Here is a 51,182-nt window from a genome sequence, read left to right on the forward strand (position 1 = left end):
GAAGCGCTCGGCGACTCCGGTGACGAAGGCGCTGACCAGCAGGACGGCCAGCGCGTCGTCCGGCGTCCAGTCGATCCACAGCGGAGCGACGATCATCACCGCGACCCTCAGGCCGTCGGCGCCGACCATGGTCCAGCGCCGGTCGAGCGGGCCCTCCTGGGAGGTGAGCGAGGTGAGCGGTCCGAGGAGGACGGCCCCGAAGAGCAGCGTCGCCAGGATGCGCACCCCGAAAACGGTCGCCACTGCGAATGCCACGCCGCGATAGCCGCCGCCGAACGAGCCCTCGCCGATCGCCGCCTGCAGCGCGAGGAGCACCAGCACGAACAGGGCGAGGGCGTCGCCGACCCCGCCCACGAACTGTGCACTCCACAACCGCTTCAGCTGCGGACGGCGCAGCAGGGCGCGGACGGCTCGCTCGCGGGAGTCCGCGACAAGGGCGTCGTCGGGGGCCGGGTGGTGGGCCGTTGGCTGCTCCGCTCGCGTCATGCTTTCAGCCTATCGGGAGCGACTGACAACCCACGGCACGCGTCCGAACGTGCGCACGCCCCGACACCAAAGCGATACCGGGGCGTTCGTTTCGCGAACGGGAGGTGAAGGACCCGACCTTCGAAAGACCCGGCCCGAACACCCCCACGCGTTGGCGGACTTGCTGCTGCGCCTACTCCTCCGCGCCGTTCGAAGCCGTCGCCTTCTTCGCGGCGGTCGCGGTGGTCTTCTTTGCGGCCGTCTTCTTCGCGGCCGTCGTCGTCTTCTTGGCCGCGGTCTTCTTGGCGGCCGTCGCCTTCTTGGCCGGAGCCTTCTTCGCGGGCGCCTTCTTCGCCGTCTTCTTGGCGGGCCCCTTCGCCCGTTTCTCGGCGAGCAGCTCGAAGCCGCGCTCCGGGGTGATCTCCTCGACGCTGTCGCCGGAGCGCAGGGTCGCGTTGGTCTCCCCGTCGGTCACATACGGCCCGAAGCGACCGTCCTTGACCACGACCGGCTTCCCGCTGACCGGATCCGCGCCCAGTTCCTTCAACGGCGGCTTGGCGGCCGCGCGGCCACGCTGCTTGGGCTGCGCGTAGATCGCCAGCGCCTCTTCGAGGGTGATCGTGAAGAGCTGGTCCTCGGACTGCAGCGAACGCGAGTCCGTGCCCTTCTTCAGGTACGGCCCGTAGCGCCCGTTCTGCGCGGTGATCTCCTGGCCCTCGGCATCCTTGCCGACGACGCGCGGCAGCGACATCAGCTTGAGCGCGTCCTCGAGCGTCACCGTGTCCAGGGACATCGACTTGAACAGCGAGGCCGTACGCGGCTTCACGGCGTTCTTGCCGGTCTTCGGGGTGCCCTCGGGGAGCACCTCGGTGACGTACGGGCCGTAGCGGCCGTCCCGGGCGATGATCTGGTGGCCCGTCTGCGGGTCGGCACCGAGCTCGAAGTCGCCGCTCGGCTTGGCGAGCAGCTCCTCCGCGAGCTGGACGCTCAGCTCGTCCGGGGCCAGGTCCTCGGGCACGTCCGCCCGCTGGTGGCCCTCGGCGTCCTTCTCACCGCGCTCGATGTACGGGCCGTAGCGCCCGACCCGCAGCACGATGCCGCTGCCCACGGGGAACGACGACACCTCGCGCGCGTCGATCGCGCCCAGGTCGGTCACCAGCTCCTTGAGACCACCGAGGTGGTCGCCGTCGCCGTTGCCCGCCTCGGCCGCGTTGCCGTTGTCGGTGCCTTCGCCGAAGTAGAACCGCCTCAGCCACGGCACGGACTGCGCCTCACCGCGTGCGATGCGGTCGAGGTCGTCCTCCATCTTGGCGGTGAAGTCGTAGTCGACGAGCCGCCCGAAGTGCTTCTCCAGGAGGTTGACCACGGCGAAGGACAGGAAGGACGGGACGAGTGCCGTGCCCTTCTTGAAGATGTAGCCGCGGTCGAGGATCGTGCCCATGATCGTCGCGTATGTCGACGGGCGGCCGATCTCTCGCTCTTCGAGCTCCTTGACCAGGCTGGCCTCGGTGTAGCGGGCCGGGGGCTTGGTGGCGTGTCCGTCGACCGTGATCTCCTCGGCGCTGAGCCGGTCGCCCTCGGCGACCTGCGGCAGCCGGCGCTCGCGGTCGTCCAGCTCGGCGTTCGGGTCGTCGGCGCCTTCGACGTACGCCTTCAGGAAGCCGTGGAAGGTGATCGTCTTGCCGGACGCGCTGAACTCGACGTCCCGGCCGTCGGCGGCCGTGCCACCGATCTTCACGGTCACGCTGTTGCCGGTCGCGTCCTTCATCTGGGAGGCGACCGTGCGCTTCCAGATCAGCTCGTACAGCCGGAACTGGTCGCCGGTCAGGCCGGTCTCCGCCGGAGTGCGGAAACGATCACCCGAGGGGCGGATCGCCTCGTGCGCCTCCTGCGCGTTCTTGACCTTCCCCACGTACGTCCGCGGCTGCGCCGGCAGGTAGTCGGCGCCGTACAGCTGTGTGACCTGTGCACGGGCGGCGGCCACGGCGGTGTCGCTCAGCGTCGTGGAGTCCGTACGCATGTAGGTGATGTAGCCGTTCTCGTACAGCTTCTGCGCGACCTGCATGGTGGCCTTCGCGCCGAAGCCGAGCTTGCGGCTCGCCTCCTGCTGCAGCGTCGTCGTACGGAACGGGGCGTACGGCGAGCGGCGGTACGGCTTCGACTCGACCGAGCGCACCGAGAACTGGGTGCTCTCCAGGGCGGCGGCCAGCGCGCGGGCGTTGGCCTCGTCGAGGTGGAGGGTGTTCGCGCTCTTGAGCTGTCCCAGGGAGTCGAAGTCGCGGCCCTGCGCGACCCGCCTGCCGTCGACGGTCTGCAGGCGGGCGACCAGCGACGACGGGTCCGACGGATCCCCCGCGCGGCCGGTCGCGAAGGTGCCCGTCAGGTCCCAGTACTCGGCAGAACGAAACGCGATGCGCTCGCGTTCCCGCTCCACCACGAGTCGGGTCGCGACCGACTGGACGCGGCCGGCCGACAGCCGCGGCATGACCTTCTTCCACAGGACCGGCGAGACCTCGTAGCCGTAGAGACGGTCGAGGATGCGGCGGGTCTCCTGGGCGTCGACCATGCGCTTGTTCAGGTCGCGCGGGTTGGCGACGGCCTCGCGGATCGCGTCCTTGGTGATCTCGTGGAACACCATGCGCTTGACCGGGACCTTGGGCTTGAGCACCTCCAGGAGGTGCCACGCGATGGCCTCGCCCTCGCGGTCCTCATCGGTGGCGAGGAAGAGCTCGTCGGAGTCGGCGAGCAGGTCCTTGAGCTTCTTGACCTGGGCCCTCTTGTCGGCGTTGACAACGTAGATCGGCTGGAAGTCGTGCTCGACGTCCACGCCGAGCCGACGGACCTCGCCGGTGTACTTCTCCGGCACCTCGGCGGCGCCGTTGGGGAGGTCGCGGATGTGCCCGACGCTCGCCTCGACGACGTAACCAGGGCCGAGGTAGCCCTTGATCGTCTTCGCCTTGGCAGGCGACTCGACGATGACGAGTCGGCGGCCGCCGTGTGCGGTCTCGCTGGTCGGGGACAACTTCGCTCTTCTCTCCGGTCGACGCTGGGGCCTCCCCAGGCCTTGCTCCCGGGGGTCGTGTCATGGTGACGCTGCGGAGTGTGACGGTACATCCCGCCCCCGTGTCAAACGGGAAAAGTCCACAACGGCCACTCGGAACGGTAACCCGACTACCGCCATTCCTGCCGCCCGGAGTCCCCACCGGCCTTTTCGAGCCGGTCCGGAGGATCACCTCTCAATTGTCGGAGCCGCAGCTCCGGGGCCGCTTTCAGACCCGGGTGAAGCACCAGGTTCCGAGAGCCAGCGCGATCAACGAGGCGAGGCTCGCGAGGGTCGCCGATGCGACGGGGTTCACACCGTGGGCAACGGGCTCACCGTGCCGCACCCGGGCCACGGTCCACACCAGCAGCGCGCTTCCGAACAGGGCGAACACCACGCCCGCGAAGATCGCCGGTCCGCTCTCCATGGCTTCGCGTGCCCCTTTTCTCCCGTCCGCGAGTGCCCAGCCCGGCCAGACTGACACGCACGGGAGGCGCCGAGGCGAACCCGAGGTGAACGCGGAGCCGACGAGACTGTGGGCTCGCCCGGCCCTCGCTCCCGGCCCAGGCTCAGACCGAGCCGGGCACGGGTATCTTTCCGGTCGTCTTCTGGTTGTCGGTCCGGCTCACCGTGCACACCACCTTGGTGAAGCCGGCGTCCCAGTCGTTCTCGTCCGCCACCCAGCCGTACACCACTCGCTGGGACCCCGGGGCCCAGGTCGACTCGAATTTGTTGCCGCACAACTTCGTCGCGTTGTCGGTGCCCTTCTTGTAGCTCATTTCGTCGGGTGCCTGAACGGTCCCTATGACCTGGTCGGTATGCGGTTTGGCGCAGTCCGTGAGCGGCGCCTTGTAGCCGTCGTCGAGTTCCTTGTAGTCCCAGCAGTCACCGACGCTCATCTGACCGACCCACAAATCCGTGCCGCTGTCCCGGAAACGGCCCACTTCGCCGCCGATCGCGGCATGCCTTCCGAGTACGAGACATGCCGTACCGCTCTCCGCCGCGGCGAAGCCCTGCTTCGTCGGTAGGACGGCGTATCCGTCCGCGTCCGGCAGCGCGTCCACGACCGCCTTGCTCTGGCTGGCACAGCGCTTCGCGCCCTGGGCGCGGGCGTCGGCGTAGTCGGTGGCCGTGTCGACCGCCACGACCTGGCCGTCCGGCCAGTCGTCGGCGCAGTCCACCACCCCCAGGTTCGGCGCCGACTTGAACGGCGTCCCCGACCAGACCGCCTTCACGCAGTCCCCGGTCTCCAGCGGCTCACTGAGCCCGACCACATCGCCGTACGGCAGCACCGGCCCGGTCGGCGACGGCGACCGCTGCGACGCGCTCGCCGACGGCGACTTCTTGGTCGCCGCGCTGTTCTTCCCGCCATCGCCGTCCCCGCTGGTCAGCGAGTAGACCCCCCACGCACCACCGGCGACGACGAGCACGGCACCCACGACCAGCGCGACGATCGCCAGCCGCTTCTTCCCGGGCGAGGCCGACGGCGGTGGCGAGGGCGGCAGCCCGGACCCGCCCGCCACGGGGGCGGTCGGGGCGCTCCAGTAACCACCAGGGGCACCGCTCACGTACGGCGGCGGGGCGCCGCTTCCCGCATACGGCGGCTGCACGCCACCGCTCGCGTAGGGGGAACCGGCCCCCTGCGCATACGGGTTGGCCGGGTCGGCGGGATGCTGCGGGACAGGCTGCCGCCAGACGTCGTACGGCGATGAGCCGGGCGCCCCTCCGGGCGTGGCCGGACCGGCACCACCCGGCGTGTCGGGACCGCCCGCCGGAGTGCCCGGGGTGTGCGGAGTCGGCGGCGCCCCGGGCGTCTGCGGGGTGTGCGGAGCGGGCGGTGCCCCCGGTGTCTGCGGAGTACCCGGCGCCGCACCACTGCCCCAGCCACCGGGCGGCTCCGCCCCGAACCCCTCGGGCGGCGGGCTCCCGACGTACCCCGGCGGCGGATCTGCGGCATACCCGGGCGGAGCACCGCCGACGTACCCGGGCGGCACGCTCCCCACGTACCCCGGCGGCGAGCCCTCCGCGGGCGGCACGCTCCCCGCGTACCCGGGCGGCAGGCCCTCCGCGGCATGTCCTGCGGGCGTACCCGCGCCTCCCGGTTGACCGCCGCGGCCGTCCGCGGAAGCCGCCACCCCGCCGAATGCCTCCGGCGCCGGGCCGAACGCGCCCGGTGGCGAGCCGTAGCCGCCGGCGCCCGCCCCCGTGCCCCAGCCGGCCGACGCAACCCCCTGCACCACCCGCTCCAGCCCTCGCGCGACCGCCTCCGGCGAGGACCTGCGTACGGGGTCCTTGACCAGCAACCCCTGGAGTACCGGGCCCAGTTGGCCCGCCAGGACCGCTGGTGCGGGCTCGTCGCCGAGGAGGGCCGTCAGGGTGGCGTAGTCGCCGTGTCGGTCGAAGGGGCCGCGGCCCTCCACGGCGGCGTACAGCGTGGCGCCCAGGGAGAACAGGTCGGCTGCCGGGGTCGGCGGCTCACCACGCGCGCGTTCGGGGGCGAGGTAGCCCGGCGTGCCGAGGATTCCGGCGGTGGCCGTGAGCCGGGGCTCGCGGGACTCGGGCTGCAGGGCGATGCCGTAGTCGGTGAGCAGCACGCGCGCGTAGGGGTCGCCCGAAGCGTCCGACGCCAGAAGGATGTTGGCCGGTTTCACATCCCTGTGGAGGATGCCGATGCGGTGCCCGGCGGTGAGTGCGTCGAGGACGGCCAGCCCGATGCGGGCCACCTCGGCGGGCGGCAGCGGTCCGGAACGCCGTACGACCGCCTGGAGGTCGACCGCGTCCGGCACGTACTCCATGACGATCCAGGGCAGCCCCTCGTGGACCACCACGTCGTGCACCGTCGCCACATGCGGATGTCCGCGCAGCCGCGCCGCGTGCCGGGCCTCGCTGCGGGCGCGGGCGATGCGCTGTGCGGGCTCGCTCGCGTCCATCGGCACGTCCGGAAGCGCGATCTCCTTCATCGCGACTTCGCAGGCCAACTCCTCGTCGTACGCGAGCCATACGCGGCCCATGCCGCCCGCGCCGAGCGTCCGCAGCAGGCGGTACCGCCCGTTGATGATCCTGCCTTCGCCCTGATCCGGCGTCTCCCCCGACATCGTGCCTCCCCCGAGACAGCGCGCCTCCCCCGAGGACGCGTGGAACCTGTCTCTCGAAGGTAGCTTCGCACCTGCCACTGACAGGAGGCCTTTTCGGGATCAATCCCGCCAGACCAGACTCAGGGGCATCAGGGGTGTGACCGCGCCCCATCCGTGACGGGCGCCCGGCGGCCGAGGGCAGGACGCCCCCGGCGCACCTCCGGTGTCACGCCGGCTCGAGGAATCCCTGCTCCACCAGCAGCCTGATCTGCGCCGGCGTGCGGTCACGCAGCAACACCGGGTCCTCGCCGACCAGTTGGGCGATCGCATCCAGGATGCGGCCCGCGCTCAGCGAGCCGTCGCAGACGCCCGCGAAGCCCGCGCCCACCGTGTCCACCTTGGTGGCCCGGCGCATGCCGCGGTGCTGGCGCAGCACGACGTGCTCCGGGTCCTCGGCGCCGGGCAGCCCGACCTGTTCCTGGACGACCTCGGCGCCCAGCTTGAAGTGCCCTTCGAGCAGGGCCGCGTCGTCGTGCGCCCGCAGGTAGTCGAGCCGCTCGAAGTGCGCCCGTACCGTCTCGCCGAGCGGTTGCTCGACCGGATGCGGCCACTCCTCCACGGCGATCGAGGGCACGGCGGCCCCCGTCCTGCGCAGGGTGATCCAGCCGAACCCGACGGCCTTCACCTTGCGCGCCTCGAACTCGTCCAACCACGCGTCGTAGAGCGCCTGGTACTCGGCCGGGTCGCCCCGGTGGTCACCGGCGTCCCTGAGCCACAGCTCGGCGTACTGCGTGACGTCCTGCACCTCGCGCTGCACGATCCACGCGTCGCAGCCGCGCGGCACCCACGACCTGAGCCTGTCCTGCCAGTCCTCCCCTTCCACGTGCTGCCAGTTGGCGAGGAACTGCGCGAACCCGCCCTCGTTCAGCCGCTCCCCCGCTCCCTGAACGATCGAGCGGCACAGATCGTCCCCGCCCATCCCGCCGTCGCGGTACGTCAGCCGCGCACCCGGCGAGATCACGAACGGCGGGTTCGACACGATCAGGTCGTACGTCTCGTCGTCACGCACCGGCTCGAACAGCGAGCCCTCGCGCAGATCGGCAGCAGGGGCGCCGGACAGCGCCAGCGTGAGCGCCGTGACGTGCAGCGCGCGCGGGTTCAGGTCGGTCGCCGTCACGCGCGTGGCGTGCTGTGCGGCGTGCAGCGCCTGGATGCCGGAGCCGGTGCCGAGGTCGAGGGCGGCGGAGACGGGCGTGCGCACGGTGATGCCCGCGAGGGTCGTGGAGGCGCCGCCCACCCCGAGGACGACACCTTCCTCCCGGCTGCCGATCCCGCCGGCGCCGCCGACGGCGCACCCCAGGTCGGACACGATGAACCAGTCCTCGCCGCCGGGCCCGCCGTACGGCCGTACGTCCACGGTCGCGGCGAGCTCGTCCCTGCCGACCCGCACCAGCCAGCCGCTCTCCAGGCACGCGTCGACGGGCAGAACGTCCACCACGCGCGCGTGCAGGACGGGCTGCTGCAGCAGGAACAGCCGTACGAGCACCTCCAGCGGGGTGTCTCCACGGGTCGCCCGGAGCGCGGGCACGATCTCGCTGCGCGCCAGCGCCGCGTACGCGGGGGCGCCGAGCAGCTCGAGCAGCCCGTCGGCGGTGAAGGACGCCCCGAGCAGGGCGTCCCGCAGCCGGGCGGCGACATCGGAGCGGTCAGAAGTGGGCAGGGCAGGCAGGCCGGAGGTACTCACGCCCCCATTGTGGCGGGGACGGGCGGCCCGTCGCAGCTCCGGCTCAGCTCGCCTTCGACGAAGCCGGCGCGGACGCCGACTTGCAGCTGGCCTGCTCGGCCATGGCCTTGCCGACGTCGCCCTCCTCGAGGTTCTTCAGGGCGTCGTTGCCGCTGGTGCTCAGCTTGTCCAGGGAGGTCGCGATGTCCTTGAGGCCGTCGGCGAACTTCGCCTGGTCCTTGGTGTTGAGCTTGTCGACCTGCGTCTTCAGCGAGGCGTACGACGCGGCGATGTCGTTGAGCTCCTTGACCGCGTCCGTCTTCTTCTTCTCGCCGTCGTCGACATTGGGCGCCCCGGCCTTCTGGACAGCGGCGCCGATCGCCTTGTAGGCGTCGGACATGTCCTGGAAGGCCTGTGCGTCGGTCTTCTGGACCTCTTCCGGCGTGCTGTTGTCCGAGGTCTCCTTCTGGATCGCGGCATTGGCGGCCTCGATCTTCTTGGCCTGCGGCTGTACGGCGTCGCAGACCTGCTTGGCCCAGGCATCCAGCTTGTCGTTGCCGTCGTCGCTGGTGCATCCCGACAGCGCCAGTACCAGTACCGCACCGCCGGACAGTGCGACCGCGAGCTTCTTGTTCACCGGTTTGGTCCCTTCCATGGCTCTCGGCCCCGGAACATACACGCCGGACGGGCCACAGCCGCATGCCGAACGACGACTATGACACCTTTTGTAATGATTTGCACCAGGCGAGAGAAGGCTCACGGTGAGGGTGTGCACATACGAGGCGGGCGGGCGACGCGTCAACACGCGCCTCCCGCCCGCCCCTTGAAGCAGGACCTCGTAAGACCGCCTACGAAACCACCGCAGGATCGGCCGAGTTGGCCACTCGCTCCTTCTTGTCCTCCTCGTCGCCCACGGCGATCCCGCGCCGCTTGGAGACGTACACCGCTCCGACGATGACGATCAGGGCGAGGACCGCGATCGCGATCCGTACGCCGAGGCTCTTGTCCTCGCCGTAGCTGAACTTGATCACCGCGGGCGCGATGAGCAGCGAGACCAGGTTCATCACCTTGAGCAGCGGGTTGATCGCAGGACCGGCGGTGTCCTTGAAGGGGTCGCCGACCGTGTCGCCGATCACCGTCGCGGCATGGGCCTCGCTGCCCTTGCCGCCATGGTGACCGTCCTCGACGAGCTTCTTGGCGTTGTCCCACGCGCCACCGGAGTTGGCGAGGAACACCGCCATCAGCGTGCCCGCGCCGATCGCACCGGCGAGGAACGCGCCGAGGGCGCCGACCCCGAGCGTGAACCCGATGAAGATGGGCGCCAGCACGGCCAGCAGACCGGGCGTGGTGAGCTCCCGCAGCGCGTCCTTGGTGCAGATGTCCACGACGCGCCCGTACTCGGGCTTCTCGGTGTAGTCCATGATCCCGGGGTGCTCGCGGAACTGCCGCCGCACCTCGTACACCACGGAACCCGCCGACCGCGACACCGCGTTGATCGCCAGCCCCGAGAAGAGGAAGACGACCGCCGCGCCCGCGATGAGGCCGACGAGGTTGTTGGGCTGCGAGATGTCCATCATCAGGCTCATCGGCGCACCCGCTCCGGAGAGCTTCTCGCCGACGTCCTGCGCTCCGGTGGTGATCGCATCGCGGTACGACCCGAAGAGCGCCGACGCCGCCAGGACGGCGGTGGCGATGGCGATGCCCTTCGTGATCGCCTTGGTGGTGTTGCCGACCGCGTCCAGGTTGGTGAGCACCTGGGCGCCCGCGCCCGTGACATCGCCGGACATCTCGGCGATGCCCTGCGCGTTGTCGGAGACCGGACCGAAGGTGTCCATCGCGACGATCACGCCGACCGTGGTGAGCAGGCCGGTGCCGGCCAGCGCCACCGCGAACAGCGCGAGCATGATCGACGTACCGCCGAGCAGGAAGGCCCCGTACACGCCGAGACCGATCAGCAGGGCGGTGTAGACGGCCGACTCGAGACCGACCGAGATACCGGCGAGGACGACGGTGGCCGGGCCGGTGAGCGAGGTCTTGCCGATGTCCATGACGGGACGGCGGTTGGTCTCGGTGAAGTAGCCGGTCAGCTGCTGGATGACGGCCGCCAGCAGGATGCCGATCGCCACCGCGACCACCGCGAGGATCCGCGGGTCGCCGTCCTTGGCCCTGATGGCGGCATCGGTGACGCCGTCGAGGTCCGCGTACTTGGACGGGAGATAGACGAAGACGGCCACGGCCACCAGCACGAGCGAGATCACCGCGGAGATGAAGAAGCCACGGTTGATCGCGGACATGCCGCTGCGGTCCGAGCGGCGCGGGGCCACGGCGAAGATGCCGATCATCGCCGTGATCACACCGATCGCCGGAACGATCAGCGGGAAGGCGAGTCCGGAGTCGCCGAAGGCCGCCTTGCCGAGGATCAGCGCGGCGACCAGGGTCACGGCGTACGACTCGAAGAGGTCGGCCGCCATGCCCGCGCAGTCGCCGACGTTGTCGCCCACGTTGTCGGCGATGGTCGCGGCATTGCGCGGGTCGTCCTCCGGAATGCCCTGTTCGACCTTGCCGACCAGGTCGGCGCCGACGTCGGCGGCCTTGGTGAAGATGCCGCCGCCGACACGCATGAACATGGCGATCAGGGCGGCGCCGAGGCCGAAGCCTTCGAGCACTTTCGGCGCGTCGGCCGCGTACACCAGCACCACGCAGGAGGCGCCCAGCAGACCGAGCCCCACTGTGAACATGCCGACGACGCCGCCCGTGCGGAAAGCGATCTTCATGGCTTTGTGCGAGACGGCGGTGAGATCCTTTTCCGGCTCGCCTTCCGCCGGAGTCGCTTCCCGGGCCGCCGCGGCAACACGCACATTGCTGCGCACCGCCAGCCACATGCCGATATAACCGGTCGCCGCCGAGAACCCGGCGCCGATCAAGAAGAACACCGATCGGCCGGCGCGCTGATTCCAGTCGTCCGCGGGCAGCAGCATGAGCAGGAAGAACACGACCACGGCGAATACGCCGAGTGTGCGCAGCTGCCGGGCCAGATAGGCGTTGGCGCCTTCCTGTACGGCCGATGCGATCTGCTTCATGCTGTCGGTGCCCTCGCCCGCCGCGAGCACCTGGCGCACCAGGATGCCTGCGACCACGAGCGCGGCCAGCGCGACGACCCCGATGACCGTCACGATGATCCGGTTGTCGTCCGTCAGTACCGCGGCTGCGAGGGTTGTGGGGTGATCAAACTGATGAGGGGTAGAAAGCCCCGCCATTCGTCCTCCTTGACGCTTGGGCTGAGCTCAAGATGTGGACGGATTCTAGGTACCCGCAGCTGATCAAAACAGAGCACGGTAAACGGAATTAGCCTTCACATGCTCTTCAGCAAATGATCGACGTCACCCCACAGAACCCGAAAGAGGTAATGCCTCAAAGGCATTGACGCCTGCATTGACGCTTGATCGAATTATCAGGTGATTGATCGTGAATTCCTTCACGAATTCCCGGGAACGGCCGGAAAAACACCAAGGGCCCTGCTCAGCAGGGCCCTTGGACGTCGTACGGGGGGGTGGAGTCAGGTGAGCACCGCGGTGGGCGGCGTGGCCGGCCAGGTCATGCGGATCTGCCCGCCGTGCTCTCCGGCGGTCACCTCCACGTCGTCGACGAGGCCGCTGATGACCGCGAGGCCCATCTCGTCCTCCTCGGTCTCCACGTCGTCACCGGCCGATCCCGGCGCCCGGTCTCCGGGTGCCGAGCGCGGCGCCTCGTCGCCGACCTCGATGGAGAACTGCTTCTCCTCCTCGATCAGCTGCACCTTCACCGGCGCCGTGATCCCGGCGCTCTGGTGCAGTCCGACGGCACGGGTGCAGGCCTCGCCAACGGCGAGTCTGACCTCGTCGAGAACGGCCTCGTCCACTCCTGCCCTGCGCGCCACCGCTGCCGCCACCAGTCGTGCGGTCCTGACGTGCTCGGGCAGCGCGCTGAAGCGGAGTTCAACGGTGGCCATGCATCCCCCTCGGAACTACGGGCGTGCTGTCGGGGGACCGGGCCGCCGAAAGCCCGGACCCCCTCATCGAACGTCTGCCGGCCCGGCAGCGGTCCTTGCCCGCCGCCGGGCCGATGGTCAGTCGGTGGCCGCCACCGCTTCCTCGACCGAGGTGTGGATCGGGAACACCTTGGTGAGGCCGGTGATACGGAAGATCTTCAGAATGCGCTCCTGGTTGCAGACCAGGCGCAGCGAGCCCTCATGGGCACGCACCCGCTTCAGGCCGCCGACCAGCACGCCGAGCCCGGTGGAGTCGAGGAAGTCCACGCCCTCCATGTCGACGACGAGGTGGAAACTCCCGTCGTTCACCAGCTCGACCAGCTGCTCGCGCAGCTTGGGCGCGGTATATACGTCGATTTCGCCACCGACCTCGACGACCGTACGATCGCCGACGGTACGGGTCGACAGGGACAGGTCCACGGATCCTCCAGCACCTTGCTAATCGAGCGGTCGCCCCTCGGGACACCTCGGCAGAGCCCCCGGAACGGTTCGCCAGCCGCGATGGCATTCAATCACTTACGGCAGGCGTGCACGACGCCTTGGTCCCATTGTCCGTCACGCCAGTGACACACTCGGTGCCGATGGCCAAGAATCACCGATCCGATCGATCCCCGACGGACCCCGTTTCCCGGCTCGAACCGGGCACGGTCCTGGGCCGGCTCGCCTCCGGGCCGAGCCGGGCTTCGCGCATCACTCATACGGAGCACTTGCCCCCGCGAGAGGGTCGGCATGCCGTCTGGCCTGACCGGATTCGCTCGGAGGTCATCGCCGCGGTGCAGTCCGCGGGCATCGAGCATCCCTGGGCCCACCAGGCACGGGCCGCCGAGCACGCGCTGGACGGCGACTCGGTGGTCGTCGCCACGGGCACGGCGTCCGGCAAGTCCCTGGCGTACCTCGTCCCGGTGTTCTCGACGCTCCTGGACGGCTCCGAGGCCCCGAACGGCCGCGGCGCCACCGCCCTGTACCTGGCCCCCACGAAGGCGCTTGCAGCCGACCAGTGCCGTTCTGTGAAGGAACTTTCACAATCTCTGGGAAATGCCGTACGACCAGCGGTGTACGACGGCGACACTCCGTTCGAGGAACGCGAATGGGTCCGCCAGTACGCCAACTACGTCCTGACCAACCCGGACATGCTGCACCGCGGGATACTCCCGTCCCACTCCCGCTGGTCCTCCTTCCTGAAGTCGCTGAAGTACGTCGTCATCGACGAGTGCCACACCTACCGCGGCGTCTTCGGCTCGCACGTCGCCCAGGTGCTGCGACGTCTGCGCCGTCTCTGCGCCCGCTACGGCGCCTCTCCCGTCTTCCTGCTGGCCTCGGCGACGGCCGCGGAGCCCTCGGTCGCCGCCCGCCGCCTGACCGGCCTCCCGGTGGTCGAGGTCGCCGACGACGCCTCGCCCCGCGGTGAACTGGTGTTCGCCCTGTGGGAACCCCCGCTCACGGAGATGCAGGGCGAGAAGGGCGCCCCGGTCCGCCGTACCGCCACCGCCGAGACGGCGGACCTGCTCACGGACCTGACCGTGCAGGGCGTCCGCTCGGTTGCCTTCGTACGCTCCCGGCGCGGCGCCGAGCTGATCTCGGTGATCGCCCAGGAGCGCCTGGCCGAGGTCGACCGGTCGCTGGCGAGACGCGTCGCGGCGTATCGGGGCGGCTACCTCCCTGAGGAGCGCCGCGCCCTGGAACAGGCCCTCCATTCGGGAGAGTTGCTGGGCCTCGCCGCGACGACCGCCCTCGAACTCGGCATCGACGTCTCCGGGTTGGACGCCGTGGTCATCGCCGGCTACCCGGGCACGCGCGCGTCCCTGTGGCAGCAGGCGGGCCGCGCCGGCCGCTCCGGACAAGGCGCCCTGGCAATCCTGGTAGCCCGTGACGACCCCCTGGACACCTTCCTGGTCCACCACCCCGAGGCCCTGTTCGACCAGCCGGTGGAGTCGACGGTCCTCGACCCGGACAACCCGTACGTCCTGGCCCCGCACCTGTGCGCGGCCGCCGCGGAACTGCCCTTGACCGACGAGGACTTGGCGTTGTTCGGCCCTGAGACCGAGAGCCTGTTGCCACAGCTGGAAGCCGCGAAGCTCCTGCGCCGCCGTACGAAGGCGTGGCACTGGACGCGCCGGGAACGGGCCGCCGACCTCACCGACATCCGCGGCGAGGGCGGCCGCCCCGTCCAGATCGTCGAGTCCGGCACGGGCCGCCTGCTCGGCACGGTCGACGCGGGCGCCGCCCACACGACAGTCCACGAGGGCGCGGTCCACCTGCACCAGGGCCGTACGTATCTCGTACGCTCCCTGGACCTGGAGGACTCGGTGGCCCTGGTCGAGGAGGCGAGCCCCTCCTATTCGACGGTCGCCCGCGACACCACGTCCATCTCCGTCCTCGAGACGGACACCGAAATCCCCTGGGGCCAGGGCAGGTTGTGCTACGGCTCCGTCGAGGTCACCAACCAAGTGGTCTCCTTCCTGCGCCGCCGGCTCATCACCGGCGAAGTACTGGGCGAGACGAAACTCGACCTCCCTCCTCGTACGCTGCGCACGCGCGCGGTCTGGTGGACGGTCACCGAGGACCAGCTGGACGAGGCCCGGATCAACCCGGAGATCCTCGGCGGCGCCCTGCACGCCGCCGAGCACGCGTCGATCGGCATGCTGCCCCTCTTCGCGACCTGCGACCGCTGGGACATCGGCGGCGTCTCCGTCCCGCTCCACCCCGACACCCTGCTGCCCACGGTCTTCGTCTACGACGGCCACCCGGGCGGCGCGGGCTTCGCCGAGCGCGCCTTCCACACCGCCCGGGCCTGGCTCACCGCCACCCGCCAGGCCATCGCCTCCTGCGAGTGCGAGGCCGGCTGCCCGTCCTGCATCCAGTCCCCCAAGTGCGGCAACGGCAACGATCCGCTGCACAAGAGGGGCGCGGTGCGGTTGCTCACGGTGTTGTTGCGGGGGGCGCCGGAGGAGAAGCCCGGGGAGGAAGCGGTGGCAGAGGCACCGGCTCCGCAGGCCCCGCCCGTGCCCTGACCTCCGCCGCGAACGGTCCCCGCCTCGACGCCGCCGTCACGTCCGAGATCTCGCCGACGATCACGCACCGTACGAGCCGTGTGCCCTGCGCCCGGGCCACCCGGTCGGCCCTGGCGCAGGCCGCCTGACCGCCGTCCGCCCAGTGGTCCGCCGCCGCGAGCGCCGCGAGGTCCGCGCCGCCGGCTGCCCGGTGCCGGACCACGACGGCCTGGCCCAGGGCGAGCACGACACCGAACACCACGCACAGGACGGCGATCGCACCGACGCTCCAGACGGTGGCGGAACCGCGATCGGAACGCATGTCCCGGACGGTGTCTCCCCTCATGGAACCGTCTCCTCCGCCGCCGCCACGGCCTCCTCCCGAACCTCGAAGGGCAACCCGTGCAGCACCGGCGGCTTCGCCACGACGGTCACACGGACCTGGCCTCCCTCCCGGCTGACCGTGATCCTCGCGCCGCGTGGTGCCGCCGCGCGCGTCACTTCGACGACCGAGTCGGCCGGGTCCTGACGGGCCGCCGCCCGCGCTCCCGTCCGCGCTGCGTCCACGCACTGGATCTGCGCGGCCACGACCAGCAGCCCGCACACCAGTGCCATCGCGAACATCACCAGCACGGGCAGTACCACTGCCGACTCCGCGGTCACGAACCCCTGATCCGTGTCCCTCTCACATCCGCGCATCGAGCGCCTGCTTCACGATGCCCTGCAGCTCCGCGCTCACCGCTCCGCTCGTCACCACCTTGTAGAGGACCACCGCGAACGCCACCGCCGCCACGATCCCCATCGCGTACTCGGAGGTGACCATCCCGGCGTCCCGCCGCGCCGCCCGTACCCCGCACACCAGGGCACACAGCCGTGCCCGTACCGCCTTGTACATCTCAACCCCCGTAAGGATCAGTCTCGTTGCTCAGTTCTGTTCTGCTTGCCTGCAGTCCGTCGGGGCCCCCGTCATCCGCCACCCCCTCCCAGCACTCCGCCCGCGAGCCCGATCACCACGGGCAGTACGCCGACCGCGATGAACGCGGGCAGGAAGCACAGCCCCATCGGCGCGGTCACCATGACGGCCGCCCGCCGGGCCCGTGCCGTGGCGGTGCGGGCCCAGTCGGCCCGGGCGTCCGCCGCGAGGCGCTCGGCCGGGCCGGCGGCCGGGAGCCCGGACATGTCGGCCCGTTCCAGAAGCCGCGCCAGGGCTCCGGCACCCGGCAGTGCGGCGAGGCGCCGCCAGGCCTCAGCCGGTTCCCCACCGAGCCGCACCTCGGCCGCACCCCGCGCCAGCGCGTCCCCCACAGGGCCGCCCAGCCCCTCGCCCACCGCCTGCGCGGCGACCACGGGCCCGGCACCGGCCGCGACACAGGCAGCCAACAGATCGGCCGCAAGCGGAAGTTGGCGCGCCGCCTCGCCCGGGTCGTCCACCACCGCATCGCCCCCGGCCGTCTGCCGCCTGCGCCACCACCACAGCCCGGCCGCAACGCCCAGCCCCACCACCGCGCCGACGAGGCCGCCGACCAGAACCCAGCCGGCGCACACCACCCCCGCCGCGGGCAGCCACCGTCGCGCGACATCCCGTACGTCGAAGCGCTGCCCGGCCCGCCTCGTCTCGACGTCGGCCACAAGGCCGGCCAGCCTTCGCCGCACTCTTCGCTCACGCCGTACGGCCTCCAGCCACCGCAGCAGCCGGCCGAGGGCGAGCAACACCCCCACGGCCACCCCCAGCCTGTGGACAACTTCCGCGCTCACGCCGCCTCCGCTCCCCGTACGATCCGCATCGCCCACCACATCCCCAGGGTCTCCAGCACCCCACCGACCAGCAGGCAGCCCAGCCCGGCTCCGGTGTGCAGCAACACATGCAGCGGGTCGGCTCCGAGGGCGGCGCCCAGGGCGAGTCCCAGGACCGGCAGCCCCGCCAGCATCACCGCCGTCGACCGAGCTCCCGCCAACTGCGCTCGCAGGTCGGCGCGTTGGTCCCGCTCGGCCCGCAACGCCCCTTCGAGCCGGTCCAGTCCGGCCGCGAGACCGGCGCCCTGGTCCACGGCCACCCGCCAGCAGGCCGCCAGGCCCAGCAGCCCCTCGGCACCCGGTTCCCCCGCCGCCGTCGCGAGCGCTCCGGGGACGTCGCCGCCGAACCGCGCCGCCGCCAGCACCGCCGCCTGCGCCTCCCCGAGCCCGCCGGAGTCCCGCGCCGCACGCAGCAGCGCCTCTCCCGGCTGCCGCCCGGCCCGCACCTCCCCGGCGAGCGCCCCGCACAGCGCGATCACCGCATCCCCACGGCGCTCCCGTGCCCGCCGGGCCTCCGCGGCCAACCGCACCCGCCGCAGCAGCGGCACGCAGGCCGCCCCCGCGACCACCGGCAGCACCGACGCGCCCAGCACCGCCAGCACCAGCCCCACGGCCAGTGCCCACCACTCGGCCCGCAAGTTCCCGCGGATCCGCCGCAGTTCCCCGGCCGTCTGTCGCCAGGAAGGCGACCCGGTCCCCACCACCCCGCCGCCCGCGAGGAGCAGCTGCGCCCGCCGTGCCCCGGAGTGCCACCCGCCCATCAGCAGGGCCGCCGCCCCGACGCACAGCACGGCTGCCCCCATCGCCGTCTCACCCATGGCCTCCCCCTTCGAATGACTCGCTGCCGAGCAGCCCCCGCAGCCGTTCCCACCCGCGCTCGTACGCGAACGCCTCCGGGCTCCACCGCAGCGCCGGCACCGTCCGCACCAGCCCCGACGGATCCCGTTCCAGCACGTGCACCTCGGCGATCCGCCGCCGCCCGGTCCGATCGCGCACGAGATGCAGCACCACCGACAGCGCAGCCGCCAACTGGCTGTGCAGCGCGGCCCGGTCGAGCCCGGCCGCCGTACCGAGCGCCTCCAGCCGGGCCGGTACGTCGGCTGCGGCATTGGCGTGCACGGTGCCGCAGCCGCCCTCGTGACCGGTGTTCAACGCGGCCAGCAGATGCACGACTTCGGGCCCGCGCACCTCGCCCACGACCAGCCGGTCCGGACGCATCCGCAGTGCCTGCCGCACCAGGTCCTGGAGCGTGACGAGGCCCGCGCCCTCCTGGTTGGCGGGTCTGGTCTCCAGCCGGACCACGTGCGGATGGTCCGGCCGCAGCTCGGCCGAGTCCTCGGCGAGCACGATCCGCTCACCGGGCCCGACCAGGCCCAGCAACGCGCTCAGCAAAGTCGTCTTGCCGCTGCCCGTGCCGCCGCTGATGAGGAAGGACAGCCGTGCCTCGAGCAGCGCCCGCAGCACGCGGTCCCCGCCGGGCGGCACGGTGCCCGCCGCGACCAGTTCGTCGAGCGTGAACGCCCGCGGCCGTACGACCCGCAGCGCCAGGCAGGTACAGCCCACGGCCACCGGAGGCAGCACCGCATGCAGCCGCGTCCCGTCGGGCAGCCGCGCATCGGCCCAAGGCCGCGCGTCGTCCAGCCGCCGTCCGGCCACCGCGGCCAGGCGCTGTGCGAGGCGTCGTACGGCCGCCGCGTCCGGGAAGGAGACCGACGTGAGCTCCAGCCCGCCGCCCCGGTCCACCCAGACCCGGTCCGGTGCCGACACGAGAACGTCGGTCACCGACGGATCGGCGAGCAGCGGCTCCAACGGTCCACTGCCGACGAGTTCGGACCGCAACTGCTCGGCCGCCCCGAGGACTTCGGCGTCCCCGAGCACCCGCCCCTGCTCCCGCAGGGCCTGCGCCACCCGCGCGGGCGTCGGCTCGGCCCCGCTCTCCACCAGCCACTGCCGTACGCCGTCGAGGAGCCCCGTGGACGGGTCCGGAACGATCCCCGAGGATGCCGCCGCACCGCCCGAAACACCCACCCGATCGAGCCCGGTATACGCGCTCATGCGCCACCTGCTTCGACCAGCGCCCGCTCCCAGAACTCCCTGCAGAAGCGCGCCAAGGGCCCGCGGCCGCCCGCGCCGGGCGGTTCCTTGCCCTCTCCGGGGCGCAGCAGCCCCGACTCCACCGGCAGCTCGCCGGCCAGGGGCAGGCCGAGCAGCCGGGCCACCTCGCGGTCGTCGAGTCCGGGCGCGTACGGCCCCCGTACCGCGACCCGCAGGTCGCGCAGGACCATGCCGACGGCGGACGCCACCCTCCCGGCCGCCGCGACGGCGCGCAGTTCGCCGGGGACCACCAGGAGCCCGAGGTCGAGCTGGGCGAGGGCCTCGGCGACCCCGTCGTCGACGCGCCGCGGCAGGTCCACGACGACCGTGCCGCCCCGCCGCCGGGCCGCCGCCAGCACCGCCCGCACGGCCTGCGCCGGGACGGCGATGCGGTCGCCGCGGTCCCAACTGAGGACCCGTAGGGAGTGGAGCTCCGGCAGCGACTCCTCCAGGGCGCCGCCGCCGACCCGCCCGCGCGAGGCGGCGAAGGCGGGCCAGCGCAGTCCCTCAGCGGCCTCACCGCCCAGGAGTACGTCCAGTCCGCCGCCCAGCGGGTCGGCGTCCACCAGCAGGGTGCGCAGCCCCTCACGCGCGGAGGTGACGGCGAGAGCGCACGCGAGCGTGGACGCTCCGGCCCCGCCGCGGCCGCCGATGACGCCCACGGTGAGAGCGGGCCGGCCGACGCCCTCGGCCACGTCGGCGATGCGGTCGACCAGCCACTGCTCCCCGTCGGGCAGCATCAGGACGTGGTCGGCGCCGATCTCGACGGCCCGGCGCCAGACCCCGGAGTCGTCCTGGTCGCGGCCGACCAGCACCACTCCTCGTCTGCGCGCGGCCCCGCGCACGCGCCGCGCCGCGTCGTCGCCGACCAGGACGAGTGGTGCGGCCTCCCAGCTGCCCGCGCGCTCCGGCACCGAGTGGTGGACCTCGGGTGTCGCGCCCGCCGCGGCGCACAGGCGCAGCAGATCGTCGAGCAGTTCGACGTCCTCCGTGACGATCAGTGGTCCGGCCTGCCGCCCCGAGGCGGCCGGCGGCGGTTGGTGTGTGACGGCTCCGGCCACGGTCTCCATCCCCCTTCGCACTGCATCTCCCGCGCAGCCCCTGCGGCCACGCGATTCCCAAACGTGTGAAGAACCGGCAACCGGCCTCCATATGAACGGCCGATACGAACCGGCCAAACCCGCCCGACAAACCGGAACCGGTCATGAACTCGGCGCGAGCGGGACGCGTTTGAATCACGGTGCAGCGAACCCGGAAATCGTGTGGATCTTGGTCGATAACTGTGGACAACTCGGCGGTTGTGAATATCGCCGTCACCCATACCGGTGACCCCTGTACCGACCCCTGTGCGACTTCCACAGAGCAGCCCGAAGGCTACGCACAGTGACGAATCATGGGCATGCGGAAGAGGCGGCCGCAGCCGCCTCGCAACGGCCGTACAGCCGCGAGGAGATGAAGGAAAACCCGCCCGGACATGCGACGACCCCCACCGGGGGGGAGAGTGGGGGTCGTCTCCACGGCCGACTCGGGGGGGGAGGAGCCGGACCGGGTTAGCACGGTCGCGAACGATCCGTGACTTCCATGGTGTACCCGAGAGCCCTCTCAGGCAAACCCACGCGCCCCACCTTACGCCGAATGGGCTGCGCCTATGCTCGGGGCGTGGAAAACCACTCCTTGCCCCGCACAGCGGCCTTCTTTGACCTGGACAAGACGGTCATTGCGAAGTCGAGCACGCTCACGTTCAGCAAGTCGTTCTACCAAGGCGGGCTGATCAACCGCAGGGCCGCCTTGCGTACCGCATATGCCCAGTTCGTCTTCCTCGTCGGCGGCATGGACCACGACCAGATGGAGCGGACCCGCGAGTACCTGTCCTCGCTCGTCCGCGGCTGGAACGTCCAGCAGGTCAAGGAGATCGTCGCCGAGACGCTGCACGATCTGATCGACCCGATCATCTACGACGAGGCCGCCTCCCTCATCGAGGAGCACCACACCGCCGGCCGCGACGTCGTCATCGTGTCCACGTCGGGCGCGGAGGTGGTCGAGCCGATCGGCGAACTCCTCGGCGCCGACCGGGTGGTGGCGACCCGCATGGTGGTGGGCGACGACGGCTGCTTCACCGGAGAGGTGGAGTACTACGCGTACGGCCCGACGAAGGCCGAGGCGATCAAGGAACTGGCCCGGTCCGAGGGGTACGACCTCGAGCGCTGCTACGCCTACAGCGACTCGGCGACCGACCTGCCGATGCTGCAGGAGGTGGGCCATCCGCACGCCGTGAACCCGGACCGGACGCTGCGGCGCGAGGCACTCGCGCGCGGGTGGCCGATTCTCGATTTCCACCGGCCGGTACGGCTCAAGAAGCGGATCCCGACATTCTCCGTACCGCCCCGTCCGGCCCTCGTCACGGCCGCGGCCATAGGCGCCGCGGCCGCCACGGCGGGTCTCGTCTGGTACGCGAACCGCCGCCGGGCGACGACCCTCTGACCTGCCACTTCTCAGATGGTTGCGCCATGTTCGAGATACTGACGTCCGTTTGCAACCTATTTGAGACTAAAAGTAAAGAAGTACAGCCAGGGGTTCCGCTTGCTTCGGTCCAGGAGTACAAAGGGGTTAACGGCCCGCGAGACCAAGGACATCCGAGAGGATCACCTTAATAACGCATTTGGCCCCACGGACCGAAGCATGAACACCGAGCACCCACGCGACGTCGACCCGTCGATTACGGGCCAGCCGCACCAGGTGACGGGCGAAGTTCCCGACCTGATGGGCAATATATCGAGGACGCTTGGTAACCCGGTGAGCATGCCAGCGGCGGTACGAATACTCGTACCGCCGCAACCCTTTTCCGGAGCCGGAAGAGCCCTTTACGCCGCCCCGCGCTGCAGTGCCTCGCACACAGCCGTCGACTCACGCGCGCCCAGTTCGATCGCCTTGCCGCAGTGCGCGATCCAGGCGGCCATCCCCTCGGGAGTGCCGGAGGCGTAGCCGTCGAGCGCCGCCAGATAGGCCGCTCGCCCCAGCTCGGCGTGGCCGACCTCGGCCGGGCAGACGGACTTGGGGTCGAGGCCACTGCCCACCAGGACGATGCGCTCGGCCGTGCGCGCGACCAGTCCGTTGTGGGAGGTGAAGGGGCGCAGCGCGAGGAGCTCGCCGTGGACGACGGCGGCCGTCACCAGGGCGGGCGCCGAACTGCCGGCGATGATCAGCTCGGACAGGCCCTCCAGACGGCCGTGCACCTCGTCCGCGCTCGGCAGCGGAAGCTCGACGAGCGGCTCGTCGACCGGCTCGCCCGCCAGCCGCGGCCGCCCGACCTCCTCGCCGTTGCTCGCGGAAGCCACCAGATGCAGCCGGGCCAGCACCCGCAGAGGCGACTGCCGCCAGATGGAGAGCAGTTGGCCCGCCTCGGCGGTCAGCCGGAGGGCCGCGCCCATTACGCGCGCGTCGTCGTCACCGCTGAAGTCGGTACGCCGACGCACCTCCTCCAGGGCCCAGTCGGCGCCGGACAGTGCCCCCGAGCCGCGAGCGCCGCGCAGCGCCGCCTCGGAGGTGATCTCGTTGCTGCGGCGCCGCATGACCCGGTGCCCGTAGACCCGGTCCACGGCCTTGCGCACGGACTCCACGGACTCGGCCACACCGGGCAGCGAGCCCAGGGCCGCGAGCGGATCGGCGGTCGCGCCTGTCGTACTCATGAGTACGACACTAGCCACCCCAGGGGCTCGCCCCACGAATGAGTGGTCTTCTTCACGCCCGTCTGACACGTACAGCTATCTCGCGACTACCCTTCGTGAACATGAAAATTGCTTTCGTCGGGAAGGGCGGCAGCGGCAAGACCACCCTGTCCTCCCTGTTCATCCGCCACCTCGTCGCCGCCGGCGCACCGGTCCTCGCGGTCGACGCGGACATCAACCAGCACCTGGGACCCGCACTCGGCCTCGACGAGGCCGAGGCCGCCGCGCTGCCCGCGATGGGCGACCGGCTGCCGCTGATCAAGAACCATCTGCGCGGCTCCAACCCGCGCATCACGTCCGCCGACACGATGATCAAGACGACCCCGCCCGGCGAGGGGTCGCGGCTGCTGCGGGTGCGCGAGACCAATCCGGTGTACGACGCCTGCGCCCGGCCGGTGGAACTCGACGGCGGCGCCGTCCGTTTGATGGTCACCGGCCCCTTCACCGACGCCGACCTGGGGGTCGCCTGCTACCACTCCAAGACGGGAGCGGTGGAGCTGTGCCTGAACCACCTGGTGGACGGGCAGGGCGAGTACGTCGTGGTGGACATGACGGCGGGCTCGGACTCCTTCGCCTCCGGCATGTTCACCCGCTTCGACATCACGTTCCTCGTCGCCGAGCCGACCCGGAAGGGGGTCTCCGTCTATCGCCAGTACAAGGAGTACGCCCGCGACTTCGGCGTCGTGCTCAAAGTCGTCGGCAACAAGGTGCAGGGTCAGGACGACCTCGACTTCCTGCGCGCCGAGGTCGGGGACGACCTGCTGGTGACCGTCGGGCACTCGGACTGGGTACGCGCCATGGAGAAGGGCCGCTCGCCCCGGTTCGAGCTCCTGGAGGACGCCAACCGCCGTGCCCTGCGCGCACTTCAGGTCGCCGCGGACGCGACGTACGAACTGCGTGACTGGGAGCGCTACACGCGCCAGATGGTGCACTTCCATCTGAAGAACGCGGGCTCGTGGGGCAACGCGCGCACCGGGGCCGACCTGGCGGCGCAGGTCGACCCCGGGTTCGTGCTCCGCGAGGGCGTCACCACTCCCGTGTGACGACGGCTACCGCCCGGCCCCCGGCGCGCCGGGGGCGCCCTTCGGGGCCGGAGCGGGGCGGCCCGTCAGGAAGGTCGCCCAGCCCTGCTTCGGGGCCTCGCCGACCTCCAGGGAACGCAGCTTGGCCAGGGTCTGCGGGTCCTGGGCGTCCAGCCAGTCGACCAGTTGATGGAAGGAGACACACCGCACGTCGGGCTTGTTGCAGACGTTCTGGACGACGTCGTCGATGGCCTGCATGTACGTGCCGCCGTTCCAGGACTCGAAGTGGTTGCCGATGACCAGGGGCGCACGGTTGCCGTTGTAGGCCCGGTAGAAGCCCCTGAGCAGGCCGTCGCGCATCTGCCTGCCCCAGAACTCGTACTTGTCGGGGTCGCCCTGGGTGTTGGTGCCGGACTGGTTGACCATGAAGTTGTAGTCCATGGTGAGCTGCTCGTAGGAGTGCCCGGGGAAGGGCACGAGCTGCATCGACAGATCCCACAGGCCCTGCCTCTTCTTCGGCCAGACCTGGTTGTTGACCCCGCTGGTGTCGTAGCGGAAGCCCAGCCGGCGGGCGGCCTTCATGAAGTTCTTCTGGCCCTCGAGACAGGGCGTGCGGGCGCCGATCAGCTCCTTGTCGTAGTCGAAGGGCAGCGGGGCCGCCTTCCTGGTGCCGGTGTTGGTCTTCCAGGACTTCACGAACCGCTTCGCCTGGGCGATCTCGTCCTTCCAGTCCGCGACCGACCACTCGCCGACGCCGCCGTCCTTGCCGCAGAAGTGACCGTTGAAGTGGGTGCCGATCTCGTTGCCCTCAAGCCAGGCGAGGCGCAGCTGCTTGACGGTGTCGGCGATGCCCTTCTCGTCGTTGAAGCCGATCTCGGAGCTGCCCTCCGAGTGCTGCGGCGGCTTGTACAGGTCACGCTTCTCCTCCGGCAGCATGTACACGCCGCTCAGGAAGTACGTCATCGTCGCGTGGTTGGCCTTGGCGACCTTGCGGAAGTGGGAGAACAGCTTCTGGCTGTCCTCGCCCGCACCGTCCCAGGAGAAGACCACGAACTGCGGGGGCTTCTGACCGGGCTTCAGCCGCTCCGGTCTCGGCAGATGCGGCTGCGCTCCGGTGTACGCCGTGGAGCCGTCGCCGATCAGCCGGATCGCACTCCCCGGCGCGTGGGCCGGCTTGGCCTTCTGCGGGCCGGGGGCACCTGCCTTGGAACCGGTGGAGCCGATCGCGCAGCCGGCGAGCGACGCGGCACAGGCCGATGCGATCACGACGCCCGCGGCGATCTTCTGGGTGGCGGCCATATTCCGCCCACCTTCTTCCTTCTCTCAGGCCAACGCTGATGAGGGCGTTTTCTGGTGTTGTGCCGGGAAGGCCCGACAGCGCCGCCAAGGTCGCACGGGACCGAGAAGGAATTAGTACGACAAGCCGATCAAATGACCGTCCCACTCTTTGGGGTGAGTGATTACCCCATTTGCCAGGAAAGTCTATGCCTGTCCTTTACTCTGAATTACGATCCGTTTACCGAGCGTTGTTCATTGCGTTGATCCATCCCGCCGCTGCACGCCGTGACCCACGGCCGCGACCCGACCCCGCCACATCGACGGGGACCACCTGATCCGCGACCGCGCTGCCCCGGAGGAGACGGGAACATGTCAGCCTGCACCCCCACCCGCACGACCGATCCGACTCGGAACAAGCACTCCCACCAGCCCCATAGCCCGCCGTCCGGCCCGCACCGCCGATTCCGAGTCGCCGGCGCCGATGTGTCGGCCTCGATCGCGGTCTTCCTGATCGCCCTCCCCCTGTCCCTGGGCATCGCCCTCGCCACCGGCGCCCCGCTCCAGGCCGGCCTCGTCGCCGCCGCGGTCGGCGGGATCGTCGCCGGACGGATCGGCGGCTCGCCGCTCCAGGTCAGCGGCCCCGCCGCCGGGCTCACGGTCGTCACCGCCGATCTCATCCACCGCTACGGCTGGCGTACGACCTGCGCCATCACGGTCCTCGCGGGCCTCGCCCAACTCGGCCTGGGCTGCCTGCGCGTGGCGCGGACCGCGCTCGCGGTCAGTCCCGCCATCGTGCACGGCATGCTCGCCGGCATCGGCGTCACCATCGCCGTCGCCCAGCTGCACATCGTGCTCGGCGGCACCCCGCAGAGCTCCGTCCTCGCCAACCTCCGTGCGCTGCCCGCCCAGTTGGCGAACCTGCACCCCGCCGCCGTGACCGTAAGCGCGCTGACCCTGACCCTGCTTGTGCTCTGGCCGCGGATCCCCGGCCGGGTGGGGCGCGCCCTGCGCAGGATCCCGACCGCGCTCGTCGCCGTCGCCGGCGCCACCGCGACCGCCTCGCTCGCCGGGCTGAGCCTGCCCAAGGTCGACCTGCCGTCCTGGAGCAGCCACGCCCTGGCCGGGCTGCCGCAGGGCCCGGTGCTGGGCCTCACCGCGGCCGTGCTCACCACGACGCTGGTCTGCAGCGTGCAGTCGCTGCTCGGCGCGGTCGCCGTGGACAAGATGGCAGCCGCACGGCCGGGCCTGACCGCCCGCGTCGGCCGCTCCGACCTGGACCGCGAACTGCTCGGGCAGGGCGCCGCGAACATCGCCTCCGGCGCCCTCGGCGGACTGCCGGTCGCGGGCGTGGCCGTGAGAAGTTCGGCGAATGTGCACGCGGGTGCCGTGAGCCGGAACTCCACGATGCTGCACGGCGTTCTCGTATTGATCGCCGCGCTGCTGATGGTCCCGATCCTGGAGCTCATCCCGCTCGCCTCGCTCGCCGCCCTGGTGATGGCCGTCGGCATCCAGATGGTGTCCCTGCACCACATCCGCACGGTGACCCGCCACCGAGAGGTGCTCGTCTACGCCGTCACCACCCTCGGCGTCGTCCTCCTCGGTGTCCTGGAGGGCGTGACGCTGGGGATCGCCGTGGCGGTCGCCGTCGCCATGCACCGCCTCGCCCGCACCCGCATCACGCACGAGGAGAAGGAAGGAGTCCATCACGTACAGGTCCGGGGCCAGTTGACGTTCCTCGCGGTGCCACGGCTCAGCCGGGCCCTGCATCTCGTACCCCAAGGCGCCCACGCCGTCGTGGAGTTGGACGGTTCGTTCATGGACCACGCGGCGTACGAGTCACTGCAGGACTGGCAGAACACGCACACCGCGCAGGGTGGCACCGCCGAACTGACCGGCCGCCGCGCCGGGGTGCGCATCGCCGAGCCCTGGGCTGCCGCCGACCCCTCCGGCACCGACGAGGCCGGCGCCTCGACCGGCTGCCGCTGCCGCCCGTGGACGCCCTGGCGCAACCACCAGTGCGATCCGCAGTCCGCGCCGCCTGCGGGGCACGTCGGCCCGTCCAGCGGTCGGAACGGACCGGAGGACACGAGCGATCCAAGCGGACATCAACTGGCGCGCGGTATCAGCGCGTTCCAGCGCAACACCGCACCGCTCGTGCGGGGTGAGCTGGCCCGGCTGGCCCGGGAGGGGCAGCGGCCTTCGCAGCTCTTCCTCACCTGCGCGGACTCGCGGCTCGTGACGTCGATGATCACCTCCAGTGGTCCCGGCGACCTGTTCGTGGTGCGCAACGTGGGCAACCTCGTTCCGCTGCCCGGCGAGGACAGCGGCGACGACTCGGTGGCGGCCGCGATCGAGTACGCGGTGGACGTGCTGAAGGTGCGGTCCATCACGGTGTGCGGGCACTCCGGGTGCGGGGCCATGCAGGCGCTGCTCAACTCCGAGGCCGACAACTCCGAGCCCGGCGGCGCCCGGACGCCGCTGAAGCGGTGGCTGCGGCACGGGCTGCCGAGCCTGGAGCGCATGGCCGACGGCAGCCGGCCGTGGCCACGGCTCGCGGGCCGGGCGCCGGCCGATGCGGTGGAGCAGCTCTGCCTGACCAACGTGGTCCAGCAGTTGGAGCACCTGCACACCCACGAGTCGGTGTCCCGGGCCCTGCGCGACGGTGCGCTGGAACTGCAGGGCATGTACTTCCACGTAGGAGAGGCGCAGGCGTATCTGCTCGCGGCGGCGGGCGGGGACGAGGTGTTCGACCACGTGGAGGCGGCACGTCCGGCAGCGGGCCGTCCCGACACGCCCGGGCCGGTAAAGACGTGACCTTCACCGCGCGACGTCGGTGCACTGGGGTGTGAGAGGCGTTACAAGGGCTGAACTCCGGCCGATCGGCGTCCGTGGGTACGGGTGACTCCGGAGGTCACAGCCATCCCGCCAACAGGTCTAAACCAATTCTCGGTCGGCCCTTGTCATCGGGCCCCCGGGTCTGATGAGCTGTGGCCTGGGACACAACGGACACCCTGGGAAAGGCAGATGCCGTGAGCAACGAAAGCCTGGCCAACCTGCTCAAGGAAGAGCGCAGGTTCGCGCCCCCCGCCGACCTGGCCGCAGGCGCCAACGTCACTGCGGAGGCGTACGAACAGGCCAAGGCTGACAGGCTCGGTTTCTGGGCCGAGCAGGCCCGCCGGCTGACCTGGGCCAAGGAACCGACCGAGACGCTGGACTGGTCGAACCCGCCGTTCGCCAAGTGGTTCAAGGACGGCGAGCTCAATGTCGCCTACAACTGCGTGGACCGGCATGTCGAGGCGGGCCATGGCGACCGTGTCGCCATCCACTTCGAGGGCGAGCCCGGCGACAGCCGTGCGATCACCTACGCCGAGCTCAAGGACGAGGTGAGCAAGGCGGCAAATGCCCTGCTCGAGCTGGGAGTTCGGAAGGGCGACCGGGTCGCCGTCTACATGCCGATGATCCCGGAGACGGCGGTCGCGATGCTGGCCTGCGCCCGGATCGGTGCCGCGCACTCCGTCGTCTTCGGCGGTTTCTCGGCGGACGCTCTCGCCACCCGTATCCAGGACGCCGACGCCAAGGTCGTCATCACCTCCGACGGCGGCTACCGGCGCGGCAAGCCGTCCGCGCTCAAGCCGGCCGTGGACGACGCCATCGCGCGCGTGGACAACGTGGAGCACGTTCTGGTCGTCCGCCGTACCGGCCAGGAGGTCGCCTGGGACGACAGCCGCGACGTGTGGTGGCACGAGATCGTCGGGCGGCAGTCGGCCGAGCACACGCCGGAGGCGTTCGAGGCCGAGCACCCGCTGTTCATCCTGTACACGTCCGGTACGACGGGTAAGCCGAAGGGCATCCTGCACACCTCCGGCGGCTACCTCACCCAGGCCGCGTACACCCACCACGCCGTCTTCGACCTCAAGCCGGAGACCGACGTGTACTGGTGCACGGCCGACGTCGGCTGGGTCACCGGGCACTCGTACATCGTCTACGGGCCGCTGGCGAACGGCGCGACGCAGGTCATGTACGAGGGCACACCGGACACGCCGCACCAGGGCCGGTTCTGGGAGATCGTGCAGAAGTATGGGGTGACGATCCTGTACACGGCGCCCACCGCCATTCGTACGTTCATGAAGTGGGGCGACGACATCCCCGCGAAGTTCGACCTCTCCTCCCTCCGTGTCCTCGGTTCGGTCGGTGAGCCGATCAACCCCGAGGCCTGGATCTGGTACCGGAAGAACATCGGTGGCGACCGGACGCCGATCGTCGACACGTGGTGGCAGACCGAGACCGGCGCGATGATGATCTCGCCGCTGCCGGGCGTCACCGAGACCAAGCCGGGTTCGGCTCAGACCCCGCTGCCCGGCATCTCCGCGACCGTCGTGGACGACGAGGCGAACGAGGTGCCCAACGGCGGCGGTGGCTACCTGGTCCTCACCGAGCCGTGGCCGTCGATGCTGCGCACCATCTGGGGCGACGACCAGCGGTTCCTCGACACGTACTGGTCGCGCTTCGAGGGCAAGTACTTCGCCGGCGACGGGGCGAAGAAGGACGACGACGGCGACATCTGGCTGCTGGGCCGGGTGGACGACGTCATGCTCGTGTCCGGGCACAACATCTCCACCACCGAGGTGGAGTCGGCGCTGGTGTCCCACCCGTCGGTCGCCGAGGCGGCCGTCGTCGGCGCCGCGGACGAGACGACCGGTCAGGCGATCGTCGCCTTCGTCATCCTGCGCGGGACGGCGGACGCCGAGGACCACAACCTCGTCAACGACCTGCGCAACCACGTCGGCACCACCCTCGGCCCGATCGCCAAGCCCAAGCGGATCCTGCCGGTGGCCGAGCTGCCGAAGACCCGCTCCGGCAAGATCATGCGCCGCCTGCTGCGGGACGTCGCCGAGAACCGCCAGCTGGGTGACGTGACGACGCTGACGGACTCGACGGTCATGGACCTCATCCAGGCGAAGCTGCCGGCGGCGCCCAGCGAGGACTGAGCCTCCCCGTCCCGAAGGGGCGTCCGGCGCGAAAAGCGCCGGGCGCCCCTTTTAGGTAAACTAAGCAAAACAAACGTGACCCTCAAGGTGTGCCGGGAAGTCTGGTCGGCAAGTAGCTCCGCCCTGCCCACCGACCGGAGGTCTCCCCCGTGGCCGCGCCCCGCACCACCCCCGCCCGCAAGCTCTTCGGACGGCTGTCGCTGCCCGAGCGGAACTTCGTCGCGGACGCGCTGCGCACCGAAACCGTCGGCGGTGTGCTGCTGCTCGTGGCCACCGTCACGGCGCTGATCTGGGCGAACGTACCCGCGCTGCACAGCAGTTACGAGAGCGTCAGCCACTTCCACTTCGGCCCCGAGGCCCTCGGCCTGAACCTGTCGGTCGCGCACTGGGCCGCGGACGGCCTCCTCGCGGTCTTCTTCTTCGTCGCCGGCATCGAGCTCAAGCGCGAACTGGTCGCCGGTGACCTCCGGGATCCCAAGGCGGCCGCGCTGCCGGTCGTCGCCGCCCTGTGCGGCATGGTCGTACCGGCGCTCGTCTACACCCTCACCAACACCACCGGCGGCGGATCACTCGCGGGCTGGGCGGTGCCCACGGCCACCGACATCGCCTTCGCGCTGGCCGTGCTCGCCGTCATCGGCACATCCCTGCCGAGCGCCCTGCGCGCCTTCCTGCTCACCCTCGCCGTCGTCGACGACCTCTTCGCGATCCTGATCATCGCGGTGTTCTTCACGAGCACCATCGACTTCGCCGCGCTCGGCGGCGCCGTCGTGGGCCTCGCCGTCTTCTGGCTGCTGCTCAGGAAGGGCGTACGCGGCTGGTACGTGTACGTCCCCCTCGCGCTCGTCATCTGGGCGCTGATGTACAACAGCGGCATCCACGCGACCATCGCGGGCGTCGCCATGGGCCTGATGCTGCGCTGCACGCCCCGCGAGGGCGAGCAGCACTCCCCCGGCGAGCACATCGAGCATCTCGTACGTCCCCTGTCGGCGGGGCTGGCCGTGCCGCTGTTCGCCCTGTTCAGCGCCGGTGTCGCCGTCTCGGGCGGGGCGATCGGCGATGTGTTCACCAAGCCGGAGACCCTCGGTGTCGTCCTCGGGCTCGTCGTCGGCAAGTCGCTCGGGATCTTCGGCGGTACATGGCTGACGGCCCGTTTCACCCGGGCCTCGCTCAGCGACGACCTCGCCTGGGCCGACGTGTTCGCGGTGGCCACGCTGGCCGGCATCGGCTTCACCGTGTCGCTGCTCATCGGCGAGCTGGCCTTCGACGGGGACGCCGTACTGACCGGCGAGGTCAAAGCAGCCGTACTCACCGGGTCCCTGATGGCTGCCGTGCTCGCGACAGTGCTGCTGAAGATACGGAACGCCAAGTACCGCAGGCTGTGCGAGGCCGAGGAGCGCGACGAGGACCTCGACGGCATCCCGGACATCTACGAGCAGGACGACCCGGAGTACCACCTGCGGATGGCGGCCATCTACGAGGGCAAGGCCGCAGAGCACCGCCGGATCGCCGAACTGAAGGCCGCCGAGCGACGCGCGCTTGCCGAAGTGCCGGGCGGGGCAGGCGACGAGGACGGCCGTCCGGCATGATCTGACGAGACGGTACAAAAAGAGAGTGAGGGAGACCGCGATGAGCGCACCCGACGGCAGCCCGGTCGGCGCCGAACGCAGCATCGGCCAGCTGTTCGCCTCGGCGACGACCGAATTGTCGGCGCTGGTGCACGACGAGATCGCGCTGGCCAAGGCGCAGCTCAAGCAGGACGTGAAGCGCGGCGCGACGAGCGGCGGCGCGTTCACCGTGGCCGGCGCGGTCCTGGTGTTCTCCCTGCCGATGCTCAACTTCGCGCTGGCGTACGGGATCCACGCCTGGACGGGCGGTCACAACGGCCAGGGCGGCTGGAACCTCGGCTGGTGCTTCCTGTTGTCCTTCGCGGCCAACGTCCTCATCGCCGGTCTCCTCGCCCTGGTCGGCGTCGTCTTCGCGAAGAAGGCCAAGAAGGGCAAGGGCCCGCAGAAGGTGGCCGCGTCCATGAAGGAGACCGCGGGCGTCCTGCAGAAGGCCAAGCCGCACCCGCGGCCCGAGCCCAAGGCGATCGAGGACCGGGCCCCCGAGGCCATCGAGGCTGTGGCACGCTCGTCCTCATGACGGACTCGTCCATCCCTGCGGGGCATTCACCTTCGGCGCAACCCACTTCGGTCGTACGGCCGGACGTCCTGCCCGACGGAACCAAGGTGACCCACCGGGATGTGGCCGCCAACGGCGCCCGCTTCCACATCGCCGAGGTCGGCGACGGGCCGCTGGTCCTGCTGCTGCACGGCTTCCCGCAGTTCTGGTGGACCTGGCGGCACCAGCTGAGCGCACTCGCCGACGCGGGCTTCCGGGCCGTGGCCATGGACCTGCGCGGAGTCGGCGGCAGCGACCGCACACCGCGCGGCTACGACCCGGCCAACCTCGCCCTCGACATCACCGGCGTGATCCGCTCCCTCGGCGAGCCGGACGCCGCGCTGGTCGGCCACGACCTGGGCGGATATCTGGCGTGGACGGCGGCCGTGATGCGCCCCAAGCTGGTGCGCCGGCTCGCGGTCGCGTCGATGCCGCACCCCCGGCGCTGGCGCTCGGCGATGCTCTCCGACGTCAAGCAGTCGCGGGCGGGCTCCTACATCTGGGGGTTCCAGCGGCCCTGGATCCCCGAGCGGCAGCTGACCGCGGACGACGGGGAGCTCGTGGCCGAGCTGATCCGGGACTGGTCCGGGCCGAACCTGCCGGACGACAAGGCCCTGGACACGTACCGCCGCGCGATGTGCATCCCGTCGACGGCGCACTGCTCGATCGAGCCGTACCGCTGGATGGTCCGCTCCATCGCCCGCCCTGACGGCATCCAGTTCAACCGCCGCATGAAGCGCCCGCTGCGGGTCCCGACCCTCCACCTCCACGGCTCGCTCGACCCCGTGATGCGCACACGGAGCGCGGCCGGATCCGGGGAGTACGTCGAAGCCCCGTACCGCTGGCGGCTGTTCGACGGACTCGGCCACTTCCCGCACGAGGAAGATCCGGTCACTTTCAGTACAGAACTGGTCAATTGGCTGAAAGATCCCGAACCCGATCGGTGACCGAGCCGATGCGCCCGGTATCCGGAACTGAACAACTGTCCTACGAACAGCCAATTGCCTGGCGCATAGGCCAATTGGGGGCCCAGGGGGCGGTTATCGACCTTGGGGCAGGGGCAGACGTCGGGGTATGGGCTGGACGCACGACTACAGTGACGCAGCACGCAACCGCCGCTCGGCCAGTGGCCTGAGCTCCCACCAACGAGGCGGTGCGCCGCAGATGGCGGGCACGGATCTCCGGGTGGGCATCCCGCGCATTCTGCGCCGCCGGGCCCGCTGGGTCTCGGTACGCCTGCGTCATCCCAGGGGCTGACCCGCCCCCCTTACTTCTTGCGTCCGGACGCCGGGCTCACAGTGCGCAGCTGTCGCTGTCCACCTGCTGGTTCGCGGTACGCCCCTTGACGATGTCCTCCTGGATCTCGTCCGAGGTGAGCGCATAGCCGGTGTCGGCGTCGTCCAGGGACTTCGCGAAGACCACGCCGTACACATGGCCCTCGGGCGTGAGCAGCGGGCCGCCGGAGTTGCCCTGGCGGACGGTCGCGTAGAGCGAGTAGACGTCACGGCGGACGGTGCCGCGGTGGTAGATGTCCGGGCCGTTGGCCGGAATGCGGCCACGCACGCGTGCGGCACGGACGTCGTACGAGCCGTTCTCCGGGAAGCCGGCGATGATCGCGCTGTCGCCGCTCTTCGCGTCCGTGGACGTGAACTTCAGGGCGGGCGCCTTGAGATCGGGTACGTCGAGTACGGCGATGTCGCGGTGCCAGTCGTAGAGGACGACCTTCGCGTCGTACTTCCGGCCCTCGCCGCCTATCTGGACGGTGGGCTCGTCGACGCCGCCGACCACGTGCGCGTTGGTCATGACGCGGCGGTCGCCGAAGACGAAGCCGGTGCCCTCCAGGACCTTGCCGCAGCTCTGGGCGGTGCCCATGACCTTGACGATGGACTTCTGCGCGCGCGTGGCGACGGGGCTGTTCGCGAGGGCCGGGTCCGGGGGCTGGACGTCGGTGATGGGCTCGTTCGAGAACGGGCTGAAGACCTGCGGGAAGCCGTTCTGCGCGAGGACCGAGGAGAAGTCCGCGAACCAGGTGTCGGCCTGGTCGGGCAGGGCCCGGGAGACGCCGAGGAGCACCTTGGAGCTGCGGACCTCCTTGCCGAGGGTCGGCAGCGTGGTGCCCGCGAGGGCCGAGCCGATCAGCCAGGCGACCAGCAGCATCGCGACCACGTTGACGAGGGCGCCGCCGGTGGCGTCCAGGGCGCGGGCCGGGGACCAGGTGATGTACCGGCGCAGCTTGTTGCCGAGGTGGGTGGTCAGGGCCTGGCCGACCGAGGCGCAGACGATGACGACGACGACCGCGACGACGGCGGCAGTGGTGCTCACCTCGGCGTTGTCGGTCAGCGCGTCCCAGATGACGGGCAGTGTGTAGACGGCGACGAGACCGCCGCCCAGGAACCCGATCACCGACAGGATGCCGACGACGAAGCCCTGGCGATAGCCGACGATCGCGAACCAGACGGCAGCGACCAGCAACAGGATGTCCAGCACGTTCACCGGTTCAAGCCTCGCCTCATCACTTCGCGCTCACTACAGGTCGGCCGGGGGTCTGGCCCGCCGCGCAGCGGCAATTGGGATGCCGCGTCACCCAGACGGACACAGCACGGCAGACACCCTGTCATGACCGCCAGTCGAGCGGGACCTGCTTCTCCCTGTCCCAGGGGCGCTCCCAGCCCGAGTAGTGGAGCAGGCGGTCGATGATTCCGGCCGTGAAGCCCCAGACCAGGGCCGATTCGACCAGGAATGCCGGACCTCGGTAGCCGCTGGGGTGAACGGTCGTGGCGCGGTTGTCGGGGTTCGTGAGATCCGCCACGGGGACCGTGAAGACCCTCGCCGTCTCGTTCGGGTCGACGACTGCGACCGGGCTCGGCTCGCGCCACCAGCCGAGCACCGAGGTCACGACGAAGCCGCTGACCGGGATGTACAGCCTGGGCAGGACGCCGAAGAGCTGGACGCCTGCCGGATCCAGCCCGGTCTCCTCCTCGGCCTCGCGGAGAGCGGCCCGCAGCGGCCCGTCGGCCTTCGGGTCGCCGTCCTCGGGGTCAAGGGCTCCGCCGGGGAAGGACGGCTGCCCCGCATGGGACCTGAGCGAGCTGGCCCGCTCCATCAGCAGCAGCTCGGGGCCGCGCTCGCCCTCGCCGAAGAGGATCAGTACGGCCGACTGCCTCCCCGCCCCGTTCTCCGGCGGCAGGAACCGGCTCAGCTGCAGCGGCTGGACCGTCTCCACCGCCCGCACCACCGGGTCCAGCCACTCGGGCAGGCCCTCCTTGCTCAGCGTCACCGGACCGCCCTGCGTATTGCTCGCGCGCGTCATCGCCACCCCCGTTCTGCCGAGTCCAACGCCCGACGACCTCCTGATCGTTCCGTCATCCGGCCCCCAGCGGCGGTGCCGCCCTGCCGCCCGCGTCCAGGTACGCCTGCGGGGGCTTCAGTCGCTGGCCCGGGAAGCCGCCCTTCTCGTACTTGAGGAGCTTCTTCGCCTTCTCCGGGTCCGTCTCCCCCTCGCCGTACGCCGGGCAGAGCGGGGCGATCGGGCAGGCGCCGCAGGCGGGCTTGCGAGCGTGGCAGATGCGGCGGCCGTGGAAGATCACGTGGTGCGAGAGCATCGTCCAGTCGCTCTTGGGGAAGAGCGCGCCGACGGCGGCCTCGATCTTGTCCGGCTCGGTCTCGGTGGTCCACTGCCAGCGCTTCACGAGCCGCTGGAAGTGCGTGTCCACGGTGATGCCGGGCCGTCCGAACGCGTTCCCCAGCACGACGAACGCCGTCTTGCGGCCCACGCCGGGCAGCTTGACCAGGTCTTCGAGACGGCCCGGGACCTCGCCCCCGAACTGCTCCACCAGGGCCCTGGACAGGCCCATGACCGACTTGGTCTTGGCCCGGAAGAAGCCGGTCGGGCGGAGGATCTCCTCGACCTCCTCGGGGTTGGCTGCGGCCAGGTCCTCCGGCGTCGGGTACTTGGCGAACAGCGCGGGCGTCGTCTGGTTGACCCTGAGGTCGGTGGTCTGGGCCGACAGGACCGTCGCCACCACGAGCTGGAAGGGGTTCTCGAAGTCCAGCTCGGGATGGGCGTACGGATAGACCTCGGCGAGCTCGCGGTTGATACGGCGGGCCCGGCGGACCAGAGCGGTGCGGGACTCGTCCTTCGGCGGCTTGGCGACCGGCTTCACGGCCGCCGACTTCGAGGCAGTCGATTTCGCGGCAGCCGATTTCGCCGTAGCGCTTTTCACCGCTTTTGCCGGTTTCTTTCCGCCACCAGGGTTCTGTTCGCCCACAGCGGAATCACGACGTACAACCACCCGCCCAGCCCCCTTGGCCTGTGCTCTCACCGGCGATTTGGACACCCGGCCAGCCTAAAGCCCGGCACTGACATCCGCCCCGGACCCAGGAGATCGGCCCCCAATTGGACCCCTGCCGCTTACCCCGGGACATGCGTGCGGCATCCTTGTGACAGATCACACTGTTTGGACCGTCCGGCAAAATGGGGAGCACGGTCCCCTGGTACCAAGGGGGAGCAAGATCCCCTGAGCAGGTCGACAAGGAGAGTACTCGTGGACGACGTTCTGCGGCGCAACCCGCTCTTCGCGGCGCTCGACGACGAGCAGGCCGCGGAGCTCCGCGCCTCCATGAGTGAGGTGACCCTCGCGCGCGGTGACGCGCTCTTCCACGAGGGCGACCCCGGTGACCGGCTCTACGTCGTCACCGAGGGCAAGGTGAAGCTTCACCGCACCTCCCCCGACGGCCGCGAGAACATGCTCGCCGTCGTCGGTCCCGGCGAGCTGATCGGCGAGCTGTCGCTCTTCGACCCGGGCCCGCGCACCGCCACGGCCACCGCGCTGACCGAGGTCAAGATGCTCGGCCTCGGCCACGGTGACCTGCAGCCCTGGCTGAGCGCCCGCCCCGAGGTGGCCGGCGCCCTGCTGCGCGCCGTCGCCCGCCGCCTGCGCAAGACCAACGACGCGATGTCCGACCTGGTGTTCTCGGACGTGCCCGGCCGCGTGGCCCGCGCCCTGCTGGACCTCTCGCGCCGCTTCGGCGTGCAGTCCGAGGAGGGCATCCACGTCGTCCACGACCTGACGCAGGAGGAGCTGGCCCAGCTGGTCGGCGCGTCCCGCGAGACGGTCAACAAGGCGCTGGCGGACTTCGCGCAGCGCGGGTGGCTCCGCCTGGAGGCGCGGGCCGTGATCCTGCTGGACGTCGAGCGTCTGGCCAAGCGGTCGCGCTGACGCCGGCCTTGGGGGTGCTTCTGGGGGTTCTGCCCCCAGATCCCCGTTCGGCCTGAACGGCCTCGTCCTCAAACGCCGGACGGGCTGATGTAGTTGCCCCATGGCTGAAACGCTTCCCCCCAGAGGCCTCGACGCCCAGGGCTACATCGAGCGCGAGGGCTCCCTCGCGCGCGTGCCGCACGCCTTCCGTCCCGTCGTCGCCGCCGCCCGCGACCGGCTGCTCGAGGTGTTCGGAGCTCGGCTGCACAGCGCGTACCTCTACGGGTCGGTTCCGCGCGGCAACGCGCGCGTGGGGCGCAGTGATCTGGATCTGCTCGTCGCGCTGCAAGAGGAGCCGTCGGACACGGACCGGGAGGCCGCCCGGGCGCTCGGTGAGGCCGTCGACAAGGAGTTCCCGCAGATCGACGGGGTCGGCACGCTGCTGTACAGCCGGGCGCGGCTGCTGAGCGAGCAGGAGACGTACGACCTGGGCTGGTTCGTCGCCTGTCTGTGCACGCCACTGCTCGGGGAGGACCTCGCCGAGTATCTGCCGCGCTACCGGCCCGACTCCCTGCTGGCCCGCGAGACCAACGGAGACCTCGCCCTGCTGCTGCCCCGCTGGCGGCAGCGGATCGCGGACGCCGAGCACGCCGAGCACGCGGACGAGGCCCGGCGGCCGCTCGTGCGGTTCATGTCCCGGCATCTCGTCCGTACCGGGTTCACGCTGGTCATGCCCCGCTGGAACGGCTGGACCAGCGATCTGGAGGAGATGGCCGAGGCGTTCGGCGCGTACTACCCGGAGCGTGCCGAGCAGATGCGCGCCGCGGCCGTCCTCGGGTACGAGGCGACCGGTGACGCCGCCGTACTGCGTTCCTACGTCGACGACCTCGGGCCGTGGCTCGCCGACGAGTACGCGCGCGTGCACGGCGTCAAAGCCCCAAGGGCTCAGATCAGCCCGTGCTCCTCGAGGTAGTCCAGCTGCGCCCGCACCGACAGCTCCGCCGCCGGCCACAGGGAGCGGTCCACGTCCGCGTACACATGCTCGACGACCTGGGCGGGCGTGCGGTAGCCGTCCTCCACCGCCGTCTCGACCTGGGCGAGGCGGTGGGCGCGGTGGGCGAGGTAGAACTCGACGGCGCCCTGGGCGTCCTCCAGGACCGGGCCGTGGCCGGGCAGGACCGTGTGGACGCCGTCGTCGACCGTCAGCGAGCGCAGGCGTCGTAGCGAATCGAGGTAGTCGCCCAGGCGGCCGTCGGGGTGGGCCACGACCGTCGTGCCGCGGCCGAGGATGGTGTCGCCGGTCAGGACCGCCCGGTCGGCCGGGAGGTGGAAGCAGAGCGAGTCCGAGGTGTGGCCGGGGGTCGGTACGACCCGCAGCTCCAGGCCGCCGACCGTGACCACGTCACCGGCGGCCAGTCCCTCGTCGCCGAGCCGCAGCGCCGCGTCCAGGGCCCGCACCTTGGTGGCCGTCAGCTCGGCGAAGCGTGCGGCGCCCTCCGCGTGGTCCGGGTGGCCGTGGGTCAGCAGGGTGAGCGCGATGCGTTTGCCGGCCTTCTCGGCCGTGTCCACGACGGTGCGCAGGTGGCCCTCGTCCAGCGGGCCGGGGTCGACGACGACGGCCAGGTCCGAGTCGGGCTCGGCCAGGATCCAGGTGTTCGTGCCGTCGAGGGTCATCGCCGAGGCATTGGGCGCCAAGACGTTGACGGCCCGGGGAGTGGCGAGGCCTGAGAGGACACCGCCCCGTGGCTGGCCGGGAAGGGCTGCTGCGTCCGTCATGCGGGGGCTCCACCGGTCGGGAGGTCGGTCGGGATGCGCTTGGTGAACTCGTCGTGGCCCGGCCAGGTCAGCACGATCTGGTCGCCTTCGAGGCGGGCCTGCGCCAGTACGGCGGTCATGTCGCGGCCGGGGGCCGCGGCGAGTGCCTCGTCGGCGGTGGCGCAGGGGGCGAGCTGGCGCAGGGTGGCGATGGTGGGCGGCATCATCATCAGCTCGCCCTTGTCGTAGCTCTCTGCCGCCTCCTGGGGCCTGATCCACACCGTGCGGTCGGCCTCCGTGGAGGCGTTGCGGGTGCGCTGGCCGTGCGGGAGGGCGGCGACGAAGAACCAGGTGTCGTAGCGCCGGGCCTCGAACTCCGGGGTGATCCAGCGGGTCCAGGCCCCGAGGAGGTCCGAGCGCAGGACCAGCCCGCGGCGGTCCAGGAACTCGGCGAAGGAGAACTCACGGGCGGCCACGGCCGCGCGGTCGGCCTCCCAGTCCTCGCCCGTGGTGTCACCGACCACGGAGTCGGCGGACTCGCCGGCGAGCAAGACGCCCGCCTCCTCGTACGTCTCGCGCACGGCCGCGCAGACGATCGCCTGGGCCGCCCGCTCGTCGACGCCGAGCCGTTTCGCCCACCACGCGCGAGTGGGGCCCGACCAGCGAATGTGGTGCTCGTCGTCGCGGGGGTCGACGCCGCCGCCCGGATACGCGTACGCGCCTCCGGCGAAGGCCATGGAGGCGCGTCTGCGCAGCATGTGGACGAAGGGACCGCCGTCGGTGTCCTTCAGGAGCATGACGGTCGCCGCGCGCTTGGGGACGACCGGAGTGAGCGTGCCCTCGGCGAGCGCACGGATGCGTTCCGGCCAGTCCTGCGGAAACCACTGCCCATTCGCCATGGGCGGAGGCTATCCCGTGGTGCGCGAATGTTCGAGAGGTCCCCGAGGTCAGAGCGCCGCCCCCGGGGCGGGCAGTCGGCTACGGGACGAGCTCGACCTGGATCTCGACCTCCACCGGAGCGTCCAGCGGCAGCACCGCCACGCCGACCGCACTGCGCGCGTGCACGCCCTTGTCGCCGAGGACCTCGCCGAGCAGCTCGCTCGCGCCGTTGACCACACCGGGCTGGCCGGTGAAGTCCGACGCCGAGGCGACGAAGCCCACGACCTTCACCACGCGCGCGATGCGGTCCAGGTCGCCGGTCACGGACTTCACGGCGGCCAGGGCGTTCAGCGCGCAGGTGCGGGCGAGCTCCTTGGCCTCCTCGGCCGTGACCTCCGCGCCGACCTTGCCGGTGACGGGCAGCTTGCCCTCCACCATGGGGAGCTGGCCGGACGTGTAGACGTAGACGCCCGACTGCACGGCGGGCTGGTACGCGGCCAGCGGCGGGACGACCTCGGGCAGGCTCAGGCCGAGTTCGGCGAGCTTCGCCTCGACGGCGCCCATTACTGCTTCTCCCGCTTCAGGTAGGCCACCAGCTGCTCGGGGTTGTTCGGCCCGGGCACGACCTGGACGAGCTCCCAGCCGTCCTCGCCCCAGGTGTCCAGAATCTGCTTCGTTGCGTGGACGAGCAGCGGCACGGTTGCGTATTCCCACTTGGTCATGTGGCCGACTTTAGCCGCTGCCCGCCCGCCGCCTGTTCCCGCGTTATCCACAGGCCGTCGCGTGGTTGGCACACAGACTGGTTAGGCTCGAAGACGTGAGCAGGCTCCAGGTCGTCAGCGGCAAGGGCGGGACCGGAAAGACGACGGTCGCCGCCGCACTCGCGCTGGCCCTCGCGACCGAGGGGAAGCGGACGCTTCTCGTCGAGGTCGAGGGGCGCCAGGGCATCGCGCAGCTCTTCGAGACGGAGGCGCTGCCCTACGAGGAGCGGAAGATCGCCGTCGCTCCGGGGGGCGGGGAGGTGTACGCCCTCGCCATAGACCCCGAACTGGCCCTTCTGGACTACCTCCAGATGTTCTACAAGCTGGGGGGCGCCGGACGGGCCCTGAAGAAGCTCGGCGCGATCGACTTCGCCACCACCGTCGCGCCCGGGCTCAGAGACGTACTCCTGACCGGCAAGGCGTGCGAGGCGGTGCGCCGCAAGGACAAGTCCGGACGGTTCGCGTACGACTACGTCGTCATGGACGCGCCGCCCACCGGCCGCATCACCCGCTTTCTGAACGTGAACGACGAGGTGGCCGGGCTCGCGAAGATCGGGCCGATACACAATCAGGCGCAGGCCGTGATGCGGGTGCTGAAGTCGTCGGAGACGGCCGTGCACCTGGTGACGCTGCTGGAGGAGATGCCCGTCCAGGAGACCGCGGACGGGATCGCCGAACTGCGGGCGGCGAAGCTGCCGGTGGGGCGAATCATCGTGAACATGGTCCGGCCGCAGGTGTTGGACCCGGCGGACCTGGAACTCGTACGGAGCGTGCCGCGTTCTTCTGTTGCCAGGTCGCTCTCGGCGGCGGGGCTCGGCGGGGCGCGGCGGGGTGGGAACGCCGAGAAGCTGGTGGACCCCCTGCTCCAGCAGGCCGAGGAGTACGCCGAGCGGTATGCGCTGGAGCACGAGCAGCGGGCGGTGCTCGGTGAGTCGGGCCTGCCGGTGCACGAACTGCCGCTGCTGGCCGAGGGCATGGACCTGGCCGGGCTGTACGAGCTGGCCACCGAGCTGCGGGAGCAGGGCCTGTCATGAGCCGGGGCAAGCGGAGCACGAGTCGTAAGCAGCGGAAGCAGGGGATGTCATGAGTCCGGAGCCGGCCCACACGCAGGAGACCGCCCGCCACCGCCTCTCCCCCGCGCGCATGCTCGACGTCGACCCGCTGCTCGACGACCCGAGGACGCGGATCGTGGTGTGCTGCGGCTCCGGCGGTGTGGGCAAGACCACCACGGCGGCCGCGCTCGGCCTCAGGGCTGCCGAGCGCGGCCGCAAGGTGGTCGTCCTGACCATCGACCCGGCGCGCAGGCTCGCCCAGTCCATGGGCATCGACTCCCTGGACAACACCCCGCGCCGGGTGAAGGGCGTGGACGGCGACGGCGAACTGCACGCCATGATGCTGGACATGAAACGCACCTTCGACGAGGTCGTCGAGGCGCACGCGGACCCCGAGCGGGCGTCCGCGATCCTGGCCAACCCCTTCTACCAGTCGCTCTCGGCGGGCTTCGCGGGCACGCAGGAGTACATGGCGATGGAGAAGCTCGGGCAGCTACGGGCCCGGGACGAGTGGGACCTGATCGTCGTCGACACGCCTCCGTCCCGTTCCGCGCTGGACTTCCTGGACGCACCCAAGCGGCTCGGCTCGTTCCTGGACGGCCGGCTGATCCGGCTGCTGACCGCTCCGGCGAAGCTCGGCGGACGGGCGGGCATGAAGTTCCTGAACGTCGGGATGTCGATGATGACCGGCACGCTCGGCAAGCTGCTGGGCGGTCAACTCCTCAAGGACGTCCAGACGTTCGTGGCCGCGATGGACACCACCTTCGGCGGGTTCCGCACGCGCGCGGACGCCACGTACAAGCTGTTGCAGGCGCCCGGGACGGCGTTCCTCGTGGTGGCTGCCCCGGAGCGGGACGCGCTGCGTGAGGCCGCGTACTTCGTGGAGCGGCTGGCGGCCGAGGACATGCCGCTCGCCGGCCTGGTGCTCAACCGGGTCCACGGCAGTGGCGCCGCCCGGCTGTCGGCCGAGCGTGCGCTCACCGCCGCGGAAAATCTTGTGGAGCCCCGCATTGTGGATCAGGACGGCGGGAAAGCTGGACTTCGTAACTCTCCCGACACGTACGGCAGTTCAGAATCTCCCGCATCCGAGCCCGCCGAGTCCGATGCCTCCGGGCCCACCGGGTCCGACCCGTCTGCGACCAACTCCCCCGGTCCGGACGACGAGGATCAGGGCGTCGACCGGGTCACCGCAGGCCTGTTGAGGCTGCACGCCGAACGTATGCAACTGCTCTCCCGCGAGCAGCGCACGCGCGACCGCTTCACCGCGCTCCACCCCGAGGTGGCGGTGGCCGAAGTGGGCGCGCTGCCCGGCGATGTGCACGACCTCGCGGGGCTGCGGGACATCGGAGACCGGCTCGCGGCCAACCGGCCGGAGCTGCCCGAGACGCGCGGCTGAGGCGTGCCTCCGAGGGGGTGGTCTCAGCTCACCGCCGCGTAGTTCTCGTACACCTCGTCGTCGTCGAGCGGCAGGATCCCCACGCCGCGTTCGTATTCCAGACGAGCCGTCTCAAGAAGCCGACGCCAGGAGGTGACGGTGGGTCGCCTGCGCAGCAGTGCGCGGCGCTCCCGCTCCGTCATGCCTCCCCACACGCCGAACTCGACGCGGTTGTCGAGCGCATCGGCCAGGCATTCCGTGCGTACCGGACATCCGGTGCACACCGCCTTGGCCCTGTTCTGCGCTGCTCCCTGAACGAACAGTTCATCCGGATCGGTAGTGCGGCAGGCGGCCTGCGCACTCCAGTCGGTTACCCAGCCCATACCGGCGCCGTCCTCTCCCGAATCGAGGCTCCCCCACGGCGGCAGCGGCATATTCACCGCCGCCAGTTGAGGACGTTACGGAAGGTGGGCACAGCGCAACACCCCCTTCGGGCCCAATCTTGAATGGCCCGAACGGACTATGCGTAAGCGGCAGATCACCCGGGGGAGTGAGCTGGTGACATGCGTGATCTTCCCGGCAAACCGGGACAGTTCAGTTGAGTCACAACGGGCGCCAGGTGACACACAAGGCGGATTCGGACACGTCCCCATCAAAAAAGTTGGGGAACCTCCGGAACGATTCGGGGTCGCCGGACGTATTGATACGTGGCCCTACTGCTGTGACAGTTGGGAGCAGCTTAGGCCAAGGCATATACGCGTGTCCGGCGAATGAGAACGTAGGCTGCCCTCATGCCAAAGAAGCGCTCGGGCGGTGGTCTGTCGCCAACGCAGCAGGCCGCCAAGTTCCTCGGTGTCAGTGTGCTCGCAGGAGCCGTGCTGGCCGGCATCGCGCTGCCCGCCTTCGGCGCGCTGGGACTTGCCGCCAAGGGTTCGGTGGAGAGTTTCGACGAGCTCCCGGCCAACCTCAAGACGCCACCGCTGAGTCAGCGCACCACGATCCTCGACGCCAACGGCGGCCAGATCGCCACGGTGTACTCGCGCGACCGTACGGTGGTCGCCCTCAAGGACATCTCGCCGTACATGCAGAAGGCGATCGTCGCGATCGAGGACTCGCGCTACTACCAGCACGGCGCGGTCGACCTGAAGGGCATCCTGCGCGCGCTGAACAAGAACGCGCAGAGCGGCGGAGTGGCCCAGGGCGCCTCCACGCTCACCCAGCAGTACGTGAAGAACGTCGCCATCGAGGAGGCCGGCGACGACCCGACCAAGGTCGCGCAGGCCACTCAGCAGACCCTCGGCCGCAAGATCAAGGAGCTGAAGTACGCGATCCAGGTCGAGGAGGAGCTCGGCAAGAAGAAGATCCTCGAGAACTACCTGAACATCACGTTCTTCGGCGAGCAGGCCTACGGCATCGAGGCCGCCGCCCAGCGCTACTTCTCCAAGCACGCCAAGGACCTCAACGTCCAGCAGTCGGCGCTCCTTGCCGGCATCGTCCAGTCGCCCAGCCGCTACGACCCGGTGAACGACGAGGCGGAGGCCACCAAGCGCCGTAACGTCGTCCTGCAGCGCATGGCCGACATGGGCGACATCTCGCAGTCCGAGGCCGACAAGGCCAAGGAGACGCCGCTCGGCCTCAAGCCCAGCCAGCCCAAGAACGGTTGCATCACCGCGGTCAAGGGCGCCGGCTTCTTCTGTGACTACGTCCGCGAGGTGTTCCTCAACGACCCGATCTTCGGCAAGTCCAGGGAAGCCCGGGCGAAGGTCTGGAACCAGGGCGGTCTGACGATCCGTACGACGCTCGACCCGCAGGCCCAGGAGTCGGCGCAGGCGTCGATCAAGGAGCACGTCAACAAGAGCGACTCGGTGGCGACCGCCGCCACCATCGTCCAGCCCGGCACCGGCAAGATCCTCGCCATGGGCCAGTCGCGTCCGTACGGCTTCGGCAAGCACGAGACCCAGATCAATCTGTCCGTGAACCAGGACATGGGCGGCGGCGCGGGCTACCAGCCCGGTTCGACGTTCAAGGCGATCGTGGCCGCCGCCGCCATCGAGGGCGGCACTCCGGCGACACAGACGTTCTCCTCGCCGTACGAGATGGACTACCCGGCCCCGGTCTCGGCCTGTGACGGAAAGACCTGGGACGAGAAGGGCGTCAAGCTCACCAACGAGAACGAGACGGAGCACGGCCCGTACTCGATGAAGGAAGCGACCGCCAAGTCGGTCAACACCTACTACGTGCAGCTGATCAGCGACATCGGCATCTGCCCGGTGACGACGATGGCGGGCAAGATGGGCGTCGAGCGGGCCGACGGCAAGAAGCTGCAGCAGGCCCCGTCCATCGCCCTGGGCACCCAGGAGGTGTCCCCGCTGACGATGGCGAACGCCTACGCGACCTTCGCCTCGCGCGGTACGTACTGCACGCCGATCGCCATCGAGTCGATCAGCCAGCGGGTCGGTGACAAGACGAAGTCGCTCCAGGTCCCGAAGTCGACCTGCTCGCGGGCGATGTCCGAGAAGACCGCCGACACCATCAACACCCTGCTGAGGGGCGTCGTCGAGGACGGTACGGGCCAGCAGGCGGGCCTCGGCAGCCGCCCGAGCGCCGGTAAGACCGGTACGACGGACTTCCGTTACGCCGCCTGGTTCGTCGGCTACACGCCGAACATGGCGGGCGCGGTGTGGGTCGGCGACCCGGCGCACAAGCGGAAGATGGTCGACATCTCCATCGGCGGTGTGTGGCACGAGAAGGTCTTCGGCGGCGAGGTGCCCGGCCCGATCTGGCGCGACATGATGAACGGCGCGCTGGACGGCAAGGCCGCCCCCGACTTCAACTACGTCAACATCCCCGACGGCGACAAGGGCAAGGGGGACGGAAACGGCGACGGGGACAACGGCGACAACGGCGGCACCACCGACGGCGGCCTCATCGGCGGCCTGACCGACGGCGGCACGGACGGCGGCACCACCTTCCCGACGCCCACCTTCTCCATCCCGGACAACCTGTTCCAGGGACAGACCAACGGGAACGGCAACGGGGGGCGGCGCGGGTGACGCGACGGTCCCGGAGCCGGCAGGCCTGAGAACGCCGACGGCCCCCTTTCCTCGTACGACGGAAGTCCGTGTACGAAGGAAAGGGGGCCGTCGGCGTTCTGTGGCCGGTGTCGCCGGTGCGGCCGGCCGTCAGCCCGCGAGGGACTTCTTGACCGCAGCGGCGACTCGGCCGCCCTCGGCCAGGCCCGCGACCTTCGGGTTCACGATCTTCATGACGGCGCCCATGGCGCGCGGGCCCTCGGCGCCGGCCGCCTTCGCCTCCGCGACGGCCTGGGCGACGATCTGGTTCAGCTCCTCGTCGCTGAGCTGCTTGGGCAGGTACGCGGCGAGGAGCTCGCCCTCCGCCTTCTCCCGCTCGGCGCTCTCGGCGCGACCACCCTGCGCGAAGGCGTCGGCCGCCTCGCGGCGCTTCTTCGCCTCCTTGGTGATCACCTTCAGCACCTCGTCGTCGGAGAGCTCGCGCTTCTCCTTGCCCGCGACCTCCTCCTTGGTGATCGCGGTGAGCGTCAGCCGGAGCGTCGAGGAGCGGAGCTCGTCGCGCTCCTTGATCGCGGCGTTGAGGTCTTCCTGCAGCTTCGACTTGAGCGTGGTGGTCATGGATTTGATTGTCGCAGGTGTGCAAGGCCCAACGCCCGCTCATTTAAGGGGCGGGCGGGCACAGGACGCTCAAGGGGCGCCGGGCACGGGGCACTCCTGGGGTCTGACACGATGGACGTATGCGCGCTCGATACGGAGTACCTCTGGGGATCGCGGCGGCCGGTGCCGCCGGTGTGGTGTACGCGGCGGGTTTCGAGGCCCGCTCCTTCCGGCTCCGACGGGTGACCGTGCCCGTGCTGCCGGCCGGGATGCGGCCGCTGCGGGTGCTGCAGGTCTCCGACATCCACATGGTCGGCGGGCAGCGCAAGAAGCAGCGCTGGCTGCGCTCGCTGGCCGGGCTGCGCCCCGACTTCGTGATCAACACCGGAGACAACCTGTCCGACCAGGAGGGCGTGCCGGAGGTACTGGACGCGCTGGGCCCGCTGATGGAGTTCCCGGGCGCGTACGTCTTCGGCTCGAACGACTACTACGGACCCAGGCCCCGCAACCCCGCCCGCTACCTGTTCGAGAAGGTCAAGGGCCGCCACGGCCTGAACGGCAACCCGCCCGTCGTAGGAGCGATCCACAACCCGTGGGAGGACCTGCGGGACGGTTTCGACGCTGCGGGCTGGCTCAACCTGACGAACACCCGCGGGACGCTGAAGATCGAGGGCATGTTGCTGGAGCTGACGGGCCTGGACGACCCGCACATCAAGCGCGACCGCTACGCGCACGTGGCCGGCGGCCCCTCGGGCGCCGCGGACTTCTCGATGGGCGTGGTGCACGCGCCGTATCTGCGGGTGCTGGACTCCTTCACGGCGGACGCGTACCCCCTGATCCTGGCCGGCCACACCCACGGCGGCCAGCTGTGCATCCCCTTCTACGGTGCCCTGGTCACCAACTGCGACCTGGACACGGACCGGGTCAAGGGCCTGTCCACGCATGAGTCGGAGGGCCGTACGTCGTATCTGCACGTGTCGGCGGGGTGCGGTACCAACCGCTACACGCCGGTGCGGTTCGCCTGCCCGCCGGAGGCGACGTTGCTGACGCTGGTGAGCCGCGAGGCGTAGCAGCCGCAGCAGTGAGCGGTCGTCGTCGGTGAGACGGCTGAGACGGCGTGGGGCGCAGGGGGTAACCCGGTCGCCCCACCCACATCGCCACATCTGTCCGTTTTGCCTAGCTTGAGGGCATGACGGCCCCCATACCCAGGGACATCCCGGACCTCCCGGCGGTTCCCCGCGTGCCCGCGCTGCTGCCCTCCCCGGTCCCCGCCACCGCGGTACTGCCGCGCGTGCACCGTCCGTACACCGCCGCGTACCGCCTCCTGGTCGCCGCGCTGGCGGTGGCGGGCGTGACGATCGACCTGGTCCTCGGCAGCCCGGTCCGAGTCCTGAGCTACTTCGCGATCCAGAGCAACCTGCTGCTGGCACTGGTCTTCACGATCGAGGCCCGCCGGGCCTGGGCGGCCCGCCGCCCCCTCCCCTCCGCGCTGACCGGTGCGACGCTGCTCTACATAACCATCACCGGCCTGGTGTACCACGTGTTCCTGGCCGGCACCTCGACGCCGTTCTCGATGACGGGCGCCACGGCAGCTCCGACCGGCTGGCAGTGGATCAGCAACCAGATCCTGCATACGGCGGTGCCGTTCGCGGCGCTGCTGAACTGGCTGGTACTGACGGCCCCCGGCCGCCTGCACCTCCGCCAGGCGGCGACGTGGCTGCTCTACCCCCTGGCGTACCTGACGTTCTCCCTCGTCCGGGGCGAGCTGATCCTCCCCGGCACGCCGGGCCGCTATCTCTACCCGTTCCTGGACGTCGACCTCCACGGCTACAAGCACGTCCTCGGCAACGCCCTCCTCCTCGGCCTCGCCTTCTACGCCCTCGCCGTCCTCCTCGTGGCCCTGGACCACGCCCGCCCGAACCCCGTCCGCCACCGCGCCAAAACCGGATTTCGTCTACAGCCACCGGTGGGCTAAAGTAAACGACGTCGCCGCGACAAGCAGGACCAGCAGCGACATCGGGGTGTAGCGCAGCTTGGCAGCGCGCTTCGTTCGGGACGAAGAGGTCGTGGGTTCAAATCCCGCCACCCCGACACAGGTCAGAGGCCCATCCGCGTGATCGCGGATGGGCCTCTGGCGTGTTCGGGGGGCCGTGCGCCGCACGATCCCGAAAGATCCTTCTCGGTGTGGCGCTCGCGGTCGCCGACCGTGATCGACCGGGCAACCCTGTCACGACCGAGCCCGAGGCCCCCGTGAGGAGGCCGCCGAACCCTGTCCGTGGGTGTCGAGCCGTTCCTCCTTTCCGAAAAGTACTCAAAGGACAACCCGCTCGATTCTTTACGCATTGAATGCAACCCGGTTGGCTCTAATTACGAACGCCATCTCTAAAAACTTCACCAAATTGCCTCACTCGTTTGCCGCGCATCCGGAGAAGCGCGGAACGCGTTAGCGGACTATGACGAAAGCAAGTCTCTTTCCCTCGCACCGCTCCGGAGCGACGGCAGAGAATCTGCCCGCGACCCGCGCTGTGGCGGTAGGGCGGTACATCTTCACGCCTGCCGCGGCATACTCATCTCCCGATTCCAGCGGCACCCTGCACGTGGACGGCACGAAGGTCGAACTGCGGGTCACCGAGCCGCTGCTCAGTGAGCTCCTGACCCTGCTGGACACGGCCCAGGAGGAACTCAGCCAACGGTGGAACAGCCAGGGGCGTTCCGATTGCCACGCATCCCGCATGTGACGGGGGGTGGGTTTCGTGAATCACGATTATCCGGATCACTGGTTCACCCGGAATGATCGGTATCCCGGTGCGAACGCCAACGGACAGTCGACCGGTTGGAACAGGGGCTCTGCCGACACCCTGCATTCGATGGCACCCCCCGAAGAGGCCTGGGACCCGGTCGAGGAACTCACCCACCTCTTGCAGGATGTCGCGACGGCAGAGCAGGGGGCCGCCGCGCAGCCCCCTCGTAGCGAGCCGCCCTCCCCCGGCGTCGGCGACGCCAACGCCCCGATGGACAACCTGGTACAGCTCACTGCCGAGTTGCCGCCCATCCGGCGCTTCTCCGCCGGGCATCGGAAAGTGCGGGCCCGCAAACTGCACTTCACATGGCTGCAGACCCTCAGCTTCGTGATCGCCGCGTTGGCGGCCGTCATCGTGTCGATGGTGAGCGTCTTCGGCGGCATGGTGGCTTACGCACCGCTGCAACACGTCGCGCCGGGTGCACGGGGGGCCACGGCTCACGGGTGGCCTCTGCTGATCTACGGCCCGTGGATGGTGGCCTCGCTCTCCATCCTGCGGACTGCCCTGCACCAACGACGTGCCATGCACTCCTGGTTCGTCGTTCTGCTGTTTTCCTCCCTCGCGATGATCCTCTGCATGGCCGAGGCGGAGAAGACCTTCACGAGTGTCGCCGCAGCCGCCTTGCCGGCCGTCGCATCCCTGGCCTGCTTCCAACAACTGGTCCGTCAGATCACGCTGACCCGGCCACCGCGCCAGAGGACCTCTCGACGCCGCCAGCGCCACACCCCCAGACATCCGGAGCCCTCGAAAGCCAAGAGCAATTAGCCTCGCGCTTTTACGAGGCGACCCGTCCGCGACTAGATCAAAGCGTCCGGTTCAATGCTGGCCACATCCCGAAGATTCACGCTGATAGGGCGTGTCAGTGATCTTGTGTAAGTCGCCTGGTTTCATTGGATGCTGAGCCGGTCCTCGAAGAAGAGTGAGAACTGGTTCAGTGCCTCTTTCCAGTGTGCGGCGACGTGGTTCGCGTCGCGCGCTTTGGGGTTGATCTGCTCGCGGACCGCGAGGTAGAGGACCTTCAACGCGGCTTGTTCCGAGGGGAAGTGCCCGCGGTTGCGGGTGGCTTTGCGGAGCCGCGAGTTGATCGACTCGACCATGTTCGTGGAGTAGACCACCGTCCTTATGGCCGACGGGAACGCGAGGTAGGGCGTGAACTCCGGCCAGGCCGACCGCCAGGTCCGGACGATCGCTGGGTAGCGTTCACCCAGGTCAGAGGCAGCGAATGCGTCGAGGGCCTGTTCGGCGGCCTGTTCGGTCGGGCTGCGTAGATCGCTTTGAGGGCCGGCACGAGTTTGGGGTGGTCCCGCACCGACGAGAGCCGGAGCGAGGCTCTGGTCAGGTGGATCACGCAG

Annotated in this window: 46 protein-coding genes and 1 tRNA gene (1 of these 47 running past the window's edge); 19 read left to right on the plus strand and 28 right to left on the minus strand. The window is 70.3% G+C overall.

The window, feature by feature from the left end; all coding sequences use genetic code 11:
- From tmk to bldG, 9 genes are all read right to left on the minus strand, one after another.
- Positions 1-486 carry the beginning of a dTMP kinase gene (gene tmk, locus ACFY1L_RS51040; protein ID WP_388842083.1) on the minus strand. 2,745 nt of this gene lie to the left of the window's left edge, so only the first 486 of its 3,231 coding nucleotides appear in the window; the start codon lies at positions 484-486; the stop codon falls past the left edge of the window.
- 172 nt (positions 487-658) lie between these two features.
- Positions 659-3,487, minus strand: coding sequence for a type I DNA topoisomerase (gene topA, locus ACFY1L_RS51045; protein WP_388842085.1), 2,829 nt, complete (start codon positions 3,485-3,487; stop codon positions 659-661).
- 247 nt (positions 3,488-3,734) lie between these two features.
- Positions 3,735-3,932, minus strand: coding sequence for a hypothetical protein (locus tag ACFY1L_RS51050; RefSeq protein WP_388842087.1), 198 nt, complete (start codon positions 3,930-3,932; stop codon positions 3,735-3,737).
- A 142-nt stretch (positions 3,933-4,074) separates the two neighbouring features.
- Positions 4,075-6,600 carry a protein kinase gene (locus ACFY1L_RS51055; RefSeq protein ID WP_388842089.1) on the minus strand — a complete coding sequence of 842 codons (2,526 nt, stop codon included), beginning with the start codon at positions 6,598-6,600 and terminating at the stop codon, positions 4,075-4,077.
- A gap of 205 nt (positions 6,601-6,805) precedes the next feature.
- On the minus strand, positions 6,806-8,323 hold the full coding sequence (locus ACFY1L_RS51060) for a methyltransferase (RefSeq protein ID WP_388842091.1): 1,518 nt from the start codon (positions 8,321-8,323) through the stop codon (positions 6,806-6,808).
- A 43-nt stretch (positions 8,324-8,366) separates the two neighbouring features.
- Positions 8,367-8,957, minus strand: a complete 591-nt coding sequence (locus tag ACFY1L_RS51065; protein WP_388842093.1) for a small secreted protein — start codon at positions 8,955-8,957, stop codon at positions 8,367-8,369.
- Positions 8,958-9,150: 193 nt separating this feature from the next.
- Positions 9,151-11,559 (minus strand): sodium-translocating pyrophosphatase, encoded by a 2,409-nt coding sequence (locus ACFY1L_RS51070; protein WP_388842095.1) that lies wholly within the window; start codon positions 11,557-11,559, stop codon positions 9,151-9,153.
- Between the two features lie 299 nt (positions 11,560-11,858).
- A complete protein-coding gene (locus tag ACFY1L_RS51075) occupies positions 11,859-12,290 on the minus strand; it encodes an ATP-binding protein (protein WP_388842097.1) in 432 nt (143 codons plus the stop codon).
- A gap of 117 nt (positions 12,291-12,407) precedes the next feature.
- Positions 12,408-12,749: an anti-sigma factor antagonist BldG gene (gene bldG, locus ACFY1L_RS51080; protein ID WP_003975386.1), complete on the minus strand. Its 342-nt coding sequence runs from the start codon at positions 12,747-12,749 to the stop codon at positions 12,408-12,410.
- A 161-nt stretch (positions 12,750-12,910) separates the two neighbouring features.
- On the opposite strand from bldG, the gene ACFY1L_RS51085 reads away from it, so the two are divergent.
- A complete protein-coding gene (locus ACFY1L_RS51085; RefSeq protein ID WP_388842099.1) occupies positions 12,911-15,340 on the plus strand; it encodes a DEAD/DEAH box helicase in 2,430 nt (809 codons plus the stop codon).
- Here the strand turns inward: ACFY1L_RS51085 and ACFY1L_RS51090 are convergent.
- The 7 genes from ACFY1L_RS51090 to ssd all read right to left on the minus strand — a co-directional run bounded on the left by ACFY1L_RS51090 (position 15,249) and on the right by ssd (position 20,277).
- Positions 15,249-15,665 (minus strand): Rv3654c family TadE-like protein, encoded by a 417-nt coding sequence (locus tag ACFY1L_RS51090; protein WP_388842101.1) that lies wholly within the window; start codon positions 15,663-15,665, stop codon positions 15,249-15,251. The two genes, ACFY1L_RS51085 and ACFY1L_RS51090, sit on opposite strands and share 92 nt — an antisense overlap.
- Complete coding sequence (locus ACFY1L_RS51095; RefSeq protein WP_388842103.1) at positions 15,662-16,018, minus strand: TadE family type IV pilus minor pilin; 357 nt, start codon at positions 16,016-16,018, stop codon at positions 15,662-15,664. The genes ACFY1L_RS51090 and ACFY1L_RS51095 overlap by 4 nt, the downstream gene beginning before the upstream one ends.
- On the minus strand, positions 16,005-16,214 hold the full coding sequence (locus ACFY1L_RS51100) for a DUF4244 domain-containing protein (RefSeq protein WP_361275033.1): 210 nt from the start codon (positions 16,212-16,214) through the stop codon (positions 16,005-16,007). Before ACFY1L_RS51100 ends, ACFY1L_RS51095 begins: the two co-directional genes overlap by 14 nt.
- Positions 16,215-16,285: 71 nt before the next feature.
- Complete coding sequence (locus tag ACFY1L_RS51105; RefSeq protein WP_388842106.1) at positions 16,286-17,074, minus strand: type II secretion system F family protein; 789 nt, start codon at positions 17,072-17,074, stop codon at positions 16,286-16,288.
- Entirely contained in the window at positions 17,071-17,931 is an 861-nt protein-coding gene (locus tag ACFY1L_RS51110) for a type II secretion system F family protein (protein ID WP_388842108.1), read from the minus strand. Before ACFY1L_RS51110 ends, ACFY1L_RS51105 begins: the two co-directional genes overlap by 4 nt.
- Complete coding sequence (locus ACFY1L_RS51115) at positions 17,924-19,168, minus strand: TadA family conjugal transfer-associated ATPase (RefSeq protein ID WP_388842110.1); 1,245 nt, start codon at positions 19,166-19,168, stop codon at positions 17,924-17,926. The genes ACFY1L_RS51110 and ACFY1L_RS51115 overlap by 8 nt, the downstream gene beginning before the upstream one ends.
- A complete protein-coding gene (gene ssd, locus ACFY1L_RS51120) occupies positions 19,165-20,277 on the minus strand; it encodes a septum site-determining protein Ssd (protein WP_388842112.1) in 1,113 nt (370 codons plus the stop codon). Before ssd ends, ACFY1L_RS51115 begins: the two co-directional genes overlap by 4 nt.
- 565 nt (positions 20,278-20,842) lie before the next feature.
- On the opposite strand from ssd, the gene ACFY1L_RS51125 reads away from it, so the two are divergent.
- Positions 20,843-21,688, plus strand: coding sequence for an HAD family hydrolase (locus ACFY1L_RS51125; RefSeq protein ID WP_388842114.1), 846 nt, complete (start codon positions 20,843-20,845; stop codon positions 21,686-21,688).
- 380 nt (positions 21,689-22,068) lie between these two features.
- On the opposite strand, the gene ACFY1L_RS51130 is transcribed toward ACFY1L_RS51125, so the two are convergent.
- The gene (locus tag ACFY1L_RS51130; protein WP_388842116.1) at positions 22,069-22,893 is read right to left on the minus strand and encodes an oxidoreductase; all 825 of its coding nucleotides are present in this window, start codon (positions 22,891-22,893) and stop codon (positions 22,069-22,071) included.
- A 101-nt stretch (positions 22,894-22,994) separates the two neighbouring features.
- Between ACFY1L_RS51130 and ACFY1L_RS51135 the strand changes: the two genes are divergently transcribed.
- Positions 22,995-23,975 carry an ATP-binding protein gene (locus tag ACFY1L_RS51135; protein WP_388842118.1) on the plus strand — a complete coding sequence of 327 codons (981 nt, stop codon included), beginning with the start codon at positions 22,995-22,997 and terminating at the stop codon, positions 23,973-23,975.
- 6 nt (positions 23,976-23,981) lie between these two features.
- Here the strand turns inward: ACFY1L_RS51135 and ACFY1L_RS51140 are convergent, their stop codons facing one another.
- Entirely contained in the window at positions 23,982-25,253 is a 1,272-nt protein-coding gene (locus ACFY1L_RS51140) for a hypothetical protein (protein WP_388842120.1), read from the minus strand.
- 348 nt (positions 25,254-25,601) lie between these two features.
- Between ACFY1L_RS51140 and ACFY1L_RS51145 the strand changes: the two genes are divergently transcribed.
- The 6 genes from ACFY1L_RS51145 (at position 25,602) to ACFY1L_RS51170 (ending at position 33,637) form a co-directional block, all read left to right on the plus strand.
- Complete coding sequence (locus ACFY1L_RS51145; protein WP_388842122.1) at positions 25,602-28,046, plus strand: bifunctional SulP family inorganic anion transporter/carbonic anhydrase; 2,445 nt, start codon at positions 25,602-25,604, stop codon at positions 28,044-28,046.
- A 215-nt stretch (positions 28,047-28,261) separates the two neighbouring features.
- Positions 28,262-30,220, plus strand: coding sequence for an acetate--CoA ligase (acs, locus tag ACFY1L_RS51150; RefSeq protein WP_388842124.1), 1,959 nt, complete (start codon positions 28,262-28,264; stop codon positions 30,218-30,220).
- Positions 30,221-30,369: 149 nt separating this feature from the next.
- Positions 30,370-31,806 carry a Na+/H+ antiporter NhaA gene (gene nhaA, locus ACFY1L_RS51155; RefSeq protein WP_388842126.1) on the plus strand — a complete coding sequence of 479 codons (1,437 nt, stop codon included), beginning with the start codon at positions 30,370-30,372 and terminating at the stop codon, positions 31,804-31,806.
- A 40-nt stretch (positions 31,807-31,846) separates the two neighbouring features.
- Positions 31,847-32,362, plus strand: a complete 516-nt coding sequence (locus ACFY1L_RS51160; protein ID WP_388842128.1) for a phage holin family protein — start codon at positions 31,847-31,849, stop codon at positions 32,360-32,362.
- Positions 32,359-33,327 (plus strand): alpha/beta fold hydrolase, encoded by a 969-nt coding sequence (locus ACFY1L_RS51165; protein ID WP_388842130.1) that lies wholly within the window; start codon positions 32,359-32,361, stop codon positions 33,325-33,327. The genes ACFY1L_RS51160 and ACFY1L_RS51165 overlap by 4 nt, the downstream gene beginning before the upstream one ends.
- 127 nt (positions 33,328-33,454) lie before the next feature.
- Positions 33,455-33,637 carry a hypothetical protein gene (locus ACFY1L_RS51170; protein ID WP_078912721.1) on the plus strand — a complete coding sequence of 61 codons (183 nt, stop codon included), beginning with the start codon at positions 33,455-33,457 and terminating at the stop codon, positions 33,635-33,637.
- 36 nt (positions 33,638-33,673) lie between these two features.
- On the opposite strand, the gene ACFY1L_RS51175 is transcribed toward ACFY1L_RS51170, so the two are convergent.
- The 3 genes from ACFY1L_RS51175 to nth all read right to left on the minus strand — a co-directional run bounded on the left by ACFY1L_RS51175 (position 33,674) and on the right by nth (position 36,672).
- Complete coding sequence (locus tag ACFY1L_RS51175) at positions 33,674-34,873, minus strand: MarP family serine protease (protein ID WP_388842133.1); 1,200 nt, start codon at positions 34,871-34,873, stop codon at positions 33,674-33,676.
- Between the two features lie 121 nt (positions 34,874-34,994).
- Positions 34,995-35,690, minus strand: a complete 696-nt coding sequence (locus ACFY1L_RS51180) for an NUDIX hydrolase (RefSeq protein ID WP_388842135.1) — start codon at positions 35,688-35,690, stop codon at positions 34,995-34,997.
- A 52-nt stretch (positions 35,691-35,742) separates the two neighbouring features.
- Complete coding sequence (gene nth, locus ACFY1L_RS51185; protein ID WP_388842137.1) at positions 35,743-36,672, minus strand: endonuclease III; 930 nt, start codon at positions 36,670-36,672, stop codon at positions 35,743-35,745.
- Positions 36,673-36,924: 252 nt separating this feature from the next.
- Here nth and ACFY1L_RS51190 point away from each other — a divergent pair, with 252 nt between their 5' ends.
- Both ACFY1L_RS51190 and ACFY1L_RS51195 read left to right on the plus strand, forming a co-directional pair.
- On the plus strand, positions 36,925-37,599 hold the full coding sequence (locus ACFY1L_RS51190) for a Crp/Fnr family transcriptional regulator (RefSeq protein ID WP_361274993.1): 675 nt from the start codon (positions 36,925-36,927) through the stop codon (positions 37,597-37,599).
- Positions 37,600-37,699: 100 nt separating this feature from the next.
- The gene (locus tag ACFY1L_RS51195; protein ID WP_388842139.1) at positions 37,700-38,551 is read left to right on the plus strand and encodes a nucleotidyltransferase domain-containing protein; all 852 of its coding nucleotides are present in this window, start codon (positions 37,700-37,702) and stop codon (positions 38,549-38,551) included.
- Here ACFY1L_RS51195 and ACFY1L_RS51200 read toward each other — a convergent pair.
- From ACFY1L_RS51200 to ACFY1L_RS51215, 4 genes are all read right to left on the minus strand, one after another.
- A complete protein-coding gene (locus ACFY1L_RS51200) occupies positions 38,524-39,354 on the minus strand; it encodes an MBL fold metallo-hydrolase (protein WP_388842141.1) in 831 nt (276 codons plus the stop codon). The genes ACFY1L_RS51195 and ACFY1L_RS51200 overlap by 28 nt on opposite strands.
- Positions 39,351-40,232, minus strand: a complete 882-nt coding sequence (locus tag ACFY1L_RS51205; RefSeq protein ID WP_388842143.1) for an NUDIX hydrolase — start codon at positions 40,230-40,232, stop codon at positions 39,351-39,353. Before ACFY1L_RS51205 ends, ACFY1L_RS51200 begins: the two co-directional genes overlap by 4 nt.
- A 79-nt stretch (positions 40,233-40,311) precedes the next feature.
- Positions 40,312-40,776: a RidA family protein gene (locus ACFY1L_RS51210; RefSeq protein WP_388842145.1), complete on the minus strand. Its 465-nt coding sequence runs from the start codon at positions 40,774-40,776 to the stop codon at positions 40,312-40,314.
- A complete protein-coding gene (locus ACFY1L_RS51215) occupies positions 40,776-40,934 on the minus strand; it encodes a DUF4177 domain-containing protein (protein WP_003991873.1) in 159 nt (52 codons plus the stop codon). The genes ACFY1L_RS51210 and ACFY1L_RS51215 overlap by 1 nt, the downstream gene beginning before the upstream one ends.
- A 95-nt stretch (positions 40,935-41,029) precedes the next feature.
- On the opposite strand from ACFY1L_RS51215, the gene ACFY1L_RS51220 reads away from it, so the two are divergent.
- Positions 41,030-42,007, plus strand: a complete 978-nt coding sequence (locus ACFY1L_RS51220) for an ArsA family ATPase (RefSeq protein WP_388842147.1) — start codon at positions 41,030-41,032, stop codon at positions 42,005-42,007.
- Positions 42,008-42,056: 49 nt separating this feature from the next.
- On the plus strand, positions 42,057-43,421 hold the full coding sequence (locus tag ACFY1L_RS51225) for an ArsA family ATPase (RefSeq protein ID WP_388842149.1): 1,365 nt from the start codon (positions 42,057-42,059) through the stop codon (positions 43,419-43,421).
- A 23-nt stretch (positions 43,422-43,444) separates the two neighbouring features.
- Here ACFY1L_RS51225 and wblA read toward each other — a convergent pair whose 3' ends face one another.
- Entirely contained in the window at positions 43,445-43,783 is a 339-nt protein-coding gene (gene wblA, locus ACFY1L_RS51230; protein WP_185124443.1) for a transcriptional regulator WblA, read from the minus strand.
- Between the two features lie 408 nt (positions 43,784-44,191).
- On the opposite strand from wblA, the gene ACFY1L_RS51235 reads away from it, so the two are divergent.
- On the plus strand, positions 44,192-46,453 hold the full coding sequence (locus tag ACFY1L_RS51235) for a transglycosylase domain-containing protein (RefSeq protein ID WP_388842151.1): 2,262 nt from the start codon (positions 44,192-44,194) through the stop codon (positions 46,451-46,453).
- 129 nt (positions 46,454-46,582) lie between these two features.
- Here ACFY1L_RS51235 and ACFY1L_RS51240 read toward each other — a convergent pair whose 3' ends face one another.
- The gene (locus tag ACFY1L_RS51240; RefSeq protein ID WP_388842153.1) at positions 46,583-47,050 is read right to left on the minus strand and encodes a GatB/YqeY domain-containing protein; all 468 of its coding nucleotides are present in this window, start codon (positions 47,048-47,050) and stop codon (positions 46,583-46,585) included.
- Positions 47,051-47,169: 119 nt separating this feature from the next.
- Between ACFY1L_RS51240 and ACFY1L_RS51245 the strand changes: the two genes are divergently transcribed.
- The 5 genes from ACFY1L_RS51245 (at position 47,170) to ACFY1L_RS51265 (ending at position 50,595) form a co-directional block, all read left to right on the plus strand.
- Positions 47,170-48,099, plus strand: a complete 930-nt coding sequence (locus ACFY1L_RS51245; RefSeq protein WP_388842155.1) for a metallophosphoesterase — start codon at positions 47,170-47,172, stop codon at positions 48,097-48,099.
- A 119-nt stretch (positions 48,100-48,218) separates the two neighbouring features.
- A complete protein-coding gene (locus ACFY1L_RS51250) occupies positions 48,219-49,004 on the plus strand; it encodes a Pr6Pr family membrane protein (protein ID WP_388842157.1) in 786 nt (261 codons plus the stop codon).
- A 42-nt stretch (positions 49,005-49,046) separates the two neighbouring features.
- A tRNA-Pro gene (locus ACFY1L_RS51255) sits at positions 49,047-49,120 on the plus strand.
- Positions 49,121-49,626: 506 nt separating this feature from the next.
- Positions 49,627-49,767, plus strand: coding sequence for a hypothetical protein (locus tag ACFY1L_RS51260; RefSeq protein WP_388842159.1), 141 nt, complete (start codon positions 49,627-49,629; stop codon positions 49,765-49,767).
- Between the two features lie 15 nt (positions 49,768-49,782).
- The gene (locus ACFY1L_RS51265) at positions 49,783-50,595 is read left to right on the plus strand and encodes a DUF2637 domain-containing protein (protein WP_388842161.1); all 813 of its coding nucleotides are present in this window, start codon (positions 49,783-49,785) and stop codon (positions 50,593-50,595) included.
- Between the two features lie 122 nt (positions 50,596-50,717).
- Here the strand turns inward: ACFY1L_RS51265 and ACFY1L_RS51270 are convergent.
- Positions 50,718-51,182, minus strand: a 465-nt coding sequence (locus ACFY1L_RS51270) for a transposase (RefSeq protein WP_388842163.1), incomplete at its 5' end; no start/stop codon positions are given.

This window comes from Streptomyces sp. NPDC001663 (assembly GCF_042893105.1).
Taxonomy (GTDB): Bacteria; Actinomycetota; Actinomycetes; order Streptomycetales; family Streptomycetaceae; genus Streptomyces.

Excerpts from the sequence above, each read along its gene's own strand:
- ACFY1L_RS51050 (WP_388842087.1), bottom strand. The coding sequence starts at position 3,932 with ATGGAGAGCGGACCGGCGATCTTCGCGGGCGTGGTGTTCGCCCTGTTC.
- ACFY1L_RS51055 (WP_388842089.1), bottom strand. The coding sequence starts at position 6,600 with ATGTCGGGGGAGACGCCGGATCAGGGCGAAGGCAGGATCATCAACGGG.
- ACFY1L_RS51065 (WP_388842093.1), bottom strand. The coding sequence starts at position 8,957 with ATGGAAGGGACCAAACCGGTGAACAAGAAGCTCGCGGTCGCACTGTCC.
- ACFY1L_RS51070 (WP_388842095.1), bottom strand. The coding sequence starts at position 11,559 with ATGGCGGGGCTTTCTACCCCTCATCAGTTTGATCACCCCACAACCCTC.
- ACFY1L_RS51075 (WP_388842097.1), bottom strand. The coding sequence starts at position 12,290 with ATGGCCACCGTTGAACTCCGCTTCAGCGCGCTGCCCGAGCACGTCAGG.
- ACFY1L_RS51085 (WP_388842099.1), top strand. The coding sequence starts at position 12,911 with ATGGCCAAGAATCACCGATCCGATCGATCCCCGACGGACCCCGTTTCC.
- ACFY1L_RS51090 (WP_388842101.1), bottom strand. The coding sequence starts at position 15,665 with ATGAGGGGAGACACCGTCCGGGACATGCGTTCCGATCGCGGTTCCGCC.
- ACFY1L_RS51095 (WP_388842103.1), bottom strand. The coding sequence starts at position 16,018 with ATGCGCGGATGTGAGAGGGACACGGATCAGGGGTTCGTGACCGCGGAG.
- ACFY1L_RS51100 (WP_361275033.1), bottom strand. The coding sequence starts at position 16,214 with ATGTACAAGGCGGTACGGGCACGGCTGTGTGCCCTGGTGTGCGGGGTA.
- ACFY1L_RS51110 (WP_388842108.1), bottom strand. The coding sequence starts at position 17,931 with ATGGGTGAGACGGCGATGGGGGCAGCCGTGCTGTGCGTCGGGGCGGCG.
- ACFY1L_RS51115 (WP_388842110.1), bottom strand. The coding sequence starts at position 19,168 with ATGAGCGCGTATACCGGGCTCGATCGGGTGGGTGTTTCGGGCGGTGCG.
- ssd (WP_388842112.1), bottom strand. The coding sequence starts at position 20,277 with ATGGAGACCGTGGCCGGAGCCGTCACACACCAACCGCCGCCGGCCGCC.
- ACFY1L_RS51125 (WP_388842114.1), top strand. The coding sequence starts at position 20,843 with ATGGGCTGCGCCTATGCTCGGGGCGTGGAAAACCACTCCTTGCCCCGC.
- ACFY1L_RS51130 (WP_388842116.1), bottom strand. The coding sequence starts at position 22,893 with ATGAGTACGACAGGCGCGACCGCCGATCCGCTCGCGGCCCTGGGCTCG.
- ACFY1L_RS51135 (WP_388842118.1), top strand. The coding sequence starts at position 22,995 with ATGAAAATTGCTTTCGTCGGGAAGGGCGGCAGCGGCAAGACCACCCTG.
- ACFY1L_RS51140 (WP_388842120.1), bottom strand. The coding sequence starts at position 25,253 with ATGGCCGCCACCCAGAAGATCGCCGCGGGCGTCGTGATCGCATCGGCC.
- ACFY1L_RS51145 (WP_388842122.1), top strand. The coding sequence starts at position 25,602 with ATGTCAGCCTGCACCCCCACCCGCACGACCGATCCGACTCGGAACAAG.
- ACFY1L_RS51160 (WP_388842128.1), top strand. The coding sequence starts at position 31,847 with ATGAGCGCACCCGACGGCAGCCCGGTCGGCGCCGAACGCAGCATCGGC.
- ACFY1L_RS51165 (WP_388842130.1), top strand. The coding sequence starts at position 32,359 with ATGACGGACTCGTCCATCCCTGCGGGGCATTCACCTTCGGCGCAACCC.
- ACFY1L_RS51170 (WP_078912721.1), top strand. The coding sequence starts at position 33,455 with ATGGGCTGGACGCACGACTACAGTGACGCAGCACGCAACCGCCGCTCG.
- ACFY1L_RS51180 (WP_388842135.1), bottom strand. The coding sequence starts at position 35,690 with ATGACGCGCGCGAGCAATACGCAGGGCGGTCCGGTGACGCTGAGCAAG.
- ACFY1L_RS51195 (WP_388842139.1), top strand. The coding sequence starts at position 37,700 with ATGGCTGAAACGCTTCCCCCCAGAGGCCTCGACGCCCAGGGCTACATC.
- ACFY1L_RS51200 (WP_388842141.1), bottom strand. The coding sequence starts at position 39,354 with ATGACGGACGCAGCAGCCCTTCCCGGCCAGCCACGGGGCGGTGTCCTC.
- ACFY1L_RS51205 (WP_388842143.1), bottom strand. The coding sequence starts at position 40,232 with ATGGCGAATGGGCAGTGGTTTCCGCAGGACTGGCCGGAACGCATCCGT.
- ACFY1L_RS51210 (WP_388842145.1), bottom strand. The coding sequence starts at position 40,776 with ATGGGCGCCGTCGAGGCGAAGCTCGCCGAACTCGGCCTGAGCCTGCCC.
- ACFY1L_RS51215 (WP_003991873.1), bottom strand. The coding sequence starts at position 40,934 with ATGACCAAGTGGGAATACGCAACCGTGCCGCTGCTCGTCCACGCAACG.
- ACFY1L_RS51225 (WP_388842149.1), top strand. The coding sequence starts at position 42,057 with ATGAGTCCGGAGCCGGCCCACACGCAGGAGACCGCCCGCCACCGCCTC.
- wblA (WP_185124443.1), bottom strand. The coding sequence starts at position 43,783 with ATGGGCTGGGTAACCGACTGGAGTGCGCAGGCCGCCTGCCGCACTACC.
- ACFY1L_RS51235 (WP_388842151.1), top strand. The coding sequence starts at position 44,192 with ATGCCAAAGAAGCGCTCGGGCGGTGGTCTGTCGCCAACGCAGCAGGCC.
- ACFY1L_RS51240 (WP_388842153.1), bottom strand. The coding sequence starts at position 47,050 with ATGACCACCACGCTCAAGTCGAAGCTGCAGGAAGACCTCAACGCCGCG.
- ACFY1L_RS51245 (WP_388842155.1), top strand. The coding sequence starts at position 47,170 with ATGCGCGCTCGATACGGAGTACCTCTGGGGATCGCGGCGGCCGGTGCC.
- ACFY1L_RS51250 (WP_388842157.1), top strand. The coding sequence starts at position 48,219 with ATGACGGCCCCCATACCCAGGGACATCCCGGACCTCCCGGCGGTTCCC.